We start from the raw sequence: 57085 nt of genomic DNA on the forward strand, positions 1-57085 counted from the left end.
CTTCTGTTGAACACTTAAGAAATCCGGAGCAAAACAAAGCTATTTTAAGTAACCTGCCATTATCGTGAGGGAGGCTCACGGGCTACCCGCGGAAAGCGAAGTCATGCACGGAAATCATTAGCGGTATTGAGAACCATTACTCAAATTTTTGAAACATAGAATTTTAATATAGTCTATTGAAAAGGGTAAAAAGCACTGTTTTACTAGATTCTGGTGCTTTCAAACAAGCCGTTCTATCTTATCTATCATAAAAAAGAAGAGGAGGTGAAAACATGAAAAAAGTCATATTATTTGCAGATACAGGCATCGATGATTCGATTGCGCTGATCTATGCGTTGAAAAACCCCGATATCGATTTAAAAGCGGTCGTCGCAGGCTACGGCAATATCGACCGGGACAGGAGCGCCCGGAATGCCGCCTATCTGTTGAAGCTCGCCGGCAGGACGGATATCCCAGTCATCCTTGGGAGCACGAGGCCGCTGAGCGGTGAGACACCGGTCTTTTTCCCCGACATCCACGGGGAGGAAGGACTCGGCCCGATTTCTCCGCCGATGTCCGCGGAGCCGTTCGCGCGCAGGACGAACTTCACGAAATTGTTTCAGGTGATCAAGCAGAATTTGGAAGACATCACGATTGTGAATGTGGGCAGATGCACGTCGCTTGCGATGGCATGGTATTTGAGCCCCGAGGTGATGAAGCTTGTGAAGGATACGTACCTGATGGGAGGCGCATTCCTCGAACCGGGGAACGTCACCGAGGTGGCGGAAGCGAACTTCTACGGTGATCCGCAGTCTGCCGACTTTGTCTGCCAGAATGCGCCGAACCTGACGATCATTCCTCTCAATGTGACCCGCGATGCCTTGCTGACACCCGCATTGATCGACTTCATCGATACCCGGGCAGACACTCCCCTGCTGAAGCTAATCAAACCGATACTCGATTTTTATTACGACGCTTATCAGGAACTGGAGCCGGGGATCGCCGGCACACCCCAGCATGATGTGTCCGCACTCGTCGCAGCAACTGAAATCCCGGGAATGTTCTCGTATGTGAAAAAACGGGTGAAAGTCGACGATAGAGACGGCTACGCGGAAGGAATCAGCATTGCCGACTTCCGTCCCGGCACCCCCGAATGCACCGGAACGGGCTGTGCGAGGATTGCTTCAACACTTGACATCGAACGTTTCACTGCCCATCTGCTGGACATCTTGACAAAAGAATGACCCCGCCGGCTCCCCTCTGAACTGGCCGTCCAGTGACTCTTCATGATTTTCTGGACAAGCTGTTTTTCAACCAAAAAAGCCTCTCCCGCTCACTAAGGGAAAGGCTTTTCTTATCTTATTCTTCCAATGTCAAAGAATTCATGTCCACTTGATACAGCTTGTCATCATTCTCTTTCGGGAGCCCCCTGCCGTCCGTGTTATTTGACACGAAATAAAGTGTGTCCCCTTCCACGAGCACGTCCCGGATACGCCCGAACCCTTTGATCAGAGTTTTGACCTCTTTCGTCCCCGGGTCAAACAGCTTCACGCTCTGGCCGCCAAGGGCCGCGAACACAAGCTTATCATTCCAGAAATCCGCACCCGACGGAGCCCATGAAGGTTCTCCCGAATGGGCAAGCGGTGAGACCATGCCTTCGGCTTTTTCGTCACCCGTGATCTCCGGCCAGCCGTAATTCTTCCCGGCTTCGATCAGGTTTACCTCATCGTAGCCGTTCGGCCCGTGTTCCGTTCCGTACAGTTTCCCGGCTTCATTCCAGGCAAGCCCCTGGGGATTGCGGTGGCCATATGTGTACACCGGAGAATCAGCGAACGGATTGTCATCCGGAATGCTGCCGTCGAGGTTGATGCGCAGGATTTTGCCTCCGAGGAAGGAAAGGTCCTGGGCTTTTTCTTCCTGCGTGGCGTCACCCGTCGTGATATACAGCTTCCCGTCGGGGCCGATCTTCAGCCGGCCGCCGTGATGGTACTGTGCCCCGCTCGGGATCTTATCGAGGAGTACACGGGTTTCATCCCACGCATCCCCCGACCTTTTCAGCACCACGACTCTGTTATAGGGGGTCCCGTCCTCCGCGTTGTACGTATAGTAGGCGAATGCCTGCTGATTCTCTTTGAAATCAGGGTGCAGGACGAGTCCCATGAACCCTGCCTCGGGCTGGCTGGCAAGCGGCTTGGAGAGATTCACTTTCACCTTGGCCTGCCTGCCTTCCTTGATTTCCACGATGCCGCCGGTCCGCTCCGTCAGGTAGAAATCGCCCCCGTCCTTCACAATCGACCAGGGGATGGAGAGGTTCTCTGCCAGTATTTTATGTTCGGTCTCACGCTTGCTGACCGACTCGCTCTCTTCTTCCTGTTGTCCTCCGCATGATGTGAGAATGAGCAGAAGTCCGATCATCGGGATCATTCTTTTCTTACTAAAAAAAGATCTCATCGGCCGCTGTCTCCTTTATCATTTTTTCATCAGTATGGACAACCATTGAAGAATTCAACCTATTTCACTGGAGATTGAATGGCCTCCCTGATGGCTTTTGCCACTCCGTCATCACGGTTTGCCGCTGTCTGGTACGTGCAGAATTCCTTGATTTGAGCGAGCGCATTGCCCATCGCGACCGGACGGCCGACCACTTTCATCATCGACAGGTCATTGAGGTTGTCCCCCATTGCCATCCCGTCCTCCGGGGAAAGTCCTTTTTCCTTTAACACTTTCTCCAATGCAACGCCTTTCTGCGCCTCGATGCTGTTCACTTCAAGGTTTTCTTTCCCAGATGAGCTGACCGCGATTCCGTCGATGTTCTTCAGCTTTTCATTCGCTGCCTTCAGCTGTTCATCGTCAAAAGAGAAGACGAGGAATTTATAAACAAGCTGGGAATCGTCATTGAAAATCGCACCGTAATCGTCGACGAGCCTGATATGACCATTTTCAAAACGTTCACGCGCCGCCTGTCTCACCTGTTCCTCCGTCACATCGGGGTTCGCTGTCGTAAAGATATCCACGATCAGTTCGATTCCCATATCATAGTTTTCCGTGTACGTACCCTTGTCGGTGTAAACTTCAAAGTATATGCCAGTCTCATTGAGGGCTGCTGCGATTTGCTTTGCATGAGAGGACTCTATGCCCGCTTGATGGACGATCTGTCCTTCTTTACTTCTGACTTCCGCCCCGTTCACGCAGATGATATCGCAGGATATTCCGGCATCCTTAAGCACGTGACGCGCCTCTTCATAGGAACGTCCCGTTGCCACGATCACTTCGATTCCCTGCTTCTGAGCGTCAAGGATCGCCTGTTTATTCGCTTCCGAGATTTCCTGGTTTTCATTTAATAATGTTCCATCCATATCGCTTGTAATGCTCGTAATCATGATCCTACACCTTTCATTTCTGTATTTTTCACATGCTGTCATTCTATTCTTCTTTAGCATTTGCTCTCTGTGCATTTGTTATTTAGTCATTGTATCAGAACGCTCCTGTTTTTGACATTCTCGCGCCTTTTATACAGAAATATTGAATGTTCATGCATGACAGGGGGGTGATTGGGGTATGAGAATAATAGGCAGGTGTGCAGAAAAAACATAAGGAGGGATTCTTAATTTGGAGAATCGTAAAAATTTAAATAAAGTTTTTTGGATTTCGGCGGTTGCAATCGCCATTTTAGTTGTATTCGGTGCCGTCTTTCCCAAACTGTTTGCAAAAGGGGCAAATGCAGCATTCGGGTTCACTACATATGCATTCGGCTGGTTTTACTTATTATCCGTACTTATTTTTGTTTTATTTTTAGTGGCACTGGCCATAAGCAAATACGGGAAAATCAGGCTTGGACGGGATGATGAAAGGCCTGAGTACCCATTCTTCACCTGGATCGGGATGCTGTTTTCAGCCGGATTCGGGATTGGACTCGTCTTCTGGGGAATAGCCGAACCGATGAGCCATTTTTTCGAAACGCCTTACCCTTCGACGGAACCGCTGACAAAAGAAGCAGCGCGGCTTTCGATGGCGTATTCCTTTTTCCATTGGGGCGTCAGCCAATGGTCCGTCTTCACCATTGTCGGCCTGATCATCGCTTACTTCCAGTTCAGGAAAGGGGAAAACGGCTTGATCTCCACTTCCCTTTCCCCGATGTTCGGCAAACGCAAACGGGCTAAAGGCATCAAGAACACAATCGATATCCTAGCCGTCATCGCAACCGTCATGGGGGTGGCCACATCGCTGGGACTTGGGATCCTTCAGATCAACGGCGGATTGAACACCGTATTCGGGATGGATGACAGCACCCTCAGCCAGCTGCTGATTGTGCTTGTACTGCTGATCCTTTACCTGACTTCCTCGACGACGGGGCTCGACAAGGGGATCAAGTGGCTGAGCAATCTCAATCTGTCACTCGCGCTCCTGCTCATGCTGTTCGTCTTTATTGCAGGACCGACCGTTTTCATACTCAATACGTTCACACTGGGGATCGGTGATTATATCACCAATTTCATTCGGTACAGCCTGCGCCTCACCCCTTATCAGGGTGGGTCATGGGTGCAGGACTGGACGATTTTCTACTGGGCATGGGCAATCGCCTGGTCTCCGTTCGTCGGTGCGTTCGTCGCCCGCGTCTCAAGGGGCCGGACGATCAGGGAATTCATCATCGGGGTACTTGTCATCCCGCCGATGATCGCCCTGCTCTGGATCGCCGTCTTCGGCGGAACGGCCCTGCACTTCGACCTGTTCGGCGGCACATCGATCGCAGAAGCCGTCAATCAGGATGTAACCAAAGCATTGTTCACGACTTACGCCGAGCTTCCGTTCACGATGCTCCTGAATGTGCTCTCGATCCTGTTGATCTTCACATTCCTGATCACATCAGCCGACTCGGCCACCTATATCCTGAGCAGCATGACAACCGAAGGCAGCCTGAACCCGCCGATGCTCGTCAAAATTGTATGGGGCGTACTCATCGCCGCCATCGCAGCCGTCCTTCTCCTCTCAAGCGGACTCGAAGGCCTGCAGACAGCATCACTCGTATCAGCCTTGCCATTCACCGTCATCCTGCTGCTCATGTGCTTCACCCTCTTCAAACTACTAAGAAAAGAAATACTGCCAAAACCAAAACCAAAAAAGCACAAACAAGCTCAATAACAATTTTTCCGGTCCTCTTTCAAAGGGGACCGTTTTTTGTGTCCCGATTGTTATTTACTGGATAATATCTTGTTTAATTTTATCTATATTAAAGTCCGGAGTGGATTGGAGCGGAAGGCATTTGACTCCGGCGGGAGATAGAGGAAAGGTCGAGACCTGTCCAGCTCCGGCGGTTAGCCCCTCGAGGTCATAAGCTAAATGGCCCAAGAAGGCAAAAGCGCCTTCCCGGACCATTCATCTTATACTTGTCGGGGCTGAACGAACCGCCTGTGCATTTCCTCCCGCAGGAGCGCAGCGACGAGGAGGCTCGACTTCCTCCCCGGGGAATCTTATGCCTGGAGCGCAAAGGAACGGTCCTGAATTTTATCCAAACTAAATTATAAGAAAATTCGACATCTTGAAAGGGTTTTCACACAACATTATAGAAGTATAAGAATCGGGATGGTTTTAAAAAGAAAAAAACACAAAGGGGAGAAAATGAATTGAAACCGTTAATTTCACTATCAAACCGGATCATGCAGCGGTACCTGCCCGATCCGTTTCTGTTTGTGGTCATCCTGACCCTCGTCGTATTCGGGTTGGGACTCATCTTCACAGACAGCACAAGCATCCAGATGGTCCAGTTCTGGGGAGAAGGATTCTGGGCGCTATTGGCATTCTCCATGCAGATGGTCTTGGTTCTCGTAACCGGCTATGTACTTGCGAGCAGCCCGATCTTCAAACGTTTTCTCGGCTTCCTTGCTTCATTTGCAAAATCGCCGGGATCGGCCATCGTCATCGTCACGGTCGTTTCGATGATTGCAAGCTGGATCAACTGGGGCTTCGGTCTCGTCATCGGGGCACTTTTCGCGAAAGAACTCGCAAAACGGGTCAAAAACGTAGATTACCGCCTGCTGATTGCCAGTGCATATTCAGGGTTCGTCGTCTGGCATGCAGGATTTTCAGGCTCGATTCCATTATCGATCGCGACCGAGGGACATCCGTTTCAGGATTTGATCGGCGTCATATCGACCGGCGACACGATTTTTGCTTCATTCAATCTTATTATCGTTGCCGTTTTGTTCGTCGTCCTGCCGATCACCGCAAGACTGTTGATGCCTTCGAAGGATGAAACCGTAACAGTTGACCCTTCACTCTTCAACGAAACCGCTGCGGCAGTTGAAACAGAAGCGCTGACGCCAGCTGAAAAAATGGAAAACAGCATGGTCCTTTCCATGGTCATCGGGATTCTCGGTGTGATTTTCCTTGGGTACTATTTTGTGAAAAATGGCTTTGCCCTCAACCTGGATATCGTCAACTTCCTGTTCCTGTTCCTCGGCATCCTTTTCCACGGGACACCGAAGCGGTTCCTGGCTGCCGTACAGGAAGCGATCAAAGGGGCAAGCGGAATCGTCATCCAGTTCCCTTTCTATGCAGGGATCATGGGGATGATGACGGCATCCGGTCTGGCCGTGGTGATGTCAGAAGCATTCGTATCCATTTCAAATGATGTGACATTCTATTTCTTCGCATTCATCAGTGCGGGGATCGTCAATTTCTTCGTTCCTTCAGGCGGAGGACAGTGGGCGGTTCAGGCTCCGATCATGCTCGATGCTGCCCAGACCCTCGATGCCTCCGTGGCAAAAACAGCTATGGCGGTTGCCTGGGGAGATGCGTGGACGAACTTGATCCAGCCGTTCTGGGCGCTGCCTGCCCTTGCCATCGCAGGACTGAAGGCAAAGGATATTATGGGCTACTGCGTATTTATCCTTGTCATAAGCGGAATCGTCATTTCACTTGGATTGTTATTTTTATAAATCAACCGGGCCGGCTTAAAAAAAGGACGGCCCGGCTTCCTTACTGGTATTAGTATCCAGTCGGTTTATTATGAAAAAAGATGGGGTAAATATCGGATTGTGTCGAATAATAATGGTGGTTTTCTGCAGCTATTAACCTGCTCACGTGCAGCATTCATTGACTGAGGTATGAATTTCCACCTGGACAAATTTATATGTATACACTAAAATGAATAATGTTTCATTCCAGCAAATGATCAACAGAGGTGAATCCATGAACCAGCAACGCTTTACATTAACCAGTCATTTACGATTTATCATTCCTTCATTGATAGGAATTTTTCTATTCATCATTCCGATTCCGCAAGAGGACGGGATCACGATTCCGATCGCCATTTTATCAGGGTGGCTTCAGGATAGCATCGGGACGCTTGTCCCAGCGATCATGACCGGCCTGATTGTGTTGACCGTGATCGGGACATTCATCACAAAAGCAGCCCAGCCGGAAGCGATCAAGAAATCGCCATTTTTCTATAATCTTTTCAATGTACCGGCCGTTTGGGTAGTCGTAAGGGTATTGGGTGCCGTTTATGCAGTCATGACTCTTTTCAAAATCGGGCCTGAATGGGTATGGTCCGATGCGACCGGAGGACTTCTTCTGAATTCTGAAGGACTTCTCACGATTTTATTTTCCGTCTTTTTATTTGCAGGGCTGTTCCTGCCATTATTATTGAATTTCGGACTACTGGAATTATTCGGGGCACTGCTCACGAAGATCATGAGACCGCTGTTCGGATTACCGGGGCGTTCTTCCATCGACTGTCTGGCTTCCTGGCTCGGGGACGGGACGATCGGGGTCCTGTTGACAAACAAGCAGTATGAAGAAGGATATTATACGAAGAAGGAAGCGGCCATCATCGGTACGACATTCTCGGTTGTATCCATCACATTCAGCTTAGTCGTCATTTCCGAGGTCGGACTTGGGGATTACTTCATTCCCTTCTACCTGACGGTGGCAGCAGCCGGCTTGATTTCCGCGATCATCCTGCCGCGCATCCCGCCATTATCCCGCAAACCGGATACGTACTATAACGGCCAGGAAGGGAAAGATACGATGGAAGTCATCCCGGAAGGCTACACGCGTTTCGGATACGGTTACGAGTCTGCGCTTGTGCAGGCCAAGAACAACAACAGCGTATCAAAATTCTTTGCAGACGGAATGAAGAATGTACTCGATATGTGGATGGGTGTGGCTCCGATCGTTATGGCGATTGGTACAACCGCGCTGATCGTTGCGGAAAACACGCCGTTCTTCGAATGGATCGGCATGCCGTTCATCCCGTTATTGGAGCTTCTTCAGGTTCCTGAGGCAACGGAAGCATCCAAATCGATCCTTGTCGGTTTTGCCGATATGTTCCTTCCTGCAATCTTTGGCGGCGGAATCGAAAGCGAATTGACACGTTTCGTTATCGCATCCCTGTCAGTGACACAGCTCATCTACATGTCTGAGGTTGGGGGATTATTGCTTGGTTCGAAGATTCCAGTGGACTTCAAGGACCTTGTGATCATCTTCTTGCAGCGTACATTCTTGACGTTGTTTGTGATTGTGGGTATCGCGCATATGATATTTTAATTTCAGGTAGTTTAAAACCAGGTTCCTTTTTGGGGACCTGGTTTTTTAATTAGGGATTTGATATATCCTTAAATCTTTTGATATTAGCTTTTATACCGCAGTTGATTTCCGTGGAAGGCTTCGCTTTCCGCGGGTAGCCTGTGAGCCTCCTCGGCTTTGGCTTTTATTGTCTAGCTGCAGGGCTTAGAGGCACATGTCATAAGCCAAACCGACCAAGAAGGCAAAGAACGCCTTCGTGGCCGATTCGTCTTATGCCACACGCCTCTGAGCAAAGCCCTTCCGCTTTTCTGATAGGAGTCTTCGCCTTCCACTACAATCAACCGCTAGAACTAGTAATATATTTAAAACGTCAACTTGATTGTCTTTAATCAGGACCTATCTTTCACTTTTCTTGCAGTCAAATGTTTTTTTACCAAGGATAACCTTGCACCTATGCCTAGATAAACGAGCAAGCCTGTAATGATCCCCAGGATCGAAGTTATCAGTGCACGGTAATAGATACTCAGTGTTTCGGGCAGAAAGCTGTCGGCCGTGTACTTGACCATCCAAACTGTGATGGACATGACGAGTACTAGTAAGAATACTGCTTTCAGTGTCTTAAGCAGCGGCAGGATTTCGAGTTGGATCGCTTTCTTGATAACAATAAAGTTGTAGAGTATGGATACAGAGAATCCAATGTAGGTTGCCAAGATCGGACCCGTTTCATCTAAGTAAGGGGATAATAAATAATTCAAAATGATTTTAAGAATGACCCCCAATAAGACCCCGGTGATTAATGTCTTCTGCCTGTTTATCCCCTGCATCACGGCCGCGGAGACTGTGAACAATGCGAAAACAATGGCGGCTAAGGAATACCACTGAAGAATCCCGCCGCCCAGATCCGGGCTGTTCTGCAGTCCAAACACAATCAGATAGACGGGTTTTCCCAGAATACAAAGACCCATGGCCGCCGGTAAAGTGAAGAACATCAGGAGCTGGATGCTTTGATGGATTCTATTTTTCACTTCTGTCATTCTTCCGCTTGTATAGGCAGACGTTATGCCCGGGATCAACGACATACCAAAAGCTGTCGCCAGTGACACAGGGACCATTACGAGTATTTGTGCTAAGCCGATGACTGAATTAACGGTTTCTGATTCATGTAATGTATACCCTGACGATTGAAAGATCGGGTTTATGGTGAAGGTATCGATATTCTGATAAATCGGTATAGCGAGGCCCGCCACTACAAAGGGAAAGGCATATCCAATCAGTTCCTTAAAGATAGACGGGATTTCAAGATCCATATTATTGAGGCTTTGATCCCGCTGCTTCTTTATCAAGTGCCTCCGTTTATAAAAGTAAAAAAGCAAAACAAAGAACCCTGCCACTCCCCCGATAAATGCAGCAAAGGTCGCAATTCCGACTGCGTTTTTAAGAGATCCATCTAGCATGTGAATGACGGTATATGCACCAGCCAGGATAAAGACAATCCGCACGATTTGCTCAATGACGGTACTGACAGCAGACGGCCCCATCGATTGACTCCCCTGAAAATAGCCGCGAAAAATACTCATCACCGGAATGATTAATAAAGCAAAGCTGACGAGCCGGATCACAAATTCGACATCTTCCAGTGAATTACCCGTTGGATCATTCGAATCAATCACGAATCCTGCGAGAAATGGAGCAGTCAGATATAAAACCGCAAAAGATATGAACCCGCTTATGATCATAAAGTACATCCCATATTTTAATAGATTCAATCCCACCCGATAGTTTCCCAGTTCATTGTATTTCGAAACGAATTTCGATACAGCAAGCGGAAGACCTATTGTCGAAATGCTTAGCAAAATGGTATACGGGCTGTATGCATACTTGTACAAAGCATATCCCTGCGTACCAACCAAGGCAGTGAAAGGTATAATATAAAGAAACCCCAGAACCTTGGATATCAGGGTGGATGCGGTCAAAAAGAACGTTCCCCTTATAAATTTATTTTCCACAGTAACACCCCGGCAAGTTTGATAGAGTTAAAATCTCACTCTAACATATTAACATAAATATCCAATTACAATTAGTAGACTCCTAATAAAAAACGCACAGGATTTCAAATGAAATCCACGTGCGTTTTGGTTTGATGGTTTATTTATTCATCCCCAGCATACCTTGGAAGCAGCACCTCCACCGTGGTCCCCTTACCCAGTTCCGACTCGATGTGAAGGCAGCCTTTGTGGTCCTGAAGGATTTTCTGGCTGACGGTGAGTCCGAGGCCCATCCCTTTTTCTTTGAGGGTGAAGAACGGTTCGCCCAGGCGCTTCAGACGTTCAGGCGGTATGCCTGTACCCTGGTCGGCTACGGAAATCTTGATATTCTTATCTTCCATTATGCAATCGATCGTGATATCGCCTTCGTCCATGGCGTCGATGGCATTTTTCACGATGTTGATCAGCACCTGGATGATCTGGTTCTTGTCCCCGTACACTTTGATTGGTGTATCAGGGCTGTTTTCATGGATGGTGATGCCTTTCAGCAGGGCTTCGTGGCCCATCACTTTTGTAATATATTCAAGGACTTCCCGCAGATCGAATGGACTGAATTCCCTCATTTGCGGTTTGGATAAAATCAGGAGTTCCCCTACGATTTGATTGATGCGGTCCATCTCTGAGGACATGACTGACAAATAACTTTCGGAGACGTGTTCGTTCTCTTCAAGCAGCTGGATGAACCCTTTGATGCTTGTGAGCGGATTGCGGATTTCATGGGCGATGCCGGCCGCGAGTTCTCCTACCACAGAAAGCTTTTCTTTTCTTAAAAGCATTTCCTCGGCTATTTTCTGCTGGGAGATGTCCCTTCCGATGATGACCAGGCCTTTCCGGCTTTCATCTTCATGGAAAAGGGGTACTTTGATGACATCGAAGGTCTTGAATTCCCCATTCGGCAAATAAAATCCTTCCTCACATCTCGTCACGTCACCAGCCTGCCAGGATTCTTCATCCGAATCGACACAATAGTCAAAGGCATCTTTAAAAAAAGGGACAAGTTCACCCAGTTCACGGTCTGTTTTTCCGATATAATCGATATCCTCCAAATTATAGAGGTGCCGGCCGAATTGATTCACCTTGAGCCAGCGCCCCTCCCCGTCTTTAAAGCAGACGAAATCAGGGAGTGAGTGGAGCAGGGTGGATAATTGGTTTTTTTCTTCAATCAGCTGATGATATTCCGTATTGAGGGTTTCTGCCTTCCGCCTCATGTTTAGAAGGAAGAAGCCTCCGCCCATCATGATGATGAGGGAGATGACGAGCTCCCACGGGCCATCAAGAAGAAGAACAGTGAGGATCTGGAGTATGAATAACAGACCCGTCACGGCCGCAAGACGATTGAATGTTTGATTTTTGACTTGTACCATTTTATCTTCCATGACGCCACCTGCGCGATCTTTTTCATATAATAACTTTATTATTCTATAATTCTGTCGAATTTACAAATATGAAAATGAACCCAAACAAAAAATTGACCACCTCTCTCTTGAAGGTGGTCAATTTTTGTCATCATTTCGTTTTTAGTTTATCGAGCATATCTGCTGTCATCTTGGCCAGGTCGAAGTTTGCTTTGAATCCCCACTCGGCTTTTGCAGCACTTGAGTCGATGGCGTCCGGCCAGCTTTCGGCGATTGCCTGACGGACAGGGTCGACGTCATAGTCGAGCTTGAAGTCCGGCTGGTGAACGCGGATCGCTGACGCTGCGTCTTCAGGTGCGATGCTCATTGCAGATACGTTGAAGGAATTGCGGTGTTCAAGTTTGGAAGGATCGGCTTCCATCAGGTCAATGATCGCCTGAAGGGCATCCGGCATGTACATCATGTCCATATGCGTTCCTTCACCTATGTAGGAAGTGTAGGCATTGTTCTTGATCGCCTCGTAATAAATTTCCACAGCGTAATCGGTCGTTCCTCCGCCAGGCAGCGTTTCATACGAAATCAATCCTGGAAAGCGGAGCCCTCTTGTGTCGACGCCGAACTTCTGGAAGTAGTAGTCGGAAAGGAGTTCCCCCGATACTTTATTCACTCCGTACATCGTCGTCGGACGCATGATCGTATCCTGAGGCGTCGAGTTTTTCGGAGTAGTCGGACCGAAAGCGCCGATCGAGCTTGGCGTAAAGAACTGGCAGTCCAATTCCCTTGCCGTTTCAAGTGCATTCACCAATCCGCCCATATTAAGGTTCCACGCAAGGAGAGGTTTCTTTTCAGCCGTTGCCGATAGAAGCGCAGCCAGGTGAATGATGGTGTCGACGTTATTCTTTTTGGCGATATCGAACATCTTCTCTGCATCCGTCACGTCCAGCTTTTCGAATGGACCGTTGTGGACCACATGGCTGTCGGTTTCACGGATATCGGTTGCGATGACATTATCCGAGCCATACACGCTTCTAAGCTTTGCCGTAAGCTCAGAACCGATTTGGCCCAATGCTCCTGTTAGTAAGATCTTTTTCATTTATTATGTCCTCCTGCAAAAAAAGCACATGGCCGGTGAACGGGAAACCCGTCCATCCGGCAAGGCATTATAGTAAATGTGTGGTTTAGATAATTCCAAGTTCTTTGCCGACTTTTTCATACGCCGCAATCGCCTGATCAAGCATCTCTTTCGTATGAGCTGCTGACGGCATGTTTCTCACGCGTCCCGTTCCTCTTGGTACAGTAGGGAATACGATGGATTTCGCATAAACGCCTTCTTCGTACAGACGCTTACTGAAGTCCTGAGTCGCCTGCTCTTCACCGATGATGACCGGTGTGATAGGTGTTTCACTTTTACCGATGTCAAAACCGAGTTTCTCAAGGTTCTCTTTCAGATAAGCACTGTTTTCCCACATCTTATCCTGAAGTTCCGTGCTGTTCATCAGAAGGTCGAGCGCTTCTGTACAAGCCGTCACGTCAGCCGGTGTAAGGGAAGTCGAGAACAGGAATGGGCGGGAGCGGACTTTCAGCCAGTCGATCAGGTTCTGTGTTCCTGCGACATATCCTCCGACTACCCCGATTGCTTTTGAAAGGGTACCCATCTGGAAGTCGACCTTATCCTGCAAACCGAAGTGCTTCACTGTTCCTTTACCTTTTCCAAGGACACCTGAACCGTGGGCATCATCCACATATGTCATCATGTCGAACTCTTCCGCAATCTCGACGATTTCAGGAAGCTTACAAACGTCTCCATCCATCGAGAACACACCGTCCGTGATGATCATGATTTTATTGTATTGGCCGGATTCCTTCGCTTCTTTCGCCTTCGCGCGGAGGTCTTCCATGTCAGAGTGATTGAAACGGATGATCTTGGCTTTTGAAAGGCGGCAGCCGTCGATGATCGAAGCATGGTTCAGCTCGTCAGAAAGAATGGCATCATTTTTGTCCATGACCGCTGAAATTGCCGCCATATTACAGTTGAAGCCTGATTGATACGCGATTGCTGCTTCTGTTCCCTTGAACTGGGCAAGCTTTTCCTCAAGCTTCACGTGCAGATCAAGCGTACCGTTGATCGTGCGGACAGCACCGGCACCGACGCCGTATTCTTTTACCGCTTCGATCGCTACCTTTTTCAGGCGCTCGTCTGTGGCTAGCCCAAGATAGTTGTTGGAGGAAAGATTTACGAGCTTCTTTCCTTTGATGGTGATGACAGGTCCGTTCGCACCTTCTAACGGATCGATTTCGTTGTATAAACCGCGGGCTTTCAGATCTTCCAGGTTTTCCTGCAAAAATGCATCAAGAGTTTTGCTTGTCATTTGGATATCCTCCTTTGGTATGTAAGCTCTTTTCGTAAATTTTGTAAGCGCTTTATAAACAGTTGTCCACTCCAAAAATACACTAAATATCTGATTTTTCTTTATTCTGCCATGTTTTTAATCTACTTTTTAGTTTAACATGTTTTTTCGTGATGGACAAAATTTTTTCAACCGAAATCATACGTTTTAGTGTTCCCGATTTATGAAAAATAGTGCGGATTTTTTTTTGCTGCTGGCGTTTTCTTAATATAGTTTGCCTTATTATACCGCAGTTGATTTCCGTGGAAGACTACGCTTTCCGCGGGCGAGCGGGGAGCCTCCATGGGATAGGTACTGGCCAGCTACAGGGCTTAGAGGCACATGTCATAAGCCAAACCGACCATGAAGGCAAAGAACGCCTTCCAGGCCGATTCGTCTTATGCCACACGCCTCTGAGCAAAGCCCTTTCGCTTTTCTGATAGGAGTCTTCGTCTTCCACTTCAATCAACTGCTGGATTGTCTATGAATTTTGGTTATCCCCATATAAAATATACCTCTTAAACGAAAAAAGACGACCCTTGAAAGCATGTTAAGGTCGCCTTTTTATCATCTCGTTGATTATTTTTGTCCAAGCCCAATCAACTTACTGGTTTTTATAATTTCGTATCAATCTTCTCCAGCAGCGTGTCAATGCTCGCGTGATCTTCGGGGGACTGGTCGATGTGTTTCCAGACGGCTTTTCCTTTTTCGTTGAATAGGATGGTGGCGCCCTGGATGTAGACGTCCTGGGTTTTCATCGATTTCTGGACGAATTTCTTTTGGCCTTGTTCGTCCGGCATGAAGTTCTTCACTTTTCCTGTGACGAAGCCGAACAGGGCTTTTCCGAGCAGTTTCCATTTCGGCATGGTGACGGTGCCCGCCTGTTTGTAGCCTTCGCGGGCCGGATCGCCGTAGATCGTGAATGGAAACGGACCGAATTCATCAAGGAATTGCGAGACAAAGCTTCCTTTTGACGGAGCGATCACGACTAGCTGGATAGTTCGTTTATCGAATTCTTCAACGCGCTCACGCAACTGCGTGAGGTAATTCCGGCAGATCGGTCAGCCAAGGTGGCGGACGAAGATGACTGCCGACTGCTTATCCTGAAGAAGCGTGTTGATATTCACTTCTTCCTGCGAATCGGGTCGCTGGAGCATGAAGTCCATAGTATGACCTCCTCATCATTCTTGTTCCTATCATACCTAATGAGGGAGGGTTCATTCAAAACATATGGGTTCTGAAACTCTCTACTTCACTTTTTCGAGCCTCTTGATATGCTTCAGGCCTTCCCTTTTGCTTAACGGGGCAAGATTTTCACTTTCAATGAACTTCCTTACTGCTTCCGGATTTGTTTTTGAATACTCCCGGAGCGCCCATCCGATTGCTTTCTGGATGAAAAACTCCTTCGATTCATTGTGCATGAGGATGTAACGGAATAGGCGGCTTTCATCCGTCTTCTCCTTATACCTCAGCTGGTGGAGGATCGACGTCCGGTTCAGCCAGAAATCCTCAGCCTGTATCCACTTTTCGAGATAATCGTCCGCATTTTCTTTTTCATGGATTCTGCCTGCCAGATGAGGGGAGATGTGATCCACCGTGTCCCACCAGGATTTCGTTAAGACCATTTCCTCCAAAAGAGGCAGGTGCTCCCTCGTAAGCTGCTTTGCCTGCTTATCGAGCAGCATCATCGCAGCATACTGGCATTCGCGCTGCGGCTGATCCCAAAGGGTGCGCACAATTTCCGTGAGCTCTTCCACCGGAGGCTTTCCGTTTTCTTTTAAAAACTCCCGCATCAGCGCATTCCACTCCGGGGTCTTGATGCCGAAGAACTGGAATTGATTGCGCATATAGTTTTCCATCGCTTCCCGGTTTTCCTCATTTCGATTCTCCGTCAGCAATGAAACCAATCGAACTGCATACTCATGACCCATCTTTCTCCTCCTCTTCATCACAGTCGAAACAAACGACCTTCCCGCTGTCTTTTTTTACTCCGTTGAAAAAACCATCCAGGCAGTAAACCGGCTTCCCGCACGACTCGCAGTGACCCACCAGCTCCCTCATAGAAGCACGTCCCCTTTTTCCCGGAGATAATAGATATAATCCGTGGAGACTCCTCTTTCACCAAGCTGCCTGAGCATCGCGGAAATATTCCCGCGGTGATAGGTACCGTGATTAATGAGATGCTTCAGGATCTCTTCTCTTGTATTTTGGAATGTTTCCCCTTTACTTGTCTGATAACTGATGGAAACCGTACCATCTCCCATGTCATCAAGCCAGTCAAGGATCTCGCTATGTAAATCCGAAAAATCCATCTCGCATTCTTCAAGTGTCTCAAACATCTTTTTATCCACCGGTGAAGGTTCACCCTTTAACCTTGAGAACCATAATGCATCCACTTCATACAAATGAAAGAGCGTCCGTTCAACGGACGGGAAAACGCTTTGAATCTCTTTCCGAAAAACGTCCCGCGGCAGTGTCTTCAAATGACCCAGCAGCTTTCGGGTCGCCCACACATGATAGCTAAATTCCATTTTCCATCCACCCCTTTACAATAGTAGTTCTATCCCGGTGGTAGAAATCCTTTTTCTTAATTGTGGTGATTCAGGGGGACAGGTACCGCGACCCAGTCTGCAGCATGATTCCTGGATGCTATACAAAACTTAATTTGACAAAACAATTTTAAAAAGTAATAACTTCAACTGAAATAGCAGTTAAAGACGCGGGTTTCAGGCTTTATTATGTGATTTCGTGCTTAAACCAAGCTTTTCACCATCCATAGTTGCCCCGGACCCCGTCCAAACCAGATATATTATCAAAAACGATGCTTATATTATCAAAAATCAGGATCAAATCGCAAAAATGGCCGCCCTTCCCTTGGAGCCGCGCAGCTTCAACGGCGGTAAATACACAAAAAAATCCCCTCAGCTCGCAAGGGGATTGTTTCTTTTTGATAATGGTCTTGCCAATACATAGTTCAGGAGCCGCTTGCTCTGCGGCAGGGAGAACCCGACGATCGAACCGAGTACGAGCGCGATTATCACGGTGCCGATGCCGACTGGTCCGCCGAGCATCCATCCGAAGAAAAAGACGAGGATCTCCATTCCGTTCCGGACATACTGCACCTTCCAGCCCGTCTTCTCGACAACGAGGAGCATGAGGCTGTCCCTCGGACCCGCTCCGAGGTCTGCGGATACATAGAGCCCGATCCCGTATCCGAGTACGATGATCCCGACAGCAAACACGATTGCCTGTACCACGATTGATTCCGGGTCAGGAATCAAATAATTAAATATATCTATGAAAATACCAATTAAAAGCATATTTAGAAACGCACCGATCTTCGGGAATGACCTGGTTCCGAGGCCTGTAATCAACAGGATGACGAATCCGGCGATGATCGACCATGTCCCGATCGTAAGACCGAGCTGTTTAAAGAGGCCGTAGTGGAACACATCCCAAGGGCCGATTCCAAGGTCTTTTCCTTTGATCGTCAGGGTGATCCCGAGGGCCAGTACAAGCAGGCCGACAAAGAAAAACGCCCAGCGAATCACGAATTCTCTTTTCATGAAAATCCCTTCCCAATCTGTTAATTTCATTACACCCGGATAACTGTAACACAGATGGGGAAACAAAAAAATTTCATAAAACCGATCGGGTTGATGAGGTATCTGGTGCAGGACAACTAGGACGAACCCGCGTTGATCAACTCGATCAATTCGCCATCCGGCCCCTTATAAAAGACTGCTCTCCAGCCGTTATCCAGCTGGACCGGGCCTTCGACGGGTTCCAGTCCCAGCCTGGAGAGCCTTTCTATTTCCGCTTCCAGGTCTGCCGTTTCCCATGCGAAGTGGACCATGGATTGTGATAGCGCACTATCGCCGTCTTGAATGAGCTCAAGCCGCTCTTCATCCCTCTTTAACAATACGATTTCCTCGCTCCCGATGACAGCAGTGAATTCTTCTTTAAAACCGAAATGAGTTTGATAAAACTGTTTTGAACGTTCCAGGCTGCTGACGTTGATGCCGATGTGATGAAGTTTCATGATATCACCTGATTTTCTTATTGTATTGGGTGGCTTTGAAGTGGATTAGGCATAGAAACTGGTGTTGTGCTCGAAATGAACATATTTATGCTCGAAAACAATTGTTTTGTGCTCGAAACTTCACCCGTAATGCACGAAACCACACGACTTCTGCTCGACCTGTCGAATTTTCACGATATTCCAGGTGAAGGCACCAGGAACTAAAGCATCCCGAACCAACCAACACTCACAAAATCAAATTCATATCACCAAATTCATGCCATAGATATCCCTTCGCAACCGCTGTCCGGTAGGCGCTCATAAGATGTTGCCGGGATATGAAAGCCTGAAGGAGATCGAGGTGGCTCGCTTCAGGCTCGTGAAGCCCGGTGATCAGTCCGTCTACGACGCGTAGCGGGCTTTCTTTTGTGATATAAAGATTTGTCACGCCGCTCGCCGCAGCTACATTCCCATCATGGCCGGCCGCCACGGTTTCAAGGGCCCTGACCACCGTCGTCCCGACTGCGATGACCCTGTTTCCTTCACGCTTCGCCCGGCGTATACTGTCCGCCGTCTCCTGAGGAAGATGATATTCCTCGGGGTGATGCACTGGATTCGGCCAGCGGTCATCTCCGTAATAACTGAGTCCGGCATGAAGCTGCAGGCACACGACCTCGATCCCTTCCGCACGGAGTTTCGTGATCAGTTTCCACGAAAAAGCCCTGCCGGCAGAAGCCATTTCCACAGATCCCGGAACGGACCCGTATACATTCTGGTAATAGTCGAGCGGCCACGGTGCATCGATATATTCGTAGCGGATCGGCTGGCCATTTTTATATATAAAATCATAGAACCCAGCTCCTTCCACACTAAAGGTGAGACGCACCAGGGGCTTTTCGCTCCCATTACCGGACATAAACGCTTTTACTCCGTCAGCGAAGGTAATCGGCAGCCTGGCGTCATACACCGGGCCAAGGATCAAAGCGTCCCATTCACGACTGCCGACCTTCCTCGACAGCCGCACTTCCACTTCCCGGCTGCCCTGCCTTCCCAGAAGTGAAGCGGGAATCGTCCTACTGTTGTTGACTACGAGGACGTCTCCTTTTTTCAACTGCATGTGAAGCTGGGTGAAGCGGGAGTGCTGAACACTGCCCGTCTTCCTGTTCAGCACCATCAACTTCACTTCGTCCCTGCTTTTCCCGGTAAGCTCGACCGGGGCAGAGGCATTCAGCTGACGGGGTATTTCAAAGATTGCCTCATTCATTACCTCCACCCCGATTCCAAGTGAACTCCTGTGCTTCAAACCGTTTCCCTGAAACATCCTTCGCCTCGTCTGAAGAAAGATAAAGGAAAACATCCATATGTTCATGCGGCTCGGCTAACGGATAATCACAGTCCGGAACGGCTTCTTCATGCATGCTTGTGTTCATTTCCCCAGGATCAACCATATTGATTCGCACCCCGGTTTCCTGAAGTTCATCTGCCCACGTCCCAGTAAGGCCCTCTACCGCGAATTTGGAGATTCCGTAAGCCCCCCACTCAGCGAATCCGGTTTTGCCTGCTTCGGATGTCAGATTGATGACGGATCCCTCGTTTCTCATCAGCATCCCCGGCAGAACGCGTTTGGTGACGATGAACGGATTGAATGTGTTGACCCGCAGCACCTCCATGAAACTCTCTTCAGGATAATCGGCCAACAGTCTCGGCCCCGGTCCGAAGATTGAAGCATTATTGATCAGCACATCGATCCTTCCGAACGCCTCCTCTGCCACCGAAACAAAACGGTCGACGTCCTTCGCAACCGATACATCCGCGACGACTGCTGCGACCTCTGCTCCCTGCGCACGCACTTCCATCTCCACTTCATTAAGCGGTGCCCCATTCCGTGCACATATGGCAAGCCTCGCCCCTTCCCTTGCAAATTGAAGGGCCAATTCCCTTCCCAGTCCTTTTGACGCTCCCGTGATCATGACCACTTTGTTTTTCAGCATGTTCATTCCTCCCAAATTGTTTTGCCTGCTTTCATTTTATGAAAACGATTACCGCGGCAAATCGGCTATAAGGGAAGAGAATATATAGAAAAATAGACCGGTACTCCATTCAGTCTTTTGATGTAGCCCCTCATAAAAACACGAACAATAATACTGGATTTTTATTTTATATTCGTGTTATAATAAGTTTGAACTTAATTATCAGCAGTGACTGGCGAAAACGTGGAACGAACCACAGGGGAGCTGCGACTTATTTTTATCATCAGCCATCATGCCGATCGCCTGGGCAAAAGGCAAGGGGACACCCTTGTCTTTTTTTGTTAGGCTCTTTTCACAAACGACTTGCTTCACTATAGGAAAAGGCGCTTCGCCTTCAGGAAGCAAAACTCGGGAGAACAGTCTTTAACCAATTACAGGAGGGATTGCAGTGGAACCATTGATTCTAGACGGTAAACGTGTTGCGACAGAAGTGAAGGAAAGCCTGAGATTGAGAGTGTCTGCATTGAAGGAAGAAGGGATTGTGCCTTGTCTTGCCACCGTGCTTGTCGGTGACGATTCCTCGTCCGAAACCTACGTGAAGATGAAAGGGAATGCCTGCAGAAAAATCGGCATGGAGTCCCGCCGCATCCATCTGCCGAAAGAAACGACAACAAGGGAGCTGTTGGATGTCATCAACGAGTTAAACAGTGATGACAATGTACACGGCATCCTTCTTCAGCATCCGGTCCCTAAACACATCGATGAACGCGCCGCTTTCGAAGCGATATCCATTGAAAAAGACGTAGACGGGGTCACAAGCCTTGGTTTCGGCCGGACATCTTTCGGGTTCGGCGAATATCCATCGTGCACACCTGCCGCCATCATGAATATCATCGATTTCTACGATGTATCGGTTGAGGGAAAGCATGCCGTGGTCATCGGCAGGAGTCCGATCCTCGGCAAACCCGTGTCGATGATGCTGTTGAACCGCAATGCCACCGTCACGACCTGTCATTCCTATACAGAAAACCTGGCGGAGATCGTATCGCAGGCCGATATAGTCGTAGCGGCCGTAGGAAAACCGAACTTCATCAAGGGTGAATGGGTGAAAGAAGGCGCGGTGATCCTCGATGCCGGCTACAATAAAGGAAACATCGGAGACGTGGATTATGATTCCTGTTATGAAAAAGCCGGAGCGATTACACCGGTGCCTGGCGGAGTCGGACCTGTCACGATCTCCATGCTCCTGAAACAAACCGTCGATTCTGCTGAAAAATCGGCAAAGCTATTAAGAAAATCTTCATAAATTATCGTCATGTCCGGAGATTAACTCTTACTGGGGGTTAATCTCTTTTTTGTTTTTTCAAAAACCTGCTTAAATGTGTAATGGAAACCTCAACCTCGTCCCCGCCGTCCACACCCGACACACTTGACTTCCCGCTCCTCCCGTACTAAGATAGATACCGAAAACTCCATAGACATGAAAAGACTTTCTAGGGTTCCGCCACTTACGGGTCTGGTCCGAGAGAAAGCGCAAAGAGCGATCTTTGTACACGGAGGGAGAAAAGCCCGGGAGATACCACTTTAACAGTGATATGTCCCGGGTTTTTTATTTTTTTAATAGAAAAGGAGCGATTTTTATGTGGTGGTTTGTCACAGCAGTTGCGGCACTGTTTGAAATCGGCTGGGCGACCGGCTTGAAATATGCGAATGACGGATTGACGTGGTCACTGACAATCGCAGCGATTATCGTGAGCTTCACAGGACTGCTGATGGCTTCGACTCGCCTGCCGACAGCAACCGTCTACGCAGTCTTTGTCGGGCTTGGTACTTTGGGTACTGTGATCGTGGATATGATCTTCTTTGATGCTGGCATCAATGCAGGTGTGGTGTTCTTTGTCATCATGCTGCTTACAGGCGTAATCGGCCTGAAATTTGTCACGGATGCAACTGGGAAGGAGGAACAGGAATCATGAGCTGGATTGCATTGATTATAGCGGGATTTTGTGAGGTGCTTGGTGTAAACGGCATGCAGCGGATCGCAACAGGGAAAAAAATCAGCGGATTAACCCTTCTGATCGGCGGCTTTATAGCGAGCCTGAACCTCCTTTCATTTGCCATGACCAGCATTCCGCTTGGCGTGGCCTACGCCGTCTGGACCGGTATGGGTACAATCGGCGGCGTTGTCGTAGGTATGGTGTTTTATGGAGACCCTGCAGACCGCAAACGAATTTTCTTTTTAACGCTGATTGTAGTGGCGGTTATCGGGCTTCGTGTAGTGACGAGTTAAGTGAGGCGGCGCAGCGGGGACGGAGGTTCAGTAATTCATTCTTGTAATGATTTTAAAAGTGAACCGGCTTACTCCGTCCCGGGTGAGCCGCACCTATTTGAAAGCGCTCCTGTACTCTCTCAATTAGAAAATGTAAAGAATGAAAATTTGTGGTGATCCCATTGGAAAGCGGCATTACGGGAAGAAGAGTGGTTTATACAGTTGAGTACCCGGGTTTATATTAAGAATAAGCATCCCGGCCTCTTATTTATGGCGGCCGGATAAAAAGTATAGTAGTTTGTGAAATACTGAACAAAACACTTGTATTCCACTCCAAACCGTCGTATACTTAAGTCAATTACTGATTGTGAAATGTTTCACAATTAAAACTTAGGAGGAATTTCACCATGAAAATCGCAGTAATCGGAAGTACTCACGCTGGAACAGCAGCTGTAACAAATATGGCAAATATGTATCCTGAAGCAAACATTACAGTCTATGAGAAAAACGATAATGTGTCCTTTCTTTCATGTGGTTTAGCATTATACGTCGGCGGTGTAGTTGAAGATCCTCAGGGCCTTTTCTACAGCTCACCTGAACAATTGAGAAATCTCGGCATTACAATGAAAATGCAGCACGCCGTGCAGGAGATCGATACTGCGTGCAAGCAGATCAAAGCGTTGAATCTGGTCACCGGTGAAGAAGTGAATGACAGCTACGATAAACTTGTCATGGCAACCGGTTCATGGCCAATCATCCCGCCAATCGACGGTATTAAGCTGGATAACGTCCTGTTAGCTAAGAACTTCAATCAAGCAAATACAATCATCGAAAAATCACGCGACGCTAAGCACGTCACGATTGTCGGCGCAGGATATATTGGCGTTGAGCTTGTAGAAGCATTCCAGCAGGCAGGTAAAAAAGTAACGCTGATTGACGGTGTGGATCGTATTCTGAATAAATATCTTGATCAGGAATTTACAGATCAGGTAGAACAGGAATTCATTGACCGCGGCGTTGAACTGCGACTCGGCGAAACTGTTACTCGTTTTGAAGGTGAAACGTCAGTTGAATCTGTTGTAACGAATAAAGGACATGTTGAGACTGACATGGTGATTATGTGTGTCGGCTTCCGCCCGAACACAGAGCTCTTGAAAGGAAAAGTTGACATGCTGCCAAATGGGGCAATTACAGTTGATGATTATATGCGCACAAGCGATCCTGACATCCTTGCAGCCGGTGACTGCTGTGCAGTAAAATACAATCCGACAGGTCAGGCTGCCTACATCCCGCTTGCAACAAATGCTGTCAGAATGGGTACACTCGTTGCTCGCAACCTGGTTGAACCGGTCATGAAAAACGTTGGTACACAGGGAACTTCAGGTCTGCATATTTATGACTTGAACATGGCATCAACGGGGTTAACTGAAACGAGTGCAAGAGCGATGGATATTCATGTGAAAAGCATCACAATCTCTGAAAAGCACCGTCCTGAATTTATGCCGACAGCGGAAAATGTGCTGTTAAAAGTCAGCTATCTGCCTGAAAGCCGTAAAATCATTGGCGCACAGGTACTGTCAAAAGCGGATGTCACCCAATCAATTAATACACTCAGCGTCTGCATTCAGACTGGCATGACGATAGATGAACTCGCCTTTGTCGATTTCTTCTTCCAGCCTCACTTCAATCAGCCGTGGAACTTCCTGAATAAAGCAGGACTCGCAGCAGCTGATACACGCAAGCTGGAATTGGTTTGATTCGAGCTGAGTCAGCGGATGACGTTGAAAAGCGCACTTTTAGGTAGTAAATGATCGTTATTTCCTGAGATTAACCCTTAACAGGGTTAATCTCTTTTTTGTCTTCTTTTCCAAAAACCTGCTTAATCTTCCGGTATTAGGGAAAAATGTGTAGGGAAAATAACCGAAAAGGAGCAAATTCATGGATACTCAAAATAATTATGCATTCAGCCAGCAGCCCGAACCATTTTGGAGGGAATCCGTTCAGCTTCCTGTGTTCCCTAAGCTCGGTCAGAATATCAAAACCGATGTAGCCGTCGTAGGCGGAGGAATCGCAGGGATCACCACCGCCTATCTCCTCGCAAAAGGCGGTAAAAAAGTGGCTCTGATCGATGCCGGACGTCTGGTCAACGGCACCACCGGCCATACGACCGCAAAAATCACCGCCCAGCACGGACTGATTTATGATGAACTCATCAATCATTTCGGTGAGGGATTCACCAAGAAATACTACGAAGGGAATATGAAGGCTCTTTCTTTCATGGAGGAGACGATCAAGAAAGAAAACATTGAGTGCGATCATTCCAAACAGGATGCGTACATTTACTCCACCACCGATGAATACAAGAAAAAGGTGGAGAAGGAATTTGAAGCCTATCTGACCCTCGGCATCGAAACCGAACTGATGGAGAAGCTGCCAATCGATCTTCCGATTAAAAATGCTGTAGTCATGAAGGAACAGGCGCAGTTTCACCCTGTAAAATATCTCAAGGCGCTCGTTGACAGCATCGTCAATAACGGCGGGCAAATCTTTGAAGATACGACCGCCAAAACCATCAATGAAGGTGAAAGTACTCAGGTGGTGACGGAGGAAGGATATCACATCGACAGTGAATATGTGGTCATTGCCACCCACTTCCCTTTCTATGACGGGATGGGCGCTTATTTTGCCCGGCTTAAACCGGACCGCTCCTATACGGTCGCGGCGAAGACCGCGAAGGATTTTCCAGGCGGCATGTATCTCAGTGCAGAAGATCCGACTCGCTCCCTGCGCTATACGGAAGACACCAACGGGGATAAACTCGTCCTGATCGGCGGCGACAACCACAAGACCGGACAGGGAAAAGATACGCTGAAGCACTATGAGGCGCTCGAAGAATTCGGAAATACAGTCTTTGGAATCGAGGAAGTTAAGTACAGGTGGTCCGCGCAGGATCTCATCTCACTTGATAAAGTCCCGTATATAGGTCCATTGACACAAAAACATCCGGCCATCCTCGTCGCCACAGGTTTCCGCAAATGGGGGATGACACTCGGCACACTTGCCGGACAGATCCTTTCCGATCACATACTCGGGAACCACAATCTATACAGCGATCTTTTCAAGCCGTCCCGTTTTAAAGCGGACCCGGGCATCAAACGGTTCTTAAAGGAAAATGTCAATGTAGCCGGGCAGCTGGTAAAAGGGAAATTGGATATCCCCACAAAGAAAGCGGACGAAATCGAAAACGGCGAAGGTGCCATTGTCCTGGTGAATGGCAGACGATGCGGCGGATACAGGGATGAGCAGGGAAAACTCTTTGTAGTCGATACAACCTGCACCCATATGGGATGCGAATGTTCATGGAACCACGGTGACCATACATGGGACTGCCCTTGCCACGGATCGAGATTTGCAGTCGATGGCACAGTCGTGGAAGGACTGGCAAAGGAACCGCTGACCAGGGTGGATGACCAACTCGGATAACGTCGAAATATAGCCCGGGAAATATCACGGAAGAAAACGAAAGTTGTCAGTTTTTGACGGCGCACAGCAACAAGATAAAGGAATATTTCCTCTCCTCATTTCCCACACTAATAAGGCAAGAGTACTTTTTAGGAGGGGATCGTATGGGCCGCACAAAGCAGGGAAACCGCAATGCACAGGCAAATACCAATGCTAAAAGAGGAAATCGCACGAGCTCCGAAATGGTGGAGTTCACAACAGGACGGGCCAAAGCCGAAAAGAACCGTCCACAAGACTAATCAACGCCAGGCACCCCTTGAATCCGATTCGAGGGGGCTTTTTTATGCAGAAGAAAAGGATTTCCCGCTTCTCTCCCGAAATATAGACTATGAATGAAACATTCGGGAGGGAATCAAAGATGAATGAAGATGTACTGTTCAAGCAATTGGACTTTATCCGTCTGCGGACTTTGGCTTTTTTGGATGCAACGACAGAAGAAAAAGCCGATGTGATGCCGGAAGGGTTCAGGAACTCAATCCGCTGGAACCTCGGCCACATCCTTTTGTCACATGAAAATCTGCTTTTTTCTTTTTTGGGGGACCAGGACAAAAAAGCGATACCGGAACATTATGACAAGCTATTCGGCTTTCATACAAGCCCCGATACGTGGAAGGAAGAAAACCTCAATCCTCCTTCGCTTTCCGAGCTTCGCGGCCTTCTTGAGGAACAGCCGGAGCGTTTGAAAGAAGTATTCAGCGGCCGCCTGGATGAAGAGGCGGAAAAGCCGTTCAACCTCGGATCCGTCACATTGAACACATTGGCGGACGTATTTGCATTCGTCAATTGGCATGAAGGGCTCCACCAGGGGAATATCACGACCCTCAAACGGGTGCAGGGAGTCGAGGATCTGTTTGCAAAGGCAGAAGAAAAAGCGACTTGATACGGACGTGTACTGGCTCATAACCTGTACACGTTTTTATTTGAATAAAATCAAAAAGTCGCCATACCCTTCCGCTTCAAGCCGGTCCTTCGGTATGAACCTGAGTGCTGCAGAGTTGATGCAGTACCTCAGCCCCTTTAGTCCCGGACCGTCCGTGAAGACATGGCCGAGATGGGAGTCCCCTTCGCGGCTTCTCACTTCCACGCGGGTCGATTTATGGGAAAGGTCATATCGTTCTTTTACGCTTGCGTCCATCACGGGCTTCGTGAAGCTCGGCCAGCCGCACCCGCTGTCATATTGGTCCTTCGATGTGAAAAGCGGCTCACCGCTCACGATATCGACATATAAACCCTCTTCTTTATTATCCCAGTATTCATTCTCATATGGAGGCTCGGTCCCGTTCTCCTGTGTTACATGGTACTGCATATCGCTCAGCGATACGCGCAGATGCGAACGGTCCTCCGGCCAATTTTCCTTCTTGAACTCTTCCCTGCCGGACCCTCTTTTGTATAAAGCATATCGGAAGGCATTTTTCTTATAAAAATCCTGGTGATACTCTTCCGCTTCGTAGAAACGAACTGCCGGAAGGATTTCCGTCACGATCTGGGAATTGAACTTTCCGCTTTCTTCAAGCTCAGCCTTCGATTGTATCGCCTGCTCTTTTTGCGATTTATTGTGGTAGTATATCGCCGCCCGATACGAAGAACCCCGGTCCTTGAACTGGCCGCCGTCATCTGTCGGATCGATCTGCTGCCAGAATAGCTCCAGCAGCTTTTCATAAGGGTATAAATCGGGATCGAACGTGATCTGTACTGCTTCTCTATGTCCCGTATCGCCCGATATCACCTCTTTATAGGTGGGGTTCTCCGTCTCCCCTCCTGTATATCCGGACCGGATGCTTAGAATGCCTTCCTGTTCATCGAAAGGCTCGACCATGCACCAGAAACAGCCGCCTGCGAAAGTTGCGATCTCTTCAGCCATGTTTATTCCTCCTTCGTTTCACGTGGAACACGTTCAACCTTCAATTCTGTCCCTGAAATTCCTGACCATGTCTCCTATATCATCGGGGTCGTCCCAGTGAAGATTATGCCCGCCTGTTTTACGATGTATCTCTATATCGCTTATTTTTTCTCTCAATATCCGGGTCCCCCTTTTTCTCGCATCCTCTTGCTCTACAGGTTCTGAAGCGTGTATTAACATAACAGGAGATTGAATCCCTTCATATGCCCTGTAGAAAGGTTCTTTAAAGAACGCCTCAATAATTGGGAGTACCACGGATGCTCCTGCGATCAGCCGGTAAGGAGATTCCTTTGTAAAAGAGGCGAGTGCCATATACTCGAGTTGAGGATTCCACCTTGATGTGTAGGTTTTATAGATGTTTACAATTTCGGAGTGGTCATCAAAAGAAAATCCGCTGATAAACCCTCTCCATCCCTCGTACGCTTTCTTATAGGTCATGTCCTCTTGATAATGAGGAAATGTAAATCCGCCGTCCAACAAGATCAATCCTTTTACATATTGGGGAAAATGAGAGGCATAATGCAGTGCAGTATCCCCTCCCCATGAATGCCCAAGTAAATAAAAAGGCTTTCCAATCAACCGATCAAAAATGGTTTTATAATATCCGGTCAGTGTCGAGAATAAATAATCATGCGGTAAAGGGTGTGTCTGCCCATGGCCTGGCTGATCAAACATAAATAAATGAAAATCTGATTCCAACCGCTCTGAAAGCTCTATAAAACTCTCGCTGCTTCCTGTTAACCCGTGTAGACAGACAAGTACCGGTTTACGAGGGTCTCCTGCCGTCTGATAAGAAACTCGTTGATCCCCCACTGAAAGGAACATTTTATCCATATTCCCTCACCCTTCAAAATAAAGATGATAATGATTCCGGCACCCCGGATTGAAGTCCGATTGACAATGCGGACAAACCGACTGGGAGTTCATATACTGCAGGATCGTCAATTCGTTCCTGCATACGCCGCACAAAACTGCCTTCGTATCCCATTCCTCCCTGGACCACCGCACCGGTTCATGACCGGCTTTCTCCTCATGACAGAGATGGCAAGGGTAATATGTATTGCAGCATTTGAACTTTATCGCGATGATATCCCGTTCACTATGATAATGAAGGCAGCGCGTCTTCGAATCAACGCCGACTCCCTTCACTTCAACATATTGAGGCACCATTTCAGAGCAGCTCCTTTTTTAAAGACGTTTTCTACCATTTCGCCATTCGTGTCATTTTTCCCTTTCACAAAAAAGCGGATACCAGCCCGACCGGCCGATATCCCTTCACTCATTGGGCATGCTCCAGAAGCCCGCGCAGATCATTGTATTCATAGTCCGGCTTGACGCCGAGCTCGTCCATTACTTTTCCCTGGCGGTTGATCCAGGCAGTATGAAAACCAAAGCTTGACGCCCCGGCAATATCCCATGTGTTCGAAGACATGAACAAGACTTCTTCCCTCCTGACACCGAGCCTGTCAAGAACGTGCTGATAAGCCATCGGCGTAGGCTTGAACTGTTTCACGTCATCGACTGAAAGCACCTCGTCCAACAGCGGGCCGAATGGTGATTGGTCAACGAGCGGTGACAGCATATCGAATGATCCGTTAGAGAAGATGGCCGTTTTATAAGACTCGAGCTTCTTCAGTACCTCTTCGGTTTCATCGTAATGCTGAAGCTCCAGGTAGGCATCAAGCAGCTGATTTTCCGTTTCCCCCGTCAACTCCGCACCCGCTTCTTTACAAGCATACAGGAGTGCATCCCTCGTAATCTCAAGAAAGGTAGAATACCTTCCCATCAACTGGCGCAGGAAACTGTATTCAAGCTGCTTCTGCCTCCAGATGCCGCTGATATTCTCACCTTTCCCCGGAAACAATTCGTTGCATTTTTCTATGACTGAATGGACATCAAAAAGGGTACCGTACGCATCAAATACAAATGCTTTTATCTTTGGATTCTTCACTGCCGTTCCCTCCTAAAATCAATTTCTTACCCCCATGATATAGCAGACTTCCCTTCACGCAAACTGATAAACCTTATAAATTATTTCCTGTGCCCTGTGTAAATAGGATTTTAATACTACCGTTACGGGTATAGTAAGAAAAAAAACAGAAGAACAGGGGAATTCAATTGAAAAAGAAGCAAAAGTGGTATCAGAAAAAACAATGGTGGATCGGCGGGGCAGTCATTCTTATTCTGGCCGGGATCATGCTCTACAACCGGATAAAACCCCTTCCACCTGGCATATCTTATGAAGGCAGTGAATACTCGCTTCCCCAGAAGGACGTGGAATTTTTATACGACCTTACATATGACAAGAACGGCAAGGAAGTGTACGACCAGAACATTTTTAATGAAGTCTATAGAACGATTGAGGAAGCAGATGATTTTCTTGTACTGGACCTGTTTCTTGTGAACGGGTACACAGACGGCAAACGGCCTTATCCTAAACTAAGCGAAACGTTATCGAAAAAGATTAAGGAACAGATGAAAAAGAAGCCTGATTTGAAAGTCGTCTTCATCACGGATCACGTCAACACGACCTATCGATCCCATAAGGCGGAGCAAATCGATCCCCTCGAAAAGCTGGGGGCGGAGGTCATTTATACAAACCTGAACAGGCTCCGTGACCCCAACCTTATTTATTCAGGGGTATGGCGGGCAGCCCTTGGTTGGTTCGGCCAGGAAGGGAACGGATGGCTGCCAAATCCGATGGCCCCCTCAGCCCCGAAAGTAACGGCCAGATCTTATTTAAAACTGTTGAACGTAAAAGCGAACCACCGGAAAGTGGTCATATCTGAGGATGCCGGAATGATTTTGTCGGCTAACCCGCATGACGCAAGCGGATTCCACTCAAATATCGCCTTCAAGGTTAAGGGAGAAATCCTGAAGGACATGGTAAAGGCCGAAAGAGCGGTTGCAGCATATTCCGGCGGGGATGAAAGCAAGTTCCCCACAAATGAAGAGCTTGATAAGCTGATCACCCCTTCAGGGAAAGGGGAAGGGGCACCCGTTAAGGCAAAGATCATCACCGAAAGTAAAGTTCAGGACCATGTCGTCAAAGCGATGGATGATGCAAAGGAAGGGGACGAAATCTGGATCGGGATGTTCTATCTGGCCGACCGGGATATCATCGATGCCATTGAAGATGCAGCAGAACGCAAGGTGGATGTCCGTATCGTACTCGATCCGAACCAAAACGCATTCGGCCAGGAAAAAATCGGACTCCCCAACCTGCCGATCGCATCTGAGCTGCATAATTTGAACGAAAAGCACATCAAAATCCGATGGTATGACACGAACAAAGAACAATATCATTCCAAATTCATCTACGTCAAAGGGAAGAAGCAATCAATCGTCATTGGCGGATCAACCAACTATACGTCAAGAAACCTTGATGACTACAATCTCGAGGAAGACATCAAGCTCGTCTCTTCAACCGACAGTCCGCTAATCAAGTCCGTCGATGATTATTTCCATAGGATTTGGAACAATGAAGACGGCACCTATACGGTGGATTATAAAAAATATCAGGACAAGCTTCCTGTATTTAAATACATCATGTACGTCCTGCAAAAAATCTTCCAAGTCACCACATATTAAGGTTTGAAATCCTGATAATCGGGAAAATAAGTACTAACAATACATCATACTAAAAACTAACATTGGAGGTAATAATTATGGGTTTCATTTTATATTTAATCGTTGGAGGAATCATCGGCTGGTTAGCCGGATTGATCTTAGGTAAAAACGTACCGGGCGGAGTCATCGGTAACATCATCGCAGGTATCATCGGGGCATGGATCGGCGGAGAATTACTCGGAAGCTTCGGTCCGTCTCTAGCAGGGATCGCCATTATCCCGGCATTGATTGGAGCAATCATCTTCGTATTCCTTCTAAGCCTGCTGCTAAGAGGAATGAGAAGAACATCACATTAATCTATACGTTAGAAAACTCCTCTGAGATTCGTCTCGGGGAGTTTTTTTGTGGGGTTTTCTTTGCTTGTTCTTGGGAGGGTGGCTTATGGAGGCTTGTGGCTTGGTTATGCGATTGGCTGATGTTGTTTGTGTACCGCCTCTACGATGCACAAATTAGAATCATTCTTAAAGACTGTTTTCTAAAAGATTGTTGCTTTTCGTAAATAGGCTTATAACCTGATTGCAGCTTGTGGACGTGCTCTTTTCGAACTCAATCCTCAACAAGAGACGGACGGACAACTCGAAAATACCCAAGTTCCGGTATTTTCTTGGTTGTGAAGCAACAAAGTATACGAAAAGAGCCTTCTTAAAAGATCATATATTTGGAAAATGGAACGTATTTTTTGTCGAATGGATCATAAAACTCAGATTTGGATCATAAATCTCTGAAATGGATCATAAATCCTCAGAATGGATCATATTATACTTCTTAACCCTCTAAAATACCCCATACCGCATGCATTTCAACCTCCTCTCCACTCAAAACCACCTTCCAACAGCCCTAAACCCACAAAAAAACAGCCCGCAGGCTGCTTTTTTCCATTAATACGTCATCTAATACGTCATCGATTTACGAGATCTTCTTTTATTCCGGTATTTCTTATAGATCGGGTAGACGATAGGTCCCCATTTGATCAATTTTCTGAATAATCCTTTCATAAAAGGCAACCTCCTTTGTTATGTATTATTTACCCGCTTCCGTACGTAAAAAAACCCTTAACCTCGATTAGGAATAATCTTCTACTTCCGTAAAACAGTGTACCTTAACGTGATTCCTGCTTAAAAGCCGCTTTTGATTTCCTTGCAAGACTTCGCTTTCCGCGCGATGGCATGGAGCCTCCTCAGCTTTTCCTGTGAGTCCTCCACAGCTGCCCTATTCCCGCTGGAGTCTTCTTCTCACCCTCCAATCACCGCTTTAACTACCTTTAAATAAACAAACTGATGTATTCACATCTAAAAAACAAACAATTTTGAAACAATCCCCACACACCCCCAGTTATATCTATAAAAGAATCCACAAGGGGGAAAAACAATGAAAAATAGAATAAGCGCAATCCTGATCACAGGCTGCCTGTTCCTGTCCTTGACTGCCTGCTCCACGACCGAAACTGGCACCGGCACCACCTCTAGCCAGGAAGCGAACACACCTGAAATCACTCAGGAGGAGTTGTCAAAGATCACAAAAGGCAAGGAGCTCGAAGAAGTGATCAAAATCATTGGCGGGGAAGGGAAGCAGCAGGGCGAGTCGGGAAAACCTGGGACGAAGGCACACCAGGTAAGTTATGTATGGGACGGGGCGACCCCCAATTCATTCGTCTCTATCAGCTTCCGGAACAATAAGGTCAGTACAATCAACGCTATGAATATGAAATAACAGGAATGTTCCTGACAGAACCCCGACGCATGCCGCCACAACGCAATAAACAAACGCCCGGAGGTCAGCCCCCGGGCGTTCTAAATCAACAACCATATGATCATTTACTGCTCTTCGACTCGGATATCTTCCCCAGGAAGAATCCATTGACTTCACTCAGCTTGCCTCTCCAAAGGATTTTCCCTTTCGAAGGAGTGGGCTTGTTGTCCCCGCAGTAGACTTTTGTGTTTTTCATATGAATGAAGTTAGCTTCACTCAGGGCGCCGTCTTCCACCTGCTCGCCTGCCTTGGCAAGCTCTTCACTCAGTTTCTGCGCAACATCGCTGCCGTCTTCAAAGTTTTCGCTCAGTGCGTCGAAGTAATCTTTAGCAGAAATGAGTGTTCCAGTAATGACAGCCCCATTAACATTCAGGGTGATGTCCAATGTAAAATCATGCTTATTGGCTGCTTGTACAAAAAATTCAAGGATCGAATCTTTATCTGCACCAGATCCTAAGCTCATGTTTACTATTCCCTCCTGTCTGTCTGCCTATTATGAATTAAGAAGATGTGTCGTCGTCACTGGAAAGTGTCGTTTCTTCGTCTTCGTTGCCATCTTCTTTTTTAGATGATGATTTTTTTGATTTTGAAGATTTGCGTGTAGAGCGTTTTTTACTCTTAGATGAATTTGATGATTTGCCTTTTTTCTTATCATCTTTATTGTCTTCATCTTCATCTTCTTCATTCTCATCTTCAGAGTTTTCTTCATTTTTTTCATCATCTGAATCGTCATCTGAGTCATCATTTTCTTCATCGTTATCGTCAGAGTCTTCGTCTGCATTTTCATCTTTTTCATCATCGTCCGCTTTTTTCTTGGACGCTTTTTTCGAGGTCTTTTTTGATTTTGTTTCTTCTTCTTCGTCCTCATCTTCGTCTTCTTCGTCAGAATCCTCACCCTGTTCAGTGAGTTTTGTCAGCATATCCTCAAGTTTTTGCAGGCGGTCGTTAAGCTGTTCGTTTTCCTGTTTAAGAGATTCATAGTCTTTGTCGCTGCTGGACTCTTGGTCATCGGATTGATCTGATTGATCTGATTGATCTGAGCTTAATGTTGTTTCATTTTCGTCTTCCATCGTTTCATTCTTTTCATTCTGTTCATCATTTTCATCCGTGTTCTTATCACGCTTGAACAGGCTTGCTGTAGAAGATCTCAATGAAGTGACCGCACTTCTTGATTTTTCTTTCGCAGCTTTACCGAAATCAAGGGATTTACTTTTCAGTTTTTCCTGGTCGATTGAACCAAGCAGCTTTTTCCCGTTTTCTGGAGTGGCCAGGTATCCGACTGTGGCACCAAGGACACTTCCCGCGACCGTACGCTTGATCGGTCCGCTCATTCTTTTCTTTTTCTCATTTGTCGATTTGTTATCTTGATTTTCTACTGTGGTATCTTCAACTTTAGTGTTTTTTTCTGCCATGGTTCAAAAACCTCCGATTATTTTAGTTTGATTGATTAGTAGTATTTAAACGATTGGTATCCATCTTTTTCTCGAGTGATTCGAGACGTTCCTGGAGCTTTTTGTTTTCTTCTTCGAGTGCCCTGGTATTGTTGTCAGCTGCTTTGGAGCTTAGGTAAGGATCGTTTTCCCACCAGTCCATGCCGATTTCCTTTGCTTTATCCACGGAAGCGACGATTAAACGGATTTTGATGGTTAACAGTTCGACATCGGCGATCCCAACCGTTATGTCTCCTGCGATGACAACCCCTTTATCCAGGACTTTCTCTAAAACATCCACAATTGTATTCGACTGCATTGAATGTTCCATAGCCATGTTGTTGTCCTCCTTTGAACCGGTGGGAATGCCTTACATCAAGCTCCCCAGAGGTCCGAGATCTATATTAAGGTCTTCTGCATCAAGACCAAAGATTTTTTTCAGCTCTTCCATCTTTTCCTCAAGATTCATCAAGGCAACGCCGAGATCCTCGACCTGCTGATCTGTCAGCGTACCGCCTTCGACACGCCTCATCGCATGCCTTTCGACGATCTGCCTTACCAGTTCGATGACTGTGAGGACAAGCTGTGCCAAACCGTCCTCGGGATTATTTGAATCGAAGTTGATCCTGCTACGCCCATTTGTCTGGCTGACCTGTTGCATGAATCAATTCCTCCTTCTCTCTATCAAGTTTTTCAGAGTTTATTTCTTTGCGTGTTCCATTTTTATGCTGTACCAGTGTTTCCACCGAGGAAATTAATACTCTTAGATCCAAATAGACAAGGTCGACACCTGCAATCGAAATCACGAGGTCTCCTTTGATGGCTACACCTTTGTCGAGAATCACGTCTAATATGTCTATAAGTGCTATATCTTTGTTCTCAATTGATTCTCTTACAGTCATAGCTCACCATCCCTTTCTATTCTCTCTTATACATCTTTAATTTCCCGCGGCGGCAGTTCCTGAAACAGGCAATTTTATGAAAAACTTGAGAAATGGTAAGGAGGCCAAGGACCAGAGGCTTCAAAGCTCCATCCTGATTTCCCGAGTTCTTCCTTGTATCGGTTCACTTCGTCGATGAACTGATCGACTTTGTCCTCGGCAATGAGGAATACACTGTTCCAGGCCATGTTTTCCTTACGCCCGGTGACATCCTTGCCCCAGTTTTTCTTCACACTGCCTTCGATTGCCTTTTCCTTCAGCTTTTCATGGACTTCTTCACAAATCCGGTTTTTCTCATTTTCAAGCTCTTGATCGATTAGCTGGTCGATCTTTTTCTTTTCAAAAAACTGCCTTCCTTTCGGCAATTCACTGATTTCTTTTCGTTTTTCTTCTATCGCTGGATTGCTGCTGCTCACTTCTTCCCTGAGCTCTTTATCATTGCAGAAAATCTTGAGGTTCCATTCTTCATTGCCCTTCAATTTGGAGAAGGTGCTCAAAAGCTTATTGCGGTTTCCTTCGACGGTGTCCCTCAAGCTGTCCTCGCTTTTGTAGAGCGTACAGAATTTCAACGGGACGATCGTGTACATCTTCGACACCATCAAGACGGTTTCATGATGATGGAAGGCTTTCTCCTGCAGCCACTCCATATCATTCTCGATCTTATCTTTTAAGTCTTCTTCCGAGTGGGTTTCGGAATCGATCGAGCATACGATGGCCGTCACATCCCCAACGTCGATTGTATATAGCTCGCCTTCCCCGTCAAACCCTTTGATTGATGGAAGGGGCTCCTCTTTTGCTTCATTCGCCGGGATCAAGCCATATAGATACAGTAAATCGCTCATCCTTTCACCTTCATTCCTTCTTCTTCGTCATTTCTTCCCATTGTTCCATTTCGCGCTGCTTTGCGATTTCATATCGCGCCAGCAGTTCGTCTTCTTTTTCCTGAAAGGCTTCTTCAGGGATTTCACCAAGTTCATACATCATTTGCAGCTGAATCAGCTTTTGCTGGATAGTAGGCAGGTCGTACAGCTCTTTGTCGGCTTCTTCCTTGATCTTTTCCCCGACTTTGATGACCATATTGATCGGCGCACTGACCAACTTATGAATCATCCCGCTTCTTCCACCTTCAACCGGATGTTTACGAAGTTATACGCCGGCCATGGTCCGCTGTATTGAAAGTCGACCTTATCCTTCCACTTTTCATGTGCTTCATTCACCTTTTGATCGAATAGTTCTTCCTTGTCACGGTCGATCAGGAAGGCGGCATTGAGAAGCATGGTTTCGCTTGAAGGGTCATTTGCCTTCGCTGCTTCAGCTGTTTCTTCAAGGGGCTCAAAGATTTCCCTCTTCATTTCTTCCTGAAGGGAAGTGAAGAGTTTCTGTGCCATCCCGCCCAATTTGATGCGGTCGTAATAGGCGGCTGATTCTGATTTTCCCTTTACGGAAGAAGACATCTTCTCCATTTCAGGGTTCTCTTTCACCATTTTTTCAAGATATTCTTTCTTTCCAATCACCTTAAGGCCCAGTTCGATTTTGCCTTTGATGGCCGGGAAGAGCTTTTCAAATTGAGGGTAAAGGTTTTCAAGAAGTGCCTTTACATCCTCTTCGCTTTGAAAGACATTCCCGAACGAAATAGGGATGACCGTATCATTCTTGCTCATCACTTCCGATACGACTTTCTGATGCATCATCAGATTGTCTTTCTTCGGATGATAGATTTTCATCGGGACCTCAGCTGCCACCATGGCAGAATCTTTATAATTGATCGTAAAAACATCCCGCTTTACACCTTCTAATTCGACTGAATCTAATGATTCATCCTTATCCGTCTGAATCGCACAAAATACGTAAATTCCATTTTCCTCGCTCATAAGTCGACTCTCCTTTTCTTATCCGTTCTTGCTTTTGCATGCATCTATAATTAATTGTTCCGCTTTTTCTCTCGGGTTCTCGGCTTCAATGCCGCGAGTCATACTGTTACCGGCTATATCGATACATAGACGGATGAATTCTTCATCTTTACCATCTATGGGGATATCAAGTTCAATGGCGAGTCTTGCAATCATCAGTGAAGCACGCAAGCTCGGCCCGTGTTCATTTTCTTTTGTGCATTGCTCACGCAAGTTCGCAATAATCGAGGTAATGATTCTGGCTTCCTCTATCACCAGATCCGCTTTCTCCGATACAATCATGGCTTCACGCTCACTGTCCATGAAATCGACCGGGATGGTGATCATCCGGTCCAGAAGTGCGTCCTGTGTATCATAAACACCTGCATATTCTGCTGGATTGCTGGTGAAAACCACTGAAAATTCAGGGTGGACCTTTACGAAAGGCTCCGTCAGTTTCGTACCATAGAGAGGAATGACTCCCTCTTCCAATATGGATAAAAAGATATTATTCGTGGTTGGCTGGGATCTTGTAAATTCATCGTATACAAGCGTATATCCATTCTTTGCTGCTTCTAAAAGACGGCCGTCCCTCCACGTCTCCGTCACACTTTCATCTTTCTTGTAAACGGAGCGTACATATTGGTCGACGACCTTTTTACTTGTGTATCCTGTAAAATCACCGATCAAATCGCGGTTATTCAGTTCATGATTACCGTGGATGAGCATGACCGGCCGTTTTCGTTTTTTGGCTAAAGCGAGTGCAAGGGAGGTTTTCCCGGCTCCCGAAGGGCCTGTAAAATGTACAGGGTAACCGGCTGTCAGATAGTGAAGCGAACGAGTCATCAACTCCTTCGTGTCATCATCCTGGACGATGGCCCTGCTGTCTTTTTTGATTGTATTCCGTAAGACTGTCACGTTGATTCCCCCTTAACCGCCTGCCGTTACATTTCCTGGCCGATCGCACTTCTGTACCGGACATCCAGCCGTTTGAATGACACGACTTCTTTATCCTTATCCAGAAGGGCTTCATATGTGCCCAGCATTTCGTCTTTGGCGTATTTCTTCATGTATTCTTTTTCTTCAATGACTTCTACAATAACCCGCCAGCCTTCTTCTTCCCTTACTTCGACGGAAGTGATCTTATGGACCGGCGCCACGTTTTCATTGAAGAAATCAGAAACATTACCCATGATCTCCTTGATTTTCATAAAGGCCTCCTTCGTCTGAAACATAAAAAAGGGAGAGGTGATTCAAACCGAATCACCCTGGTGATCTAAATCGATCTCCTTTTTACTTTCCCCTAATGTTCAGGCATTAAATACTGAATTGTGAATTTCTCTCGTTTTGCTGTGTGGCAAGGCCGTTCTCTTCCACATCGTCACGAAGCAGTCCGACTGCTTCTGCATAACGCAACCAAGTATCGACACTTGCAATGACGACCCTCGCTTCAATTGTCAGGATCTCAATTCCGACCACTGATACGCGGGCGAAGGCATCGATGACGATCCCTTTATCCAGGATACGGTCAATAACCTCTGCTAAACTGGAACTGTCTGTTGTCTTTTGAATTGCCATGATTAAAAAATCTCCTTTCGATGCTGTTATCTTGAACTGATTGTTTTGATGTCTGTAGATGATTTAATGTTGGTGGAGCTTTTGATATCAGTCGAACTCTTGATTTCCATCGAGCTCTTGATATCGTTGACTCCCTTAATATCAGAGACACCTTTCAGTTTGGATTTGTCTTTTTTCGATGAAGACATTTTTTCCTGGAATTCTTCACCGGCTTCTTTGGCTTTTCCTAATTTCTCCCGCACGTCCAAGAGAACTTCCTGTACTTTCTCCTTGGCTTCCTCGGCTTTGGAATGCACCTTATCTGCATTATTGTCTTTCGCTTTTTCAAGTTTCTCCGAGGCTTCTTCCGCTTTGTCCTGGATGCCGCCCTGCACTTTGTCCTGGACGCCTTCCACAAATTTTTCCTTGGCTTTTTCCTTTACTTTGTCTTTTACCTTTTCCTTGACTGGTTCAGGGGTGTGTTCGACGATTGTTTCAGCCACTTTACCGGCTGCTTTTTTTGCTGCTGACTTACTCATGTCATGCCCCCTTTGGAAACGCCCGTTTCGTTACTTTTTGGATTCTACAAGGCTGCTGAGCATTTCTTCAATGCGTTCCAATCGCTCATTCAGGTTCTTGTTTTCCTCTTTGATCTCTTCGATTTCATCATTCTGCGCAGAAGAAGACGTATCTTCCTGCTCCTCTTGAGCTGACGCTTCTTCTTTCTTCTTCGTGAAAGGCAGCATGCCGTTTTCGTATTTGCCCATATAGCCTGCCGCCGTCTGTCTCAGGGTGATGAGGGCCTGTTCTGTAATAAATTCCTGTGCGGTCCTGCGCAGTTCATTTCCTGCCATACGTACCACTTCGGATTTCCCGAGGCTGCCTGCAAGCTTTTTCCCTGTACCGGGATGGCTGAGCAGCCCGACACCTGCGCCGACAACCCCGCCGATGATGGCGTAGTTTACGTTCACGCCGCGGCCGCCTTCATTTGATTCTGTCTGGTTATTCTTTTCTTCTTGCTGGTTTGTATTTTCTTCTTGATTTGTATTGTTTTTTTCCTGTTTTTCCTTTTCTGCCATTGTTTCATCCTCTTTTCTAATTCTTTTTTATATGAAAATAATCAGCCCGTTCCGTTAGACATTAAATGCTGATTGTTTGTTTCGCTCATTATCCTGTTGCGGAAGTCCTTCTTCTTCGACCTCATCGCGGAGGAGGCCGACTGCTTCAGCATAGCGCAGCCATGTATCGACTGATGCTATGACGACTCTTGCTTCGACTGTAAGAATTTCAATACCTACCAGTGAAACCCTGGCAAATGCATCGATTACGATCCCTTTGTCCAGGATCCTGTCGATTACTTCTGCGAGGCTGGAACTGTCCGTAGTCTTTTGAATACTCATCCTTTCACTCCTCTCTTAATGGAAGTTGTCTGGTTCTTCTTTTTCACATCCAGACGATGTCAAAGGTCAAATTCACAACGGTTTGGTATTCGGTTTAGTCGATGTTTACCTCGATTCATGAACCTCGAAACCTTGCATGGATAATATTTGAATTTAACTGGTATTTTTTATATTTGTTTCGGAGGAGAGCGGCGTTCATGTAATAAACGGAGTTCAGGATTGACAAGGATTTTTTGAATTCGGGGTGTGGTAGGGAGTCAATTAAGACAAATTGATTACAGTTGGATGATTTTTGTTTCAGGGTGGATTTAATGAGTGGGGTTGTGTGAATCGGGTGAGGACTTTCTAACGATGCACGGTGATTTCCATGCAGGACTTCACTTTGGGGCGGGCACTCGGTGAGCCTCCTCTTCCTGCACTTCAATCAACTGCTGGAATAAACGAGCTTCATGCAAAAACAGCGCATTATTTTATATAATCTCTATAAATAAAGAAGACATTCTGGATTTTCCACCTTCTCATATGAGGTTTTAGTGGAACAACTTCAGGAAAAGCTATTCATTATTAAAGGATAAAATTGATATAAGAAGTTCATTTCGGATTTATTATCGAAAGGTTCGATAAGCCAATTTATTTTATCGAAACGACCTTCTTATTATCTATAAAGCGCTATTATTATCGGTAAAACGTTATTATTATCGTTACATCCAGTTTCCATCAAACCTCCTCCGTTAATCAATGGTGATCAACCCTTCAAAACAAAAATCCGGCGAACCACCGCCGGATCTGCAAATCACCATTTCCTTATACCTGCTGCCGATCAAGGATTTCCTTTAAAACAATCGCATGGTTATACTCTTCATCCTTCGCTCCGTAAATCAAGCTGACATCCTTCTTTTCTTCCTTCACGATCCTCTTCAGCTCTTCCAGGGCTTCTTGTTTGTCCTCATCATTATGAAGTTCGTCCTTGTATTTCTCTTTAAACTCATCAAACTTATCCGGGTCGTGGTCAAACCATTTTCGCAAATCGGGAGAAGGGGCCGCCTGTTTCATCCAGTGGTCGACCGCGAGTTCCTCTTTTGATTTTCCCCGCGGCCACAGTCTGTCAACGAGTATGCGGACTCCGTCACCGTCGGATTTTTCTTTGTATGCACGTTTGATTTTAACCGGCATTTCCATCACTCCTTTTCAGTATTTATACCCATTGGCCCCGGTTCATAACAATTTCTGCATTTAAACTGCATACTCCCTGGGTATACAAATGACATAGACTAGAAATTCTAATAAAGAGGTGGAAAAATGTCTGATTCGAATTATAAAAAAGACAGCATCACCCTGACCGGGGCAGTCGGTCTCGGCACCGGGGTGATGATCAGTGCAGGGATCTTCGCCCTGCTCGGGCAGGTGGCAGAGCTTTCCGGCGCCTGGTTCCCGATAATATTTATTGCCGGGGGAATTGTGACCGGCTTCAGTGCTTATTCCTATGTAAAAATGAGTAATCAATATCCCTCTGCCGGCGGGATCGGGATGTATTTGGTCAAGGCGTACGGAAAGGGGACGCTGACCGCATCCGCCGCGCTGCTGATGGCCTTTTCGATGGTCATCAACCAGAGTCTCGTGGCAAGGACATTCGGCACCTACACCCTTCAGCTGGTGGATGGAAAGCAGTCCGATTACCTCATTCCCTTATTGGGGGTCGGCTTATTGACGTTTGCCTTTCTGGTGAATATATCAGGAAACAGCTTCATCCAGACCTTCACGGGCATCGCTTCCCTTATTAAAATTGCAGGACTGGCCGTTTTCGCGATTGCCGGTTTATGGGTGGCCGGATTTGCTTTTGAACCTGCCGAAGGGGGAGCGAATCCGCCAGACCCTTCAATGGCAAGTTATATCGCTGCAGTGGCACTGACCATCCTCTCATTTAAAGGGTTCACCACAATCACCAACAGTGGTTCTGAAATCAAGAAGCCCAAGAAGAATGTAGGAAGAGCGATTACGATTTCCATCTTAATCAGTCTGGTCGTTTACCTGCTGCTCGCATGGGCTGTTTCGAGCAATCTTTCCTTAACCGAAATCATCAAAGCGAAGGATTATTCCCTTGCTGAAGCAGCCAGGCCGGCATTCGGCGATATGGGGCTGTGGTTTACGGTCGTTATCGCAATTATCGCGACGATCACCGGTATCATCGCCAGTGTATTCGCGGTTTCCCGCATGCTTGCCATGCTGACGGATATGAAATTGATTCCCCATAAACATTTCGGCATGCCTGGATCAATCCAAAAGCACACGCTGGTCTACACAATTGTAGCTGCGATGCTTCTGACGATCTTCTTTGATTTAAGCAGGATTGCATCCATGGGGGCGATCCTTTATCTAGTCATGGATATGATGGTCCACTGGGGCGTGTTCAAGCATCTCAGAAACAAAGTAAAGGCCAATCCAGCCGTTGTCCTGACCGCCCTCGTGCTCGATGCCATCGTCCTGGCAGCCTTCATATGGGTAAAAGTTCAATCAGATTTGCTCGTTGTCGGTGTCTCCATCGTCTTTATGATCCTGATTTTTGTGGGAGAATACTTTTTCCTGAAGGATCGTGACCCCGAAGTAGATTCCGATATGGACCACGACCATTAAAAAAAGGCCCGTCCTTCACCACTTCAGAGCAGTGAGGGACGGGCCTTCCATGTTGATTTATCTATTTGTTCATCTGCGAAAGAAAGTCGCCGAGCAGGTCTTCCATGCTTTCTTCCTTCGGCTCTTCATCCTCTTCCGGCTGTCGTGATTTCATGGCACTTTCCCAATCAAAGCCGTCGAGGTCTTCATCAGTGGAATGAGATCTCTCTTCCACTTCCGGCTCCTGTCCATCCTCCCCGATGACCGAATCAAGCGACCATTCACGGGAAGAATCCTGGCTTGCAGCCGTTTCCTCCTGTTGATGGAACAGCACGTCATCCACATCCATTGCATTGCTGTTGAGAGGGGTAAGCAGGGAAGCGGTCCTGACAGGATTCGTCAATAACTGATAGACGATGCTGCCGAGCAGTGCCTCCGAGTGTTCATGCTTCAGCCAGTCGCGCTGGGATTTGTCCAGTGCCCTCGGCAGCGGGATGGTAATCGCTTCCCGCTGCTTCGAGACAGACTCATTGATCCCGTTTACGACAAGTTCTGCAATCTTACTCGAGAAATTCCGCTTCTCTGTTTCCTTGAGCTTCTGCAAATGCTTCAAAATATGATCCGGCGTATCGGAGGGAAGGCGGAACGTGATCGGCTGCCCCCTTGACATCCCCTTTTCTTTCATAAAATCACCCTATTTGGTTTTCGCTAACTTTTTCTCGTCTTCTTTCTTTTGGTTCTGCTGTTGATTCTTTCTTGAGAAATCAGCGATTAGTTTGTAATACGCATTGGCCATCATCCAGATGCTTTCATTTTCGTCTTCAAAGAAGTCGATGTTATAGCCGTCCAGATTGTTATTGAGCGTCTTGATATATTCCTTAAGAACGCTGGATCCGCCGCCGATGAAGTAGCAGATTTCCGTCTGGGAATTCTTCTGCCACATATTGCGGAGGTGACGGTACTGTTTCTTCGCAAGCTCGACAAGGATGCGGTCGACAATCTCATGAACGCTTGTACGGCTTCCCTTGACCATGATGTGATTGCGGTCATTTTTCTTCGTGATGATTTCCACAACATCACGGCGGCTGTCGAGCTCGATGCCGTATTTCGAACGGATTTCTTCACGGATCAATTCAAGTGACTCAGACACACCAAGATTGAAGCCCTGTGCTTTGTCATCATCCACTTTACGGTTCTTGATCACAGCGATATCAGTGGAAAGGCCGCCGATATCCTGGATGAGGATGCGCTTATCGATCAGATCCTTATTGATGATATTGCCGTTATTGTCCATCACAAGATTGATGAATGCCGCGAATCCTTCAGGATACACCTTCACTTCATCAAACTTGATATTCACCTTGATGCCCTGGTGGCGCGGTGTCACAAGGAATTCAACCTGATGGACAGATCCAAGCAGCTTCGAACGGTAGCCGACGTCTTTTCCTTCTTTTACTTCACGAAGGGGAAGACCCGTACCAAGTGTGTAATTTGCTTCTATGACATTATTATTCTTTTTGAATAGTGAATCCTGCTCAGCAGCATCAAGTGCCAATGAAGCAAACAGCATAACCAATGTTTGATCTTCTTCCGATTTACTGCTCCCCGGATCCAATTCAGTTGAGTTGTTGCTCTTCGTTGCCAGATTACCGACACGGTAAATTGCGTTATTATCCTGCAGGGCAGGGGAGTGGACGCGGATATGTATGCCATCTAGAGGGTCTTGCTTGTCCAGTTCCTCGATCCCGATAATCGGACGATCTTCAATGTCCCTGGCAATTACATTGGGGATATTCAGTTCACTGTCTAATTTTCCAAAAATACCTTTAAGGGAATCATTACCTACATCAATTGCAGCAATTCGAGAGTTCGTCAAAAAAATCATCCTTTCATATAGAAGTAAAAATTTATGAAAAATTTAAACTCTTAATCAAAGATTAAATCACTTCCGGCCTCCGGTCAATCCTACTTTCAACTCTATCACACAACTGTAATGTTCGACCTATTTGTATACATTTATGTATCGTTGTACACAATACTGTACACATACTGATATATCAACATGTGTACGCATTTGTACACTTGTATACATCTTTGTCTACAATTGTGTACGAAAACGTATACAAGTATACATATTTGTAAACAACCATTATTTGGCTAAAATATAGGACAATGAGATTCTATTAAACTACCATTTTTCATGTTGTAAAATTTGGAATCTGTGTAGAAATCGGCTGTTTATGAAAAAGCAAACGGGGAAATAGGTCTGAAAGAAAACAAATGAGTGAAAAACAGAGGATCAAATCAAGGGAATAAAATAAATAGATGAGGATGATGAGCAATGAATGGACGATTAAATTATTTTCCAACGGATTATGAACAATCGAGGAACACATTCCGCAAGCACTTTCAAAAAATCAAAGAAAGGTGGCCGGATGCGGAACTGACGACAACTTCAATAGGGAAAGAAGAAGACAATACCATCGATATGATTGCTGCCGATGCGAAAGAAACAAATCAGCAGGTATTATTCTTCACGTCAGGTGAACATGGAATAGAAGGCTATGCAGGTGCTGCCATGATCCATCTGTTTACAGAAGAATACTTGGACCGCGTGGACCCGAATACGACGGGCATCTGTTTTATACATGCCCTTAACCCTTGGGGGATGAGAAATTTCAGGCGGGTGACCGAAAATAATGTCGATTTGAATCGAAATTACTTGTATAACCGTTCTTCAGTGCCTGAAGATGTGAATGAGTATTACGAAAGAGAAAGTGAGTTATTCCTTCCCCACGGGAAGATCAAGGACTTATCAAAAGAAAAGATGAAACTGCAGGCGCAGCTGGTCAAGGCCCTTGCCGAAGAAGGCTACAGCGCCATCAAGGAAGCAAAAGGGATGGGGCAGTTCCAGTTTGAGCGCGGGGTTTATTATGGTGGCGAAAAAGAGGAAGAAACGGCCGTATTCCTGAAAAAGATACAAAACAAACTATTATCCGACTATTCACGTGTCATCCATATGGACTGGCATACAGCACTTGGCCCGTCCAATGAGATCACAATGGTTGTTTCCTCGGAAGATAAGCGGGAAGAAGAGGAACTAAAAACAAAATTCGACCTGCGCAACATCCAAAAATTTACACCTGAAAAAGTAAAAGGCGATTCCACCAACCACTTTCACAAACTGAAGAACGAGCAGTACCCTTCCACCTATTTATTTTCCGCCCTATTCGAATTCGGTACATTCGGTACAGGGAAGAAAGCGGAACTCAGGGAATTCATGACCATCGTCCTTGAGAACCGCCTTTACTGGGAAGGCGCTGAAAAGCAGGAGGACCGGGAATGGATCCTCTCTGAGTTCAGGGAAATGTTCTATCCCCTGGACGATGACTGGAAGAAGTCCGTCCTTGCTGAAGGAAGACTTGGCATGGAAGCTGTACTGGGCGAAGAAGGAATTTTAACCTCAACCTGAATACTAAACTTATCCTGAAACCAATCTGCAAAAGCTCCCTCGGCAGGCATACACCGGCGGGAGCTTTTTTCAGTGACCTGACCATTCCCTCTTGTCACTCTTACGCTGACTTCCTTTGCTTCCTCCCCTCTTCCACTTCCCAATTCACCAGTTTTTCAAGCACGATTGATACAAGAACCCCGACGATGAATCCATTGGAGACAATCGGCTGGACGAAAATGGGCAGGCTTGTGAATAAAGCCGGGTCCATGTTCATGATGGATACCCCGATGAGCACAGGGGCCGCGATCCGATAAATCGTCACAGAATCGAACACGGTTCCCCGCAGGCTCTTGAGTGACGTGCCGAACAGCTGCAGATAGGCGGTGAACAGGACAGCGTTTCCTACTGTGACGGGCAGAGTGGCCAGTACGCCCCCCAGGAACGGTACGATTCCCAAAAGGGACATAAGGGCACCCCCGATGAGAAACGGCCTTATTTGGAGGATCCTCGTGCTTTCCAGGAAGCCGATCGACGAAGCGAAAGGGGCATAGGAAACCAGTCCGGACAGCGCCCCGACGATCGAGTAGATGCCGGACAATAAATATGAGCTCGTATACCGCTTACCGCCGGGCTTTTCACCGTAGAGCTGTGCTGCAGCCTGAACGGATGCCAGCGTATTGCTGAGGTTCATCAAGCTTGCCAGGAACGTGATGAAAATGATGCCCATATTCAGATTGGGCGCACCAAATGGGAACAAAATAAAAAAAGAACTCCCCGCTGCCGCACTCGCCGACGTATCTGAGGGAAACAAAAGGAGATAGCCGACCCAGCCCGCTACCATCCCGATCAGGATCGAAAAATTGCTTAGGAGCGGCGTCCCTTTTATTTTCAACAAACTGACCAGCACGGCAACCGATATGGAAAATAGACTTGCAGGCAGGATCAATTCACCCTCTTCGGAAATGCTCAACATCCCTTTAAAAAAGATCAGGATCAGCTGAAAGGTCAGCAGGAATAGATAGACGCTCATGACCATCGGCGTAAAAATCCGCGGTATCAGAGACAGCAGCCCAAGTGCCCACAGCACAATGACCGCTGCCCCGGCCAGGAGCATGCCGGTTGCGATCCCGCCCCCGACAGAAGGGAGACTCATCCCGAGGGCCGGTGCGGCGGCGCAAAGATTGAGCACGACTCCCCACATGACCCCTGAATGTCCCTCCATCAGCGGATATCTATGTCCGATCAGCCCTTGCAGCATACAGGCAATCCCTGTGAAAATGAGGGAACTCCGGAGGATGACGGCGATTTCATGGGAAGGCAGCTCGAATGCCATCCCGACTGAAATCGGCACGACCACTGTATTGGCAAAAATAAAAAACAGCCATTGGACGGCTGAAAAAGCCGTTTCGGCAGTTGATAACTTTTTCATATAAAGCCCTCCTGAACCTCTTACTCTAAGAAATACTTATTATAATAAGTATTCTACGAAACCCTCCGGAATCCTATTTAGACTCACTAACTTTTCAAAATCATCCAGAAAAAACTGGCCCGCACATAATAAAAAGACACCCGAAATTCTCCGAGGTGTCTCCCTGTTAAGTCTGAGGCGGCTCTTCCATCCATCCGTGCTTGATCATGATCTTCGCTCCGTCATGGGCGTATGCGAAGATATCCTGCATGATGATGACCATTTTTGCAGGAAGGTCATTCCGGAGGCTGAATGCCGTCCCGATTGAACCGCTTCCTACCGAAAAGCTGCAGAACAGGCTCACACAGTACATCATCAATTTATCCGAAAACGGCGCTGTGGTGGATTCCGTCACGTTGCCATTGGACGCGATGGGAACCTGAAGCTTGCTTTCAAGCATCTTTTTACTCAGGTCATGAACGATATCCTTGGCGATTTGGCTGCCTCTTTCAAAAAATTTGCGCGCGTCTTTCTCATGTGCGACCTGTGCAAACCCATCGATCATGATGCTCCCCCCCACATTCGCTTCCACCCCATGATACAAATTGGCCACTTCCACCATGTTCAAGTGTCTGGATTTCGACATAGGGGTGATACCGCCTAAATAACTTGTATCTTTTATGAATCCAACCGATTTTGGCATCGGAACGAACGGTGGGCGTGTAAGCTGCCCTTTTTCCAGGAGATAGTTTGTGCAGATGGCATAATACTTCTGGGTGATGGCGGTCAGTGTCTGGAACAACTCGATCACGTCTTCACGGTAGGACATCGTGATACTCAGCGTATGCATCCCCATACTGATTTCCTTGATCATCCGGACAAGCGTGATATCGAACCCATTTTCATAAAGCTTTGGGGCGTCAAGATGAACGTCCTCCTCCGTAAAGCCGATCGGCACCGAAGCACCTTCCTCTTGAAACATCGCCTTTATTTTATGAGGGTATACATTGGTTTCTTCGTACAGATCTTTCATGATCGTTTTTGCCTGGGCATCGTCTGCATGTTTGATCAGATATTCAAGCATCCTTAGGAACATCGTCTTTTGCTGGTATGTAGTCCACAAGACAGCTATTTCTGACGAAGATAAAGCTGGTTTGTCGGGCATGGTCTTTTTCCTCCATACAATTTATCGTGGTGCTGCCGGTTAATAGTAGTATGGACCTTATGGAAAATGTCATTCATCTTTGGCATATGACACAATTAAAAAACTCCCGCCTGCAGCAGACGGGAGGATTGATGGAATTATTGGGCAGTATAACCGCCGTCGATGACGATTGCCTGGCCGGTCACACTCTTTGCTTTTTCACTGGAAAGGAACATTGCGTAGTCGGCAATTTCGCTGACATCCAGAAGGCGCTGCTGAGGAACAAGCGGGTAGATGACTTCTTCCAATACTTTTTCCAAAGGCACCCCTCTTGTTTCTGAGATATCCTTCAGTTGTCCACGTACAAGCGGGGTATCTACATAACCCGGGCAAAGGGCATTTACTGTCACTCCGTGCGCCGCGCTTTCAAGGGCAGCGACCTTCGTCAGACCGATCACCCCGTGCTTCGCGCTGTTATAAGCCGCTTTGCCGGCAAAGCCGCATTCGTATACCACATTCATGTATAACGAGTGCTGCAACTGTCGGTTGGTGTCGAAAAATCACCAGTTCGCTCATAAATCTGAGATTTCGCTCTTTTATTGAAAATTTCGCCCTTAAACTAAGAGACTTCGCTCTTAAATCAAAAATCCCGCCCATAAATCCGGCCGGATACCCCCGGCCCCGCTCCAAAACCCCATAAAAACACCCGCAAACAAGCGCAAGCCACGGCGGGAGACAAGCTTTCTTCCCACAAACCACAAAAAAGCCCACTTCATCATCCAAAGTGAGCTTCAACGCAACCATATATCCAACTCAATCACCCGCTCACCAATCAAAGCGAGCTCAACCCGACCACGATCTCTTTCTTCGTCTCATCATCCACATAGTGCTTCTGTCCGAAAACCTTATGCTTCTTCGATCGGATCGTCGGCAGGATCTCACGGTACAGATAGGCTGCACCCTTCACCGGAATACGGGAAGAAAGGGGATATTCCTGCATCGTTTTGAACGCTTCCCCGTACAGGGACTCGGCGTGTGCAGCAAGCTCTTCCCAGAGGCTGATGAAGGAGTCATCGACGACGCCTGCCCTCAACATACATTCCGTCACGCCGTGCTTCCTCATCAGCTCCTGAGGAAGATATATCCGGTCGCGGTCCAGGTCCTCGCTGATATCCCGCAGGATATTCGTGAGCTGCATGGCAAGTCCGAGCGAGATACCACCATCCTTCAGCACATCCGTCTTACCCGGAGCAAGGATCGGCAGCAGCATCAGACCGACCGTGCTTGCGACATGATAGGAGTAGTCCAGCAGGTCATCAAGCGTTTCATAGCGATTGATCGTCAAATCCATCTCCTGACCCTTGATGAGGTCATGGAAAGCCCGGGCGTCCATCTCGTAGCGGCCGAATGCATCATCGAGGGCAAGCCACGACGGATTCTCCGCATCATACTCCCCTTTTAAAAACTGATCGAATTCCGCTTTGAACAGGACCAGTTCCGCTTCCGGGTTCCTGCCTTCGTCCACGATGTCGTCGACCCTGCGACAGAAGGAATAGACGGCCCACACGGCGTTACGTTCATCTTTCGGCAGCAGGGAAAAGGCTTTGTAAAAGGTTTTGCTATGATGCTTTATAACGTCTTCACATTGTTTATACGCTTCTTTTACACTACACATGAACATTCACTCCTTTTATCGCGGGATCTTTCTGATCGCTTAAAAGCTGATCGGCCATCAGTTTCGCACCCTGCATGACAAGCGGGATGCCGCCGCCCGGGTGAATCGATGCGCCGACTGCGTAAAGATTGTCGATATGATACGGCTTGACCTGGGGCCTGAATACGCCGGACTGGAAGAGGGTCGGTGCGACTCCGAAGCTTCCGCCCTTATGGAGACCGAATCTCTCTGCATCAAGCGGCGTCCGGATTTCCATCCATTCGACCGCATCGCGCAGGCCCGGAAAGGCCCTTTCTTCTAGACGGTCGATAAGCCCGTCGATCCACTCCTGCTGACTTTCCCAGTCGATATCCGTACCCGATGGAACCGGGACAAGTGCGTAGAGGACGCCTTTCCCCTCAGGTGCCAGGCTGTCATCGATCTTCGACGGATGGAATGTGTAAATCGCCGGATCATCCGGGATTTTTTTGTCATCGAACACATCCTTCATATGACGGGAAAAATCCTCTCCCATGAGATAGTGATGGACGTTCGCGTCTTCATATACTTTATTCAGTCCAAAATAGAGGAGAACGCAGCCGGATGAAGGGTCGTATTTCCTCGTCTGCTTCCGCTTCACCAGCGGATCGACAGCCGGGAAGTCCCCATTGAAAACAACAGAATCATAGGACATGGTACCGCCCTCGGTCCGAATGCCCGTCACCCTGCTGCCCTCTTTTAGAATCTCTTTGATTTCACTGTTCAGATGGATGGTCACATTCCGCCTCCGCAGCACTTCTTCAAGGATCGGAACGAGGCTTGCATATCCGCCTTTCAGGTAGTGGATGCCGAATTGGTGTTCAGCAAAGGATACCAGTGAATACATCGCAGGCGACTTGAACGGGTTCCCGCCGATGTAAAGGGACTGGAGGGCGTAGACCGCCTGCAGCCGTTCGTCCCTGAAATAGCGGGACATCAAGGAATGGATGGATTGATAGGGTTTCAGTTTCAAAAGCTTCTTGAGGTTGGCCGGTTTCCAGAAATCGAGCGGATTCACGAATGACTCCTCAAGGAATGCTTCCCTTCCGATTTCGAACCGTTCATTTCCTTCTTGTAAAAATCGAAGATATCCATCAATCTCGCCAGGAAATACCCGCTCCACTTCTTCAAGATGCCGCTCGTGATCGGGGTATTTCGTGAACGAGAGACCGTCGGGAAACTCGAGGGAATAGAACGGATCACATGGGATCAGTTCGTATCGGTCCCGGGAAATACCCGCTTCTTCCAGCAGGGCACGGAACATGTCGGGAAGGAGGACGATCGTCGGTCCCTGGTCGATCCGGAAACCGTCGCGTTCAACGAACGTCAATCTGCCCCCGAGATAGGATTCTTTTTCATAAAGGGTCACGTCCACACCCTGTTTCGATAAGAGCAGGGCGCTCATCAGACCGCCGACGCCGCCTCCGATTATGGCTGTATTCATTTACAATCCCTCCACAACGGGAAGAGGCGATACAGGGATCGAATCCTGCATATCCTGTTCCAGGATGCCGTTGGCTGTGATCCGGGCCGATTCAAGGATGGTCGGCAGTCCGCTGCCCGGATGGGTCCCGCCGCCGACGAGCCAGCAGCACTCCAGTTCTTCAAAGCGGTTATGAGGCCTGAACACCATCATCTGCGACAGCTGATGCCCCAGATTGAATGTGGCTCCCTGATAGACAAATAAATCTTGTTCCCAGTTCTTTGGCGTGATCATTTTCTCCACCTCTATGTGAGCTTCAAGATTTTTGATTCCAGTCTTTTCTTCTACCGTCTTCAGGATGAGTTCACGGAATGTATCTTTTTCCCGTTCCCAGTCGATGCCGCTGAAGTTATTCGGCACCGGCGCCAGTATATAGAGTGCGGACTTCCCTTCAGGCGCAAGTGTCGGGTCGGTCACGCTTGCATTTTGGATGTAAAGGGAGGAATCTTCAGACAGGATTTTCTCCTTCGTGATTTCCTCGACGTTCTTTTTGTAGTCTTTTGAAAAAGCGATCGTATGATGGGGCAGCTCTTCATAAATCGTGTCGAGACCAAGATACAGCATGAAGGTCGAGCACGAATATTTCTTCTTCGCGAGCTTTTTAGGCGAGTACTTCTTCAGCTGCTTCCCCTCGACGAGTTTTGTCATCGCATGGGCGAAATCGCTGTTGATGATGACCTCATCCGCCTCCACGCTCCGGCCGTCTTCAAGGTGGACGCCCTTTACCTTTTTCCCTTCGATCCACAGGCTCTTCACCCCACAGCCGGTGTGGATCTTGCCCCCGTGTTCCTCCGTCACACGCGCCATCGCCTTTGAAAGCTGATTCACGCCGCCGATCGGGTGGAAGACACCATAGGCATGTTCCATATAGGAGAGGATCGAGAAGGCACCGGGGCATTCCCACGGTGACATGCCGAGATATTTTGACTGGAATGTGAAGGCGAGCTTCAGTTCCTCTTCGGTAAAATAACGCGACAGCACATCGTAGAGGGAGCGTCCGAGTTCAAGTTCCGGGAGTGCCTGGAGCACCTTGGGCTGAAAGTAATGCATGAAGCGGTCCATCTTCGACTGCAGGACCGGAGAGAGCGCCTCCATCTTCTTCGCGGTTTCCTTCATGAAGCGTTCATACCCTTCGCCGTTGCCAGGATAATGGGTTTCGATTTCCTGTTTCATGCGCTCCCGGTCCCGTGACATGACGACTCTGCGGTTATCGAAGATCAATTCGTACATGGACTTGAGTTCGACCGCCTCCATGTAATCCGCCGCTTTCCGGTCCGCAGCGGAGAATAATTCTTCGACAATATGAAACATTGAAAGAAACGTCGGTCCCATATCGAACTTGAAATCTCCCAGCCGGATCTCGGCATTGCGGCCGCCGACATACTCCTGCTTTTCAAACACATTCACATCATATCCCCTGGCTGACAGAAGCATTGAAGCCGCCAAGCCGCCGGGACCTGCGCCAACAACGATGATCCGCTTTTTCATTCACAAGACCTCCCAGTCGTACAAAAGTTATACAATCATTATACATAGGTTGAAATTCAATTGCCACTCATAACCTCCTGCAAAATGTGCAAAGAGAGGTAAAACCTTGTGAAAAAGGCGTTATACCAGTAAAAAACTGCTAATTAATTTTTATAAACTTCCGCCATCGACCTCGTTCTCTCCAGCGTTTATCGTCCTTCCTTAATACGTTAATACGATAAAGCACCTGTCTTAAAAAAACCTGACCGGGCTTTCGGTGATCGGTCAGGTTTTCTCATCAAAATATCGTTTTCATCTCACGGATGACCCTCGAAACCTCAAAGTCATCTTTCATCGCTTCGATCGGCCACCACTTTACTTCTTGCAGCATTTGTTCATCCATTGCACATTCGGGATCAATCCCGAGCTGCAGGACATCGGCACCCGTGATGTCAGCAGAAAAAACGCGGCTTTCTCCCATGCTGTAATCGTAGCTGAACAAGTGTCTTCCTGCCTTCACGGTAAGGTTTGTCTCTTCCTTCACTTCCCTCACAACAGCCTCTTCAAAGCTTTCTCCTTCTTCCAGACCGCCGCCGGGAAGCGACCACCAAACCCTGCCGTCCCGCTGCATTTTCACCATGAGGATGTGATTGTCTTTGATGATGGCGGCGCTCGCCCTTGCGCGGTTTTGCTTGATGAGATCTTCGCACATCATGCCATAGACTTCCTCAATTGTATAATTCTCCGCGCACCTCAATCTTTCCTCCGCCACCCAATCCCTTGCGAGGCGGATTGCCCTGGGATAATCTTCCTCCATCCCTTTATGAACCGGATGTGCCTTTGGGTCATCAACCGAGAAATCATAATAATATCCGAGCAGGATCGCAAGGTATTCAAGCGGCGGGTACGGTCCCTCTACCTTGATTGGCTTTCGGCTCAAATAAGGCGTCGAATCCTTGAGGTTCGTGCTCCCCCCATATTTATCTTTTGCCGCGAACTTCAGATTGCGGATCCCGCTCATATAGAAGGCACCGAAACAGAGCGGACAAGGTTCAAGCGTTGAATACAAGGTGTACTCGTTTACGTCAGTATGTATTCGATTATCAAGTTCCAGTAGGGCATTCACTTCAGCATGGGCAATCTCATTATAGAAAACGGATGAACCCGACGTCTGCTTCTTCGTCGAGCTTTTCCCTCTCGAAACGATTTCCCCTTTTTCATTCACCACAATGGCCCCGATCGGCCTCGAACCCTCCAGAAAAGACTCCCATGCCGTCTCGAAGGATTGCTGCCACAAGTAAGGTATTTCCGACCATTTCATTTCCCCCAGCCCCTTTTTTATTCTATCTTACCATAATGATTAGAATTTTTTGGTAAAAGAAAAAGGATGAACTTCACACAATTCATCCTAATCCGTTTTATTCTTTTGTTTATTCTTATTGATCGACCTTTTTCTGATGTACAGCCACATCACAATGTATGTGGCAAACAGCAAAAGTAAAAAGACCGGCACGGAAAAAATGTCTTGTATCAGCATATCAGCACACCCCTGTTTATTTTAAACTTTCCATAGGGAACGGGAACAACAGATAAAATACAATCGCAAGAAGGATTGACACGCCGATGGCCCGCAGTGGATTCCGGTAATGCAAATACAGTACACTGAACAATACAAGGTTCAGCGGGATGTTCCACCAGCCGTTCCAGCCGTGGTCGTATACAAACATGCCCTTATGAGAGAAAAGGAACTCAATGACTGTATAGAAAGCGGTCCATATCAAAATATAGATAATCTGTCCGCTTCTTTTCACAGGGAATCTCTGAAGATAAATGATCAGTCCAACAGGACAGATAAAAAAAGTGAACGCAAAATTGATGATTGTGTGATTCAGCCATTCGGCCGTCACGCCCCTGAAAGCCCAGAGGGTATGATTGAAATAAAAATAGTTATAAAGAAAGTTGATCAGCATGAAAAACAACAGCGTCGGATACTGTTTCCGCCACTGTGACCAGTCGACGAATTTATACGCGAACAGGATCCACACCACGATTACAAGCAGCAAATACATCAGCACACACCTACTTATCATTACTACCAACATGATTGACTGGTTTTTTATCTTTTATACTTTTACTATTAAAATGAAGCATTTACGAGGAGGAATCTTTATGAAAATCGCCATCATCGGCCTGGGGGATATCGCAAAAAAAGCATACCTGCCTGTCCTGTCGGAAAAAGAAGGAATCGAACTTGTCCTCTGTACACGGAACGCTGACACGCTGGACAAGCTCTCAAACAAGTACCGGATTGAGGAAAAAGTCCAGTCGGTGGACGACCTATTCGACAGGGAGATCGACGCCGCTTTTATCAGCACGGCAACGGAAGCCCATTTTGAAATGGCGGAGAAGCTTCTTCAAAACGGGATCCATGTGTACATAGACAAACCGATTTCCATGACGTTAGAGGAAACCGAAAGGATCGTGGGGCTTGCAAAGGAACAGAACAAAATTGCGATGGTCGGCTTCAACCGCCGCTTCATCCCGCGTGTGAACGAGCTGAAAGACCACGGTAAACCAAGCTTGATCCTGATGCAGAAGAACCGGTTCTCCTTCCCAGAACAAGTCAGGAGATTCGTGGTGGAAGACTTCATCCACGTCATCGACACGCTCCGCTTCCTGATGGATACGGACGTCCGCGATGTCAAAGTCGAATACCTGAAAGACGGCGGACAGCTCCATCACCTCGTCGTTCAGCTGCTCGGCGACGGCTGCACGGCCATCGGCATCATGAACCGGAACGGCGGCGTGACCGAAGAAACGATCGAATACCATACCGGCCACCACAAATATGTCGTCGACAGCCTCGTTGAAACGACACATTACCATAACAAAGAAACGAGCATCACGAAGTTCGGCGACTGGGAACCGACCCTGTATAAGCGCGGATTCTACCAGCTGTGCGACCACTTCCTGGAGTGCGTGTCTAAAGGGGAAACGCCGGACCCGTCAATCAACGATTCACTCGTCACGCATGAGATCTGTGAGCGGATTGTGAAATCCATCGACGAACAAGCTTAAAACGTATAAAAAGTGTCTGCGAACGATCGCAGACACTTTTTTTATAAATGATGTTCAGCTCTCCGGCATGATCCAGACAATCTCACAAATGCGCACAAAGAAGGTGGAATCGTGCTCCTGGACCACGGCATGGTCAGGCTTTGCATCAATCAACGTACCGCTTACAGATCCCCGTGAC

61 protein-coding genes, 1 pseudogene and 2 riboswitches (1 of these 64 cut by a window edge) are annotated in these 57085 nt (G+C 47.4%); of the genes and pseudogenes, 17 read left to right on the top strand and 45 right to left on the bottom strand.

Annotation, left to right across the window (positions count from 1 at the left end):
* The first annotated feature begins 272 nt into the window (after positions 1–272).
* Positions 273–1223, top strand: a complete 951-nt coding sequence (locus tag ACKA06_RS11160; protein WP_411159664.1) for a nucleoside hydrolase — start codon at positions 273–275, stop codon at positions 1221–1223.
* Between the two features lie 115 nt (positions 1224–1338).
* Here ACKA06_RS11160 and ACKA06_RS11165 read toward each other — a convergent pair whose 3' ends face one another.
* Positions 1339–2430 (bottom strand): PQQ-dependent sugar dehydrogenase, encoded by a 1092-nt coding sequence (locus ACKA06_RS11165; protein WP_411159665.1) that lies wholly within the window; start codon positions 2428–2430, stop codon positions 1339–1341.
* A 59-nt stretch (positions 2431–2489) separates the two neighbouring features.
* Positions 2490–3359, bottom strand: a complete 870-nt coding sequence (locus tag ACKA06_RS11170) for a Cof-type HAD-IIB family hydrolase (protein ID WP_032087002.1) — start codon at positions 3357–3359, stop codon at positions 2490–2492.
* Between the two features lie 229 nt (positions 3360–3588).
* Between ACKA06_RS11170 and ACKA06_RS11175 the strand changes: the two genes are divergently transcribed.
* The 3 genes from ACKA06_RS11175 to ACKA06_RS11185 all read left to right on the top strand — a co-directional run bounded on the left by ACKA06_RS11175 (position 3589) and on the right by ACKA06_RS11185 (position 8526).
* Positions 3589–5118: a BCCT family transporter gene (locus ACKA06_RS11175; RefSeq protein ID WP_411159666.1), complete on the top strand. Its 1530-nt coding sequence runs from the start codon at positions 3589–3591 to the stop codon at positions 5116–5118.
* A 482-nt stretch (positions 5119–5600) separates the two neighbouring features.
* Complete coding sequence (locus tag ACKA06_RS11180) at positions 5601–6914, top strand: short-chain fatty acid transporter (protein ID WP_411159667.1); 1314 nt, start codon at positions 5601–5603, stop codon at positions 6912–6914.
* Positions 6915–7167: 253 nt separating this feature from the next.
* Complete coding sequence (locus tag ACKA06_RS11185) at positions 7168–8526, top strand: YjiH family protein (protein ID WP_032087006.1); 1359 nt, start codon at positions 7168–7170, stop codon at positions 8524–8526.
* Between the two features lie 368 nt (positions 8527–8894).
* Here ACKA06_RS11185 and ACKA06_RS11190 read toward each other — a convergent pair whose 3' ends face one another.
* The 12 genes from ACKA06_RS11190 to ACKA06_RS11245 form a co-directional block, all read right to left on the bottom strand.
* Positions 8895–10511 (bottom strand): putative polysaccharide biosynthesis protein, encoded by a 1617-nt coding sequence (locus tag ACKA06_RS11190; protein WP_411159668.1) that lies wholly within the window; start codon positions 10509–10511, stop codon positions 8895–8897.
* Positions 10512–10654: 143 nt separating this feature from the next.
* Entirely contained in the window at positions 10655–11926 is a 1272-nt protein-coding gene (locus ACKA06_RS11195; RefSeq protein WP_081941050.1) for an ATP-binding protein, read from the bottom strand.
* Positions 11927–12056: 130 nt separating this feature from the next.
* Positions 12057–12998 carry an L-threonine 3-dehydrogenase gene (locus ACKA06_RS11200; protein WP_032087008.1) on the bottom strand — a complete coding sequence of 314 codons (942 nt, stop codon included), beginning with the start codon at positions 12996–12998 and terminating at the stop codon, positions 12057–12059.
* An 85-nt stretch (positions 12999–13083) separates the two neighbouring features.
* Positions 13084–14274 (bottom strand): glycine C-acetyltransferase, encoded by a 1191-nt coding sequence (locus tag ACKA06_RS11205; protein WP_032087009.1) that lies wholly within the window; start codon positions 14272–14274, stop codon positions 13084–13086.
* Between the two features lie 632 nt (positions 14275–14906).
* Entirely contained in the window at positions 14907–15326 is a 420-nt protein-coding gene (locus tag ACKA06_RS11210) for an AhpC/TSA family protein (RefSeq protein WP_198258488.1), read from the bottom strand.
* A 213-nt stretch (positions 15327–15539) separates the two neighbouring features.
* Positions 15540–16223, bottom strand: coding sequence for a DNA alkylation repair protein (locus ACKA06_RS11215; RefSeq protein ID WP_411159669.1), 684 nt, complete (start codon positions 16221–16223; stop codon positions 15540–15542).
* Complete coding sequence (locus tag ACKA06_RS11220; protein ID WP_198258490.1) at positions 16213–16353, bottom strand: hypothetical protein; 141 nt, start codon at positions 16351–16353, stop codon at positions 16213–16215. Before ACKA06_RS11220 ends, ACKA06_RS11215 begins: the two co-directional genes overlap by 11 nt.
* Positions 16350–16823: a DinB family protein gene (locus ACKA06_RS11225; protein ID WP_411159670.1), complete on the bottom strand. Its 474-nt coding sequence runs from the start codon at positions 16821–16823 to the stop codon at positions 16350–16352. Before ACKA06_RS11225 ends, ACKA06_RS11220 begins: the two co-directional genes overlap by 4 nt.
* 390 nt (positions 16824–17213) lie before the next feature.
* Entirely contained in the window at positions 17214–17858 is a 645-nt protein-coding gene (locus ACKA06_RS11230) for a YczE/YyaS/YitT family protein (protein ID WP_411159671.1), read from the bottom strand.
* A gap of 116 nt (positions 17859–17974) precedes the next feature.
* Positions 17975–18334 (bottom strand): VOC family protein, encoded by a 360-nt coding sequence (locus ACKA06_RS11235; RefSeq protein WP_411159672.1) that lies wholly within the window; start codon positions 18332–18334, stop codon positions 17975–17977.
* A 226-nt stretch (positions 18335–18560) separates the two neighbouring features.
* Positions 18561–19634 (bottom strand): S-adenosylmethionine:tRNA ribosyltransferase-isomerase, encoded by a 1074-nt coding sequence (locus tag ACKA06_RS11240; protein WP_411159673.1) that lies wholly within the window; start codon positions 19632–19634, stop codon positions 18561–18563.
* Positions 19570–20304 carry an SDR family NAD(P)-dependent oxidoreductase gene (locus ACKA06_RS11245; RefSeq protein WP_064567947.1) on the bottom strand — a complete coding sequence of 245 codons (735 nt, stop codon included), beginning with the start codon at positions 20302–20304 and terminating at the stop codon, positions 19570–19572. The genes ACKA06_RS11240 and ACKA06_RS11245 overlap by 65 nt, the downstream gene beginning before the upstream one ends.
* Before the next feature lie 197 nt (positions 20305–20501).
* Positions 20502–20599, top strand: a riboswitch (ZMP/ZTP riboswitch).
* A gap of 126 nt (positions 20600–20725) precedes the next feature.
* Here ACKA06_RS11245 and ACKA06_RS11250 point away from each other — a divergent pair.
* The 7 genes from ACKA06_RS11250 to ACKA06_RS11280 all read left to right on the top strand — a co-directional run bounded on the left by ACKA06_RS11250 (position 20726) and on the right by ACKA06_RS11280 (position 26954).
* Entirely contained in the window at positions 20726–21589 is an 864-nt protein-coding gene (locus ACKA06_RS11250; RefSeq protein ID WP_197495197.1) for a bifunctional 5,10-methylenetetrahydrofolate dehydrogenase/5,10-methenyltetrahydrofolate cyclohydrolase, read from the top strand.
* Between the two features lie 176 nt (positions 21590–21765).
* Positions 21766–21861, top strand: a riboswitch (guanidine-I (ykkC/yxkD leader).
* A 62-nt stretch (positions 21862–21923) separates the two neighbouring features.
* Positions 21924–22259: a DMT family transporter gene (locus ACKA06_RS11255; RefSeq protein ID WP_032087019.1), complete on the top strand. Its 336-nt coding sequence runs from the start codon at positions 21924–21926 to the stop codon at positions 22257–22259.
* On the top strand, positions 22256–22573 hold the full coding sequence (locus ACKA06_RS11260) for a DMT family transporter (RefSeq protein WP_411159674.1): 318 nt from the start codon (positions 22256–22258) through the stop codon (positions 22571–22573). The genes ACKA06_RS11255 and ACKA06_RS11260 overlap by 4 nt, the downstream gene beginning before the upstream one ends.
* Before the next feature lie 386 nt (positions 22574–22959).
* Entirely contained in the window at positions 22960–24309 is a 1350-nt protein-coding gene (locus ACKA06_RS11265; protein WP_411159675.1) for an FAD-dependent oxidoreductase, read from the top strand.
* A 181-nt stretch (positions 24310–24490) separates the two neighbouring features.
* On the top strand, positions 24491–26035 hold the full coding sequence (locus ACKA06_RS11270; protein ID WP_411159676.1) for an FAD-dependent oxidoreductase: 1545 nt from the start codon (positions 24491–24493) through the stop codon (positions 26033–26035).
* Positions 26036–26178: 143 nt separating this feature from the next.
* Positions 26179–26313 carry a hypothetical protein gene (locus ACKA06_RS11275; RefSeq protein ID WP_268876512.1) on the top strand — a complete coding sequence of 45 codons (135 nt, stop codon included), beginning with the start codon at positions 26179–26181 and terminating at the stop codon, positions 26311–26313.
* Between the two features lie 119 nt (positions 26314–26432).
* Entirely contained in the window at positions 26433–26954 is a 522-nt protein-coding gene (locus tag ACKA06_RS11280) for a DinB family protein (protein ID WP_411159677.1), read from the top strand.
* 36 nt (positions 26955–26990) lie between these two features.
* Here ACKA06_RS11280 and msrA read toward each other — a convergent pair whose 3' ends face one another.
* The 4 genes from msrA to ACKA06_RS11300 all read right to left on the bottom strand — a co-directional run bounded on the left by msrA (position 26991) and on the right by ACKA06_RS11300 (position 29925).
* The gene (gene msrA, locus ACKA06_RS11285) at positions 26991–27935 is read right to left on the bottom strand and encodes a peptide-methionine (S)-S-oxide reductase MsrA (RefSeq protein WP_411159678.1); all 945 of its coding nucleotides are present in this window, start codon (positions 27933–27935) and stop codon (positions 26991–26993) included.
* 33 nt (positions 27936–27968) lie between these two features.
* Complete coding sequence (locus ACKA06_RS11290) at positions 27969–28808, bottom strand: alpha/beta fold hydrolase (RefSeq protein ID WP_411159679.1); 840 nt, start codon at positions 28806–28808, stop codon at positions 27969–27971.
* 6 nt (positions 28809–28814) lie between these two features.
* Positions 28815–29144, bottom strand: coding sequence for a CHY zinc finger protein (locus ACKA06_RS11295; RefSeq protein ID WP_411159680.1), 330 nt, complete (start codon positions 29142–29144; stop codon positions 28815–28817).
* A 109-nt stretch (positions 29145–29253) separates the two neighbouring features.
* A complete protein-coding gene (locus ACKA06_RS11300) occupies positions 29254–29925 on the bottom strand; it encodes a haloacid dehalogenase type II (RefSeq protein ID WP_411159681.1) in 672 nt (223 codons plus the stop codon).
* A 167-nt stretch (positions 29926–30092) separates the two neighbouring features.
* Here ACKA06_RS11300 and ACKA06_RS11305 point away from each other — a divergent pair, with 167 nt between their 5' ends.
* From ACKA06_RS11305 to ACKA06_RS11315, 3 genes are all read left to right on the top strand, one after another.
* The gene (locus tag ACKA06_RS11305; protein ID WP_411159682.1) at positions 30093–31565 is read left to right on the top strand and encodes a phospholipase D family protein; all 1473 of its coding nucleotides are present in this window, start codon (positions 30093–30095) and stop codon (positions 31563–31565) included.
* 77 nt (positions 31566–31642) lie between these two features.
* Positions 31643–31900: a GlsB/YeaQ/YmgE family stress response membrane protein gene (locus tag ACKA06_RS11310; RefSeq protein WP_032087027.1), complete on the top strand. Its 258-nt coding sequence runs from the start codon at positions 31643–31645 to the stop codon at positions 31898–31900.
* 1072 nt (positions 31901–32972) lie between these two features.
* On the top strand, positions 32973–33314 hold the full coding sequence (locus tag ACKA06_RS11315; RefSeq protein ID WP_411159683.1) for a hypothetical protein: 342 nt from the start codon (positions 32973–32975) through the stop codon (positions 33312–33314).
* Between the two features lie 100 nt (positions 33315–33414).
* On the opposite strand, the gene gvpU is transcribed toward ACKA06_RS11315, so the two are convergent.
* From gvpU to ACKA06_RS11390, 15 genes are all read right to left on the bottom strand, one after another.
* Positions 33415–33816: a gas vesicle accessory protein GvpU gene (gvpU, locus tag ACKA06_RS11320; protein ID WP_032087028.1), complete on the bottom strand. Its 402-nt coding sequence runs from the start codon at positions 33814–33816 to the stop codon at positions 33415–33417.
* 37 nt (positions 33817–33853) lie between these two features.
* Complete coding sequence (gvpT, locus tag ACKA06_RS11325; protein WP_411159684.1) at positions 33854–34765, bottom strand: GvpT/GvpP family gas vesicle accessory protein; 912 nt, start codon at positions 34763–34765, stop codon at positions 33854–33856.
* 22 nt (positions 34766–34787) lie between these two features.
* Positions 34788–35120 (bottom strand): gas vesicle protein, encoded by a 333-nt coding sequence (gene gvpJ / locus ACKA06_RS11330; protein ID WP_032087030.1) that lies wholly within the window; start codon positions 35118–35120, stop codon positions 34788–34790.
* 33 nt (positions 35121–35153) lie between these two features.
* Entirely contained in the window at positions 35154–35444 is a 291-nt protein-coding gene (locus ACKA06_RS11335; RefSeq protein WP_411159685.1) for a gas vesicle protein K, read from the bottom strand.
* A complete protein-coding gene (locus ACKA06_RS11340; protein ID WP_032087032.1) occupies positions 35413–35685 on the bottom strand; it encodes a gas vesicle protein in 273 nt (90 codons plus the stop codon). The genes ACKA06_RS11335 and ACKA06_RS11340 overlap by 32 nt, the downstream gene beginning before the upstream one ends.
* Positions 35686–35759: 74 nt before the next feature.
* The gene (locus ACKA06_RS11345) at positions 35760–36566 is read right to left on the bottom strand and encodes a GvpL/GvpF family gas vesicle protein (RefSeq protein ID WP_064567979.1); all 807 of its coding nucleotides are present in this window, start codon (positions 36564–36566) and stop codon (positions 35760–35762) included.
* A gap of 10 nt (positions 36567–36576) precedes the next feature.
* The gene (locus ACKA06_RS11350; protein WP_032087034.1) at positions 36577–36834 is read right to left on the bottom strand and encodes a gas vesicle protein GvpG; all 258 of its coding nucleotides are present in this window, start codon (positions 36832–36834) and stop codon (positions 36577–36579) included.
* Complete coding sequence (locus tag ACKA06_RS11355) at positions 36831–37595, bottom strand: GvpL/GvpF family gas vesicle protein (protein ID WP_411159686.1); 765 nt, start codon at positions 37593–37595, stop codon at positions 36831–36833. Before ACKA06_RS11355 ends, ACKA06_RS11350 begins: the two co-directional genes overlap by 4 nt.
* A gap of 18 nt (positions 37596–37613) precedes the next feature.
* Positions 37614–38531: a gas vesicle protein GvpN gene (gene gvpN / locus ACKA06_RS11360; RefSeq protein ID WP_064567985.1), complete on the bottom strand. Its 918-nt coding sequence runs from the start codon at positions 38529–38531 to the stop codon at positions 37614–37616.
* Between the two features lie 26 nt (positions 38532–38557).
* Complete coding sequence (gene gvpO, locus ACKA06_RS11365) at positions 38558–38824, bottom strand: gas vesicle protein GvpO (protein WP_032087037.1); 267 nt, start codon at positions 38822–38824, stop codon at positions 38558–38560.
* Between the two features lie 106 nt (positions 38825–38930).
* Complete coding sequence (gene gvpJ / locus ACKA06_RS11370) at positions 38931–39191, bottom strand: gas vesicle protein GvpJ (RefSeq protein ID WP_064567987.1); 261 nt, start codon at positions 39189–39191, stop codon at positions 38931–38933.
* 26 nt (positions 39192–39217) lie between these two features.
* Positions 39218–39709: a gas vesicle protein GvpQ gene (gene gvpQ / locus ACKA06_RS11375; protein WP_411159687.1), complete on the bottom strand. Its 492-nt coding sequence runs from the start codon at positions 39707–39709 to the stop codon at positions 39218–39220.
* 30 nt (positions 39710–39739) lie between these two features.
* A complete protein-coding gene (gene gvpT / locus ACKA06_RS11380; protein WP_411159688.1) occupies positions 39740–40249 on the bottom strand; it encodes a GvpT/GvpP family gas vesicle accessory protein in 510 nt (169 codons plus the stop codon).
* A gap of 54 nt (positions 40250–40303) precedes the next feature.
* Entirely contained in the window at positions 40304–40570 is a 267-nt protein-coding gene (gene gvpA, locus ACKA06_RS11385) for a gas vesicle structural protein GvpA (RefSeq protein ID WP_032087041.1), read from the bottom strand.
* 804 nt (positions 40571–41374) lie between these two features.
* A complete protein-coding gene (locus ACKA06_RS11390; RefSeq protein WP_411159689.1) occupies positions 41375–41743 on the bottom strand; it encodes a DUF488 domain-containing protein in 369 nt (122 codons plus the stop codon).
* Positions 41744–41869: 126 nt separating this feature from the next.
* Here ACKA06_RS11390 and ACKA06_RS11395 point away from each other — a divergent pair, with 126 nt between their 5' ends.
* Entirely contained in the window at positions 41870–43201 is a 1332-nt protein-coding gene (locus tag ACKA06_RS11395; protein WP_411159690.1) for an APC family permease, read from the top strand.
* Between the two features lie 61 nt (positions 43202–43262).
* On the opposite strand, the gene ACKA06_RS11400 is transcribed toward ACKA06_RS11395, so the two are convergent.
* Positions 43263–43865 carry a hypothetical protein gene (locus ACKA06_RS11400; protein WP_032087044.1) on the bottom strand — a complete coding sequence of 201 codons (603 nt, stop codon included), beginning with the start codon at positions 43863–43865 and terminating at the stop codon, positions 43263–43265.
* A gap of 9 nt (positions 43866–43874) precedes the next feature.
* Positions 43875–45056: a ParM/StbA family protein gene (locus ACKA06_RS11405; protein WP_032087045.1), complete on the bottom strand. Its 1182-nt coding sequence runs from the start codon at positions 45054–45056 to the stop codon at positions 43875–43877.
* A 465-nt stretch (positions 45057–45521) separates the two neighbouring features.
* Between ACKA06_RS11405 and ACKA06_RS11410 the strand changes: the two genes are divergently transcribed.
* On the top strand, positions 45522–46652 hold the full coding sequence (locus tag ACKA06_RS11410) for a M14 family metallopeptidase (RefSeq protein ID WP_411159691.1): 1131 nt from the start codon (positions 45522–45524) through the stop codon (positions 46650–46652).
* Positions 46653–46752: 100 nt separating this feature from the next.
* Here ACKA06_RS11410 and ACKA06_RS11415 read toward each other — a convergent pair whose 3' ends face one another.
* The 9 genes and pseudogenes from ACKA06_RS11415 to ACKA06_RS11455 form a co-directional block, all read right to left on the bottom strand.
* Complete coding sequence (locus ACKA06_RS11415) at positions 46753–48063, bottom strand: uracil/xanthine transporter (protein ID WP_411159692.1); 1311 nt, start codon at positions 48061–48063, stop codon at positions 46753–46755.
* Positions 48064–48229: 166 nt separating this feature from the next.
* Positions 48230–49207 carry a DUF3231 family protein gene (locus ACKA06_RS11420; protein ID WP_411159693.1) on the bottom strand — a complete coding sequence of 326 codons (978 nt, stop codon included), beginning with the start codon at positions 49205–49207 and terminating at the stop codon, positions 48230–48232.
* A gap of 137 nt (positions 49208–49344) precedes the next feature.
* Positions 49345–49686 (bottom strand): annotated as a pseudogene (locus ACKA06_RS11425) (SDR family oxidoreductase); the annotation flags it as partial.
* A gap of 332 nt (positions 49687–50018) precedes the next feature.
* Entirely contained in the window at positions 50019–50861 is an 843-nt protein-coding gene (locus ACKA06_RS11430; protein WP_411159694.1) for a phytoene/squalene synthase family protein, read from the bottom strand.
* Positions 50854–52323 (bottom strand): phytoene desaturase family protein, encoded by a 1470-nt coding sequence (locus tag ACKA06_RS11435; protein ID WP_411159695.1) that lies wholly within the window; start codon positions 52321–52323, stop codon positions 50854–50856. Before ACKA06_RS11435 ends, ACKA06_RS11430 begins: the two co-directional genes overlap by 8 nt.
* On the bottom strand, positions 52324–53850 hold the full coding sequence (locus tag ACKA06_RS11440) for a phytoene desaturase family protein (RefSeq protein WP_058300109.1): 1527 nt from the start codon (positions 53848–53850) through the stop codon (positions 52324–52326).
* A gap of 277 nt (positions 53851–54127) precedes the next feature.
* Complete coding sequence (locus ACKA06_RS11445; RefSeq protein ID WP_411159696.1) at positions 54128–55150, bottom strand: NUDIX domain-containing protein; 1023 nt, start codon at positions 55148–55150, stop codon at positions 54128–54130.
* Between the two features lie 87 nt (positions 55151–55237).
* Positions 55238–55366: a hypothetical protein gene (locus tag ACKA06_RS11450; protein WP_269751529.1), complete on the bottom strand. Its 129-nt coding sequence runs from the start codon at positions 55364–55366 to the stop codon at positions 55238–55240.
* 16 nt (positions 55367–55382) lie between these two features.
* Positions 55383–55898: a CBO0543 family protein gene (locus tag ACKA06_RS11455; RefSeq protein ID WP_058300111.1), complete on the bottom strand. Its 516-nt coding sequence runs from the start codon at positions 55896–55898 to the stop codon at positions 55383–55385.
* A gap of 100 nt (positions 55899–55998) precedes the next feature.
* Here ACKA06_RS11455 and ACKA06_RS11460 point away from each other — a divergent pair, with 100 nt between their 5' ends.
* Positions 55999–56907: a Gfo/Idh/MocA family protein gene (locus tag ACKA06_RS11460; protein ID WP_411159697.1), complete on the top strand. Its 909-nt coding sequence runs from the start codon at positions 55999–56001 to the stop codon at positions 56905–56907.
* A gap of 54 nt (positions 56908–56961) precedes the next feature.
* Here the strand turns inward: ACKA06_RS11460 and ACKA06_RS11465 are convergent, their stop codons facing one another.
* Positions 56962–57085, bottom strand: the 3' end of a protein-coding gene (locus ACKA06_RS11465) for a YuzF family protein (RefSeq protein ID WP_411159698.1). It continues 131 nt past the right edge of the window; only the last 124 of its 255 coding nucleotides appear in the window; its start codon lies beyond the right edge, outside the window — the gene reads right to left on this strand; it ends in the stop codon at positions 56962–56964.

Origin of the sequence: Rossellomorea oryzaecorticis (assembly GCF_045897515.1) — a bacterium.
In the GTDB taxonomy this organism is placed as follows: domain Bacteria; phylum Bacillota; class Bacilli; order Bacillales; family Bacillaceae_B; genus Rossellomorea; species Rossellomorea enclensis.

Coding starts and splice junctions, on each gene's coding strand:
- ACKA06_RS11160 (WP_411159664.1), top strand. CDS start 273: ATGAAAAAAGTCATATTATTTGCAGATACAGGCATCGATGATTCGATT.
- ACKA06_RS11165 (WP_411159665.1), bottom strand. CDS start 2,430: ATGAGATCTTTTTTTAGTAAGAAAAGAATGATCCCGATGATCGGACTT.
- ACKA06_RS11170 (WP_032087002.1), bottom strand. CDS start 3,359: ATGATTACGAGCATTACAAGCGATATGGATGGAACATTATTAAATGAA.
- ACKA06_RS11185 (WP_032087006.1), top strand. CDS start 7,168: ATGAACCAGCAACGCTTTACATTAACCAGTCATTTACGATTTATCATT.
- ACKA06_RS11195 (WP_081941050.1), bottom strand. CDS start 11,926: ATGGAAGATAAAATGGTACAAGTCAAAAATCAAACATTCAATCGTCTT.
- ACKA06_RS11200 (WP_032087008.1), bottom strand. CDS start 12,998: ATGAAAAAGATCTTACTAACAGGAGCATTGGGCCAAATCGGTTCTGAG.
- ACKA06_RS11205 (WP_032087009.1), bottom strand. CDS start 14,274: ATGACAAGCAAAACTCTTGATGCATTTTTGCAGGAAAACCTGGAAGAT.
- ACKA06_RS11215 (WP_411159669.1), bottom strand. CDS start 16,223: ATGGGTCATGAGTATGCAGTTCGATTGGTTTCATTGCTGACGGAGAAT.
- ACKA06_RS11220 (WP_198258490.1), bottom strand. CDS start 16,353: ATGAGGGAGCTGGTGGGTCACTGCGAGTCGTGCGGGAAGCCGGTTTAC.
- ACKA06_RS11225 (WP_411159670.1), bottom strand. CDS start 16,823: ATGGAATTTAGCTATCATGTGTGGGCGACCCGAAAGCTGCTGGGTCAT.
- ACKA06_RS11230 (WP_411159671.1), bottom strand. CDS start 17,858: ATGAAAAGAGAATTCGTGATTCGCTGGGCGTTTTTCTTTGTCGGCCTG.
- ACKA06_RS11235 (WP_411159672.1), bottom strand. CDS start 18,334: ATGAAACTTCATCACATCGGCATCAACGTCAGCAGCCTGGAACGTTCA.
- ACKA06_RS11240 (WP_411159673.1), bottom strand. CDS start 19,634: ATGTTTCAGGGAAACGGTTTGAAGCACAGGAGTTCACTTGGAATCGGG.
- ACKA06_RS11245 (WP_064567947.1), bottom strand. CDS start 20,304: ATGCTGAAAAACAAAGTGGTCATGATCACGGGAGCGTCAAAAGGACTG.
- ACKA06_RS11255 (WP_032087019.1), top strand. CDS start 21,924: ATGTGGTGGTTTGTCACAGCAGTTGCGGCACTGTTTGAAATCGGCTGG.
- ACKA06_RS11260 (WP_411159674.1), top strand. CDS start 22,256: ATGAGCTGGATTGCATTGATTATAGCGGGATTTTGTGAGGTGCTTGGT.
- ACKA06_RS11265 (WP_411159675.1), top strand. CDS start 22,960: ATGAAAATCGCAGTAATCGGAAGTACTCACGCTGGAACAGCAGCTGTA.
- ACKA06_RS11270 (WP_411159676.1), top strand. CDS start 24,491: ATGGATACTCAAAATAATTATGCATTCAGCCAGCAGCCCGAACCATTT.
- ACKA06_RS11275 (WP_268876512.1), top strand. CDS start 26,179: ATGGGCCGCACAAAGCAGGGAAACCGCAATGCACAGGCAAATACCAAT.
- ACKA06_RS11280 (WP_411159677.1), top strand. CDS start 26,433: ATGAATGAAGATGTACTGTTCAAGCAATTGGACTTTATCCGTCTGCGG.
- msrA (WP_411159678.1), bottom strand. CDS start 27,935: ATGGCTGAAGAGATCGCAACTTTCGCAGGCGGCTGTTTCTGGTGCATG.
- ACKA06_RS11290 (WP_411159679.1), bottom strand. CDS start 28,808: ATGGATAAAATGTTCCTTTCAGTGGGGGATCAACGAGTTTCTTATCAG.
- ACKA06_RS11295 (WP_411159680.1), bottom strand. CDS start 29,144: ATGGTGCCTCAATATGTTGAAGTGAAGGGAGTCGGCGTTGATTCGAAG.
- ACKA06_RS11310 (WP_032087027.1), top strand. CDS start 31,643: ATGGGTTTCATTTTATATTTAATCGTTGGAGGAATCATCGGCTGGTTA.
- ACKA06_RS11315 (WP_411159683.1), top strand. CDS start 32,973: ATGAAAAATAGAATAAGCGCAATCCTGATCACAGGCTGCCTGTTCCTG.
- gvpU (WP_032087028.1), bottom strand. CDS start 33,816: ATGAGCTTAGGATCTGGTGCAGATAAAGATTCGATCCTTGAATTTTTT.
- gvpT (WP_411159684.1), bottom strand. CDS start 34,765: ATGGCAGAAAAAAACACTAAAGTTGAAGATACCACAGTAGAAAATCAA.
- gvpJ (WP_032087030.1), bottom strand. CDS start 35,120: ATGGCTATGGAACATTCAATGCAGTCGAATACAATTGTGGATGTTTTA.
- ACKA06_RS11335 (WP_411159685.1), bottom strand. CDS start 35,444: ATGCAACAGGTCAGCCAGACAAATGGGCGTAGCAGGATCAACTTCGAT.
- ACKA06_RS11340 (WP_032087032.1), bottom strand. CDS start 35,685: ATGACTGTAAGAGAATCAATTGAGAACAAAGATATAGCACTTATAGAC.
- ACKA06_RS11345 (WP_064567979.1), bottom strand. CDS start 36,566: ATGAGCGATTTACTGTATCTATATGGCTTGATCCCGGCGAATGAAGCA.
- ACKA06_RS11350 (WP_032087034.1), bottom strand. CDS start 36,834: ATGATTCATAAGTTGGTCAGTGCGCCGATCAATATGGTCATCAAAGTC.
- ACKA06_RS11355 (WP_411159686.1), bottom strand. CDS start 37,595: ATGAGCGAGGAAAATGGAATTTACGTATTTTGTGCGATTCAGACGGAT.
- gvpO (WP_032087037.1), bottom strand. CDS start 38,824: ATGAAAATCAAGGAGATCATGGGTAATGTTTCTGATTTCTTCAATGAA.
- gvpJ (WP_064567987.1), bottom strand. CDS start 39,191: ATGGCAATTCAAAAGACAACAGACAGTTCCAGTTTAGCAGAGGTTATT.
- gvpQ (WP_411159687.1), bottom strand. CDS start 39,709: ATGAGTAAGTCAGCAGCAAAAAAAGCAGCCGGTAAAGTGGCTGAAACA.
- gvpT (WP_411159688.1), bottom strand. CDS start 40,249: ATGGCAGAAAAGGAAAAACAGGAAAAAAACAATACAAATCAAGAAGAA.
- gvpA (WP_032087041.1), bottom strand. CDS start 40,570: ATGAGTATTCAAAAGACTACGGACAGTTCCAGCCTCGCAGAAGTAATC.
- ACKA06_RS11390 (WP_411159689.1), bottom strand. CDS start 41,743: ATGCCGGTTAAAATCAAACGTGCATACAAAGAAAAATCCGACGGTGAC.
- ACKA06_RS11395 (WP_411159690.1), top strand. CDS start 41,870: ATGTCTGATTCGAATTATAAAAAAGACAGCATCACCCTGACCGGGGCA.
- ACKA06_RS11400 (WP_032087044.1), bottom strand. CDS start 43,865: ATGAAAGAAAAGGGGATGTCAAGGGGGCAGCCGATCACGTTCCGCCTT.
- ACKA06_RS11410 (WP_411159691.1), top strand. CDS start 45,522: ATGAATGGACGATTAAATTATTTTCCAACGGATTATGAACAATCGAGG.
- ACKA06_RS11415 (WP_411159692.1), bottom strand. CDS start 48,063: ATGAAAAAGTTATCAACTGCCGAAACGGCTTTTTCAGCCGTCCAATGG.
- ACKA06_RS11420 (WP_411159693.1), bottom strand. CDS start 49,207: ATGCCCGACAAACCAGCTTTATCTTCGTCAGAAATAGCTGTCTTGTGG.
- ACKA06_RS11430 (WP_411159694.1), bottom strand. CDS start 50,861: ATGTGTAGTGTAAAAGAAGCGTATAAACAATGTGAAGACGTTATAAAG.
- ACKA06_RS11435 (WP_411159695.1), bottom strand. CDS start 52,323: ATGAATACAGCCATAATCGGAGGCGGCGTCGGCGGTCTGATGAGCGCC.
- ACKA06_RS11440 (WP_058300109.1), bottom strand. CDS start 53,850: ATGAAAAAGCGGATCATCGTTGTTGGCGCAGGTCCCGGCGGCTTGGCG.
- ACKA06_RS11445 (WP_411159696.1), bottom strand. CDS start 55,150: ATGAAATGGTCGGAAATACCTTACTTGTGGCAGCAATCCTTCGAGACG.
- ACKA06_RS11450 (WP_269751529.1), bottom strand. CDS start 55,366: ATGCTGATACAAGACATTTTTTCCGTGCCGGTCTTTTTACTTTTGCTG.
- ACKA06_RS11455 (WP_058300111.1), bottom strand. CDS start 55,898: ATGTATTTGCTGCTTGTAATCGTGGTGTGGATCCTGTTCGCGTATAAA.
- ACKA06_RS11460 (WP_411159697.1), top strand. CDS start 55,999: ATGAAAATCGCCATCATCGGCCTGGGGGATATCGCAAAAAAAGCATAC.